The sequence below is a fragment of the Ruegeria sp. YTSC325 genome (genome assembly GCF_059609525.1).
In genome coordinates this window covers 112,480-170,150 of record NZ_JBXWLY010000002.1, presented here as the reverse complement: position 1 = coordinate 170,150, position 57,671 = coordinate 112,480, and the positions used below count along the sequence as shown (strand labels likewise).

50 protein-coding genes (2 of these 50 only partly in view) are annotated in these 57,671 nt (G+C 54.9%); 18 read left to right on the top strand and 32 right to left on the bottom strand.

All coding sequences use genetic code 11. The features are described from left to right. The 3 genes in view from AC2FF7_RS03610 to AC2FF7_RS03600 are tightly spaced (each overlapping or abutting the next) and all read right to left on the bottom strand, a layout consistent with a single transcriptional unit that may run on beyond the window. Positions 1-257: the beginning of a V-type ATP synthase subunit I gene (locus AC2FF7_RS03610; protein ID WP_480867216.1), read on the bottom strand. It extends 1,540 nt beyond the left edge of the window; 257 of the gene's 1,797 nt are visible here — the first part of the coding sequence; the start codon lies at positions 255-257; the stop codon falls past the left edge of the window. Beyond that, positions 254-859: a V-type ATP synthase subunit D gene (locus AC2FF7_RS03605; RefSeq protein ID WP_170352719.1), complete on the bottom strand. Its 606-nt coding sequence runs from the start codon at positions 857-859 to the stop codon at positions 254-256. The genes AC2FF7_RS03610 and AC2FF7_RS03605 overlap by 4 nt, the downstream gene beginning before the upstream one ends. Continuing rightward, positions 837-2,198: a V-type ATP synthase subunit B gene (locus AC2FF7_RS03600; protein WP_480867214.1), complete on the bottom strand. Its 1,362-nt coding sequence runs from the start codon at positions 2,196-2,198 to the stop codon at positions 837-839. Before AC2FF7_RS03600 ends, AC2FF7_RS03605 begins: the two co-directional genes overlap by 23 nt. Positions 2,199-2,507: 309 nt before the next feature. Between AC2FF7_RS03600 and AC2FF7_RS03595 the strand changes: the two genes are divergently transcribed. From AC2FF7_RS03595 to AC2FF7_RS03560, 8 genes are all read left to right on the top strand, one after another. Next, a complete protein-coding gene (locus tag AC2FF7_RS03595) occupies positions 2,508-4,247 on the top strand; it encodes an ABC transporter substrate-binding protein (protein WP_480867212.1) in 1,740 nt (579 codons plus the stop codon). Positions 4,248-4,328: 81 nt separating this feature from the next. Next, a complete protein-coding gene (locus AC2FF7_RS03590) occupies positions 4,329-5,378 on the top strand; it encodes an ABC transporter ATP-binding protein (RefSeq protein WP_480867210.1) in 1,050 nt (349 codons plus the stop codon). A gap of 1 nt (position 5,379) precedes the next feature. After that, the gene (locus AC2FF7_RS03585; protein WP_480867209.1) at positions 5,380-6,453 is read left to right on the top strand and encodes an ABC transporter ATP-binding protein; all 1,074 of its coding nucleotides are present in this window, start codon (positions 5,380-5,382) and stop codon (positions 6,451-6,453) included. Next, on the top strand, positions 6,453-7,316 hold the full coding sequence (locus tag AC2FF7_RS03580; protein WP_170724206.1) for a carbohydrate ABC transporter permease: 864 nt from the start codon (positions 6,453-6,455) through the stop codon (positions 7,314-7,316). The genes AC2FF7_RS03585 and AC2FF7_RS03580 overlap by 1 nt, the downstream gene beginning before the upstream one ends. Then, positions 7,313-8,110: a carbohydrate ABC transporter permease gene (locus AC2FF7_RS03575; protein WP_170750514.1), complete on the top strand. Its 798-nt coding sequence runs from the start codon at positions 7,313-7,315 to the stop codon at positions 8,108-8,110. The genes AC2FF7_RS03580 and AC2FF7_RS03575 overlap by 4 nt, the downstream gene beginning before the upstream one ends. Before the next feature lie 8 nt (positions 8,111-8,118). Beyond that, entirely contained in the window at positions 8,119-8,520 is a 402-nt protein-coding gene (locus AC2FF7_RS03570; protein ID WP_170352712.1) for a DUF2160 domain-containing protein, read from the top strand. A 66-nt stretch (positions 8,521-8,586) separates the two neighbouring features. Continuing rightward, complete coding sequence (locus tag AC2FF7_RS03565; RefSeq protein ID WP_170352711.1) at positions 8,587-8,982, top strand: BlaI/MecI/CopY family transcriptional regulator; 396 nt, start codon at positions 8,587-8,589, stop codon at positions 8,980-8,982. Continuing rightward, entirely contained in the window at positions 8,969-10,066 is a 1,098-nt protein-coding gene (locus tag AC2FF7_RS03560) for a M56 family metallopeptidase (RefSeq protein WP_170750512.1), read from the top strand. The genes AC2FF7_RS03565 and AC2FF7_RS03560 overlap by 14 nt, the downstream gene beginning before the upstream one ends. A gap of 10 nt (positions 10,067-10,076) precedes the next feature. Here AC2FF7_RS03560 and AC2FF7_RS03555 read toward each other — a convergent pair whose 3' ends face one another. The 12 genes from AC2FF7_RS03555 to AC2FF7_RS03500 all read right to left on the bottom strand — a co-directional run bounded on the left by AC2FF7_RS03555 (position 10,077) and on the right by AC2FF7_RS03500 (position 25,104). Then, positions 10,077-11,414: an MATE family efflux transporter gene (locus tag AC2FF7_RS03555; RefSeq protein WP_480867205.1), complete on the bottom strand. Its 1,338-nt coding sequence runs from the start codon at positions 11,412-11,414 to the stop codon at positions 10,077-10,079. A 162-nt stretch (positions 11,415-11,576) separates the two neighbouring features. Further along, positions 11,577-13,070 carry a GMC oxidoreductase gene (locus AC2FF7_RS03550; protein ID WP_496905206.1) on the bottom strand — a complete coding sequence of 498 codons (1,494 nt, stop codon included), beginning with the start codon at positions 13,068-13,070 and terminating at the stop codon, positions 11,577-11,579. After that, positions 13,067-13,258, bottom strand: a complete 192-nt coding sequence (locus tag AC2FF7_RS03545) for a hypothetical protein (RefSeq protein ID WP_170352707.1) — start codon at positions 13,256-13,258, stop codon at positions 13,067-13,069. The genes AC2FF7_RS03550 and AC2FF7_RS03545 overlap by 4 nt, the downstream gene beginning before the upstream one ends. Positions 13,259-13,472: 214 nt before the next feature. Further along, the gene (locus tag AC2FF7_RS03540; protein WP_496905205.1) at positions 13,473-14,411 is read right to left on the bottom strand and encodes a 3-hydroxyacyl-CoA dehydrogenase NAD-binding domain-containing protein; all 939 of its coding nucleotides are present in this window, start codon (positions 14,409-14,411) and stop codon (positions 13,473-13,475) included. Next, on the bottom strand, positions 14,411-15,151 hold the full coding sequence (locus AC2FF7_RS03535; RefSeq protein WP_480867202.1) for an SDR family NAD(P)-dependent oxidoreductase: 741 nt from the start codon (positions 15,149-15,151) through the stop codon (positions 14,411-14,413). Before AC2FF7_RS03535 ends, AC2FF7_RS03540 begins: the two co-directional genes overlap by 1 nt. Before the next feature lie 97 nt (positions 15,152-15,248). Further along, on the bottom strand, positions 15,249-16,040 hold the full coding sequence (locus AC2FF7_RS03530; protein ID WP_496905204.1) for an SDR family NAD(P)-dependent oxidoreductase: 792 nt from the start codon (positions 16,038-16,040) through the stop codon (positions 15,249-15,251). Next, the gene (betC, locus tag AC2FF7_RS03525; protein WP_496905203.1) at positions 16,037-17,572 is read right to left on the bottom strand and encodes a choline-sulfatase; all 1,536 of its coding nucleotides are present in this window, start codon (positions 17,570-17,572) and stop codon (positions 16,037-16,039) included. Before betC ends, AC2FF7_RS03530 begins: the two co-directional genes overlap by 4 nt. Next, the gene (locus AC2FF7_RS03520; RefSeq protein ID WP_480867197.1) at positions 17,569-18,708 is read right to left on the bottom strand and encodes an aromatic ring-hydroxylating oxygenase subunit alpha; all 1,140 of its coding nucleotides are present in this window, start codon (positions 18,706-18,708) and stop codon (positions 17,569-17,571) included. The genes betC and AC2FF7_RS03520 overlap by 4 nt, the downstream gene beginning before the upstream one ends. Positions 18,709-18,821: 113 nt before the next feature. Next, a complete protein-coding gene (locus AC2FF7_RS03515) occupies positions 18,822-19,847 on the bottom strand; it encodes a GlxA family transcriptional regulator (RefSeq protein ID WP_480867195.1) in 1,026 nt (341 codons plus the stop codon). A gap of 133 nt (positions 19,848-19,980) precedes the next feature. After that, the gene (locus tag AC2FF7_RS03510) at positions 19,981-21,195 is read right to left on the bottom strand and encodes an HlyD family type I secretion periplasmic adaptor subunit (RefSeq protein WP_496905202.1); all 1,215 of its coding nucleotides are present in this window, start codon (positions 21,193-21,195) and stop codon (positions 19,981-19,983) included. 109 nt (positions 21,196-21,304) lie between these two features. Then, complete coding sequence (locus AC2FF7_RS03505; RefSeq protein ID WP_496905201.1) at positions 21,305-22,975, bottom strand: ABC transporter transmembrane domain-containing protein; 1,671 nt, start codon at positions 22,973-22,975, stop codon at positions 21,305-21,307. A gap of 422 nt (positions 22,976-23,397) precedes the next feature. Next, complete coding sequence (locus AC2FF7_RS03500; RefSeq protein ID WP_496905200.1) at positions 23,398-25,104, bottom strand: ABC transporter transmembrane domain-containing protein; 1,707 nt, start codon at positions 25,102-25,104, stop codon at positions 23,398-23,400. A gap of 178 nt (positions 25,105-25,282) precedes the next feature. On the opposite strand from AC2FF7_RS03500, the gene AC2FF7_RS03495 reads away from it, so the two are divergent. After that, positions 25,283-29,101, top strand: coding sequence for a PA14 domain-containing protein (locus tag AC2FF7_RS03495; protein ID WP_496905199.1), 3,819 nt, complete (start codon positions 25,283-25,285; stop codon positions 29,099-29,101). A 37-nt stretch (positions 29,102-29,138) separates the two neighbouring features. Here the strand turns inward: AC2FF7_RS03495 and AC2FF7_RS03490 are convergent, their stop codons facing one another. Beyond that, positions 29,139-30,569 carry a sensor histidine kinase gene (locus tag AC2FF7_RS03490; protein WP_480867188.1) on the bottom strand — a complete coding sequence of 477 codons (1,431 nt, stop codon included), beginning with the start codon at positions 30,567-30,569 and terminating at the stop codon, positions 29,139-29,141. 247 nt (positions 30,570-30,816) lie between these two features. On the opposite strand from AC2FF7_RS03490, the gene AC2FF7_RS03485 reads away from it, so the two are divergent. Beyond that, the gene (locus AC2FF7_RS03485) at positions 30,817-32,175 is read left to right on the top strand and encodes a cytochrome P450 (RefSeq protein ID WP_480867186.1); all 1,359 of its coding nucleotides are present in this window, start codon (positions 30,817-30,819) and stop codon (positions 32,173-32,175) included. 16 nt (positions 32,176-32,191) lie between these two features. On the opposite strand, the gene AC2FF7_RS03480 is transcribed toward AC2FF7_RS03485, so the two are convergent. Beyond that, positions 32,192-33,319 carry a response regulator gene (locus AC2FF7_RS03480; RefSeq protein ID WP_480867185.1) on the bottom strand — a complete coding sequence of 376 codons (1,128 nt, stop codon included), beginning with the start codon at positions 33,317-33,319 and terminating at the stop codon, positions 32,192-32,194. 303 nt (positions 33,320-33,622) lie between these two features. Continuing rightward, entirely contained in the window at positions 33,623-34,369 is a 747-nt protein-coding gene (locus tag AC2FF7_RS03475) for an acyl-homoserine-lactone synthase (protein WP_234899400.1), read from the bottom strand. 557 nt (positions 34,370-34,926) lie between these two features. Between AC2FF7_RS03475 and AC2FF7_RS03470 the strand changes: the two genes are divergently transcribed. Then, positions 34,927-35,868 (top strand): response regulator, encoded by a 942-nt coding sequence (locus AC2FF7_RS03470; protein ID WP_170750482.1) that lies wholly within the window; start codon positions 34,927-34,929, stop codon positions 35,866-35,868. 71 nt (positions 35,869-35,939) lie between these two features. Here the strand turns inward: AC2FF7_RS03470 and AC2FF7_RS03465 are convergent, their stop codons facing one another. The 8 genes from AC2FF7_RS03465 to AC2FF7_RS03430 all read right to left on the bottom strand — a co-directional run bounded on the left by AC2FF7_RS03465 (position 35,940) and on the right by AC2FF7_RS03430 (position 45,176). Then, entirely contained in the window at positions 35,940-37,532 is a 1,593-nt protein-coding gene (locus AC2FF7_RS03465) for a GMC family oxidoreductase (RefSeq protein WP_496905198.1), read from the bottom strand. Continuing rightward, the gene (locus tag AC2FF7_RS03460; protein ID WP_170352692.1) at positions 37,532-38,644 is read right to left on the bottom strand and encodes an ABC transporter ATP-binding protein; all 1,113 of its coding nucleotides are present in this window, start codon (positions 38,642-38,644) and stop codon (positions 37,532-37,534) included. Before AC2FF7_RS03460 ends, AC2FF7_RS03465 begins: the two co-directional genes overlap by 1 nt. A 6-nt stretch (positions 38,645-38,650) precedes the next feature. Continuing rightward, on the bottom strand, positions 38,651-39,532 hold the full coding sequence (locus AC2FF7_RS03455; protein ID WP_353393358.1) for a carbohydrate ABC transporter permease: 882 nt from the start codon (positions 39,530-39,532) through the stop codon (positions 38,651-38,653). Next, positions 39,532-40,425 carry a carbohydrate ABC transporter permease gene (locus AC2FF7_RS03450; protein ID WP_170750476.1) on the bottom strand — a complete coding sequence of 298 codons (894 nt, stop codon included), beginning with the start codon at positions 40,423-40,425 and terminating at the stop codon, positions 39,532-39,534. The genes AC2FF7_RS03455 and AC2FF7_RS03450 overlap by 1 nt, the downstream gene beginning before the upstream one ends. A 101-nt stretch (positions 40,426-40,526) precedes the next feature. Then, positions 40,527-41,777, bottom strand: coding sequence for an ABC transporter substrate-binding protein (locus AC2FF7_RS03445; protein WP_170750475.1), 1,251 nt, complete (start codon positions 41,775-41,777; stop codon positions 40,527-40,529). Between the two features lie 622 nt (positions 41,778-42,399). After that, a complete protein-coding gene (locus AC2FF7_RS03440; protein ID WP_170756398.1) occupies positions 42,400-43,107 on the bottom strand; it encodes an IS6 family transposase in 708 nt (235 codons plus the stop codon). Positions 43,108-43,306: 199 nt separating this feature from the next. After that, a complete protein-coding gene (locus AC2FF7_RS03435; RefSeq protein WP_496905197.1) occupies positions 43,307-44,113 on the bottom strand; it encodes a phytanoyl-CoA dioxygenase family protein in 807 nt (268 codons plus the stop codon). Positions 44,114-44,117: 4 nt separating this feature from the next. After that, positions 44,118-45,176, bottom strand: coding sequence for an L-idonate 5-dehydrogenase (locus tag AC2FF7_RS03430; protein WP_480869220.1), 1,059 nt, complete (start codon positions 45,174-45,176; stop codon positions 44,118-44,120). A gap of 69 nt (positions 45,177-45,245) precedes the next feature. Here AC2FF7_RS03430 and AC2FF7_RS03425 point away from each other — a divergent pair, with 69 nt between their 5' ends. Then, positions 45,246-46,013, top strand: a complete 768-nt coding sequence (locus AC2FF7_RS03425) for an SDR family oxidoreductase (RefSeq protein WP_170750467.1) — start codon at positions 45,246-45,248, stop codon at positions 46,011-46,013. Between the two features lie 47 nt (positions 46,014-46,060). On the opposite strand, the gene AC2FF7_RS03420 is transcribed toward AC2FF7_RS03425, so the two are convergent. Genes AC2FF7_RS03420 through AC2FF7_RS03400 form a run of 5 tightly spaced genes read right to left on the bottom strand, consistent with a single transcriptional unit; the run spans position 46,061 to position 50,995 of the window. After that, positions 46,061-46,651 carry a LysE family translocator gene (locus AC2FF7_RS03420; RefSeq protein ID WP_170558336.1) on the bottom strand — a complete coding sequence of 197 codons (591 nt, stop codon included), beginning with the start codon at positions 46,649-46,651 and terminating at the stop codon, positions 46,061-46,063. A 16-nt stretch (positions 46,652-46,667) separates the two neighbouring features. Then, positions 46,668-47,591 (bottom strand): 2-hydroxyacid dehydrogenase, encoded by a 924-nt coding sequence (locus AC2FF7_RS03415; protein ID WP_170750465.1) that lies wholly within the window; start codon positions 47,589-47,591, stop codon positions 46,668-46,670. Beyond that, positions 47,584-48,432, bottom strand: coding sequence for a fumarylacetoacetate hydrolase family protein (locus AC2FF7_RS03410; RefSeq protein ID WP_058277425.1), 849 nt, complete (start codon positions 48,430-48,432; stop codon positions 47,584-47,586). The genes AC2FF7_RS03415 and AC2FF7_RS03410 overlap by 8 nt, the downstream gene beginning before the upstream one ends. 11 nt (positions 48,433-48,443) lie before the next feature. Next, positions 48,444-50,240: an IlvD/Edd family dehydratase gene (locus tag AC2FF7_RS03405; RefSeq protein ID WP_480869223.1), complete on the bottom strand. Its 1,797-nt coding sequence runs from the start codon at positions 50,238-50,240 to the stop codon at positions 48,444-48,446. Then, positions 50,237-50,995: an SDR family oxidoreductase gene (locus tag AC2FF7_RS03400; protein WP_170396183.1), complete on the bottom strand. Its 759-nt coding sequence runs from the start codon at positions 50,993-50,995 to the stop codon at positions 50,237-50,239. Before AC2FF7_RS03400 ends, AC2FF7_RS03405 begins: the two co-directional genes overlap by 4 nt. A gap of 190 nt (positions 50,996-51,185) precedes the next feature. On the opposite strand from AC2FF7_RS03400, the gene AC2FF7_RS03395 reads away from it, so the two are divergent. Both AC2FF7_RS03395 and denD read left to right on the top strand, forming a co-directional pair. Continuing rightward, on the top strand, positions 51,186-52,070 hold the full coding sequence (locus AC2FF7_RS03395) for an NAD(P)-dependent oxidoreductase (RefSeq protein ID WP_496905196.1): 885 nt from the start codon (positions 51,186-51,188) through the stop codon (positions 52,068-52,070). Next, positions 52,067-53,035 (top strand): D-erythronate dehydrogenase, encoded by a 969-nt coding sequence (gene denD / locus AC2FF7_RS03390; RefSeq protein WP_496905195.1) that lies wholly within the window; start codon positions 52,067-52,069, stop codon positions 53,033-53,035. The genes AC2FF7_RS03395 and denD overlap by 4 nt, the downstream gene beginning before the upstream one ends. Here denD and AC2FF7_RS03385 read toward each other — a convergent pair. Further along, positions 53,032-53,682, bottom strand: coding sequence for a GntR family transcriptional regulator (locus AC2FF7_RS03385; RefSeq protein ID WP_170558351.1), 651 nt, complete (start codon positions 53,680-53,682; stop codon positions 53,032-53,034). The genes denD and AC2FF7_RS03385 overlap by 4 nt on opposite strands. Positions 53,683-53,879: 197 nt before the next feature. Between AC2FF7_RS03385 and AC2FF7_RS03380 the strand changes: the two genes are divergently transcribed. From AC2FF7_RS03380 to AC2FF7_RS03365, 4 genes are all read left to right on the top strand, one after another. Beyond that, positions 53,880-54,893 carry a TRAP transporter substrate-binding protein gene (locus tag AC2FF7_RS03380; RefSeq protein WP_170558353.1) on the top strand — a complete coding sequence of 338 codons (1,014 nt, stop codon included), beginning with the start codon at positions 53,880-53,882 and terminating at the stop codon, positions 54,891-54,893. Positions 54,894-54,972: 79 nt separating this feature from the next. After that, a complete protein-coding gene (locus tag AC2FF7_RS03375; protein WP_496905194.1) occupies positions 54,973-56,142 on the top strand; it encodes a mandelate racemase/muconate lactonizing enzyme family protein in 1,170 nt (389 codons plus the stop codon). Between the two features lie 16 nt (positions 56,143-56,158). Further along, positions 56,159-57,001: a TRAP transporter small permease subunit gene (locus tag AC2FF7_RS03370; protein ID WP_170558357.1), complete on the top strand. Its 843-nt coding sequence runs from the start codon at positions 56,159-56,161 to the stop codon at positions 56,999-57,001. Then, positions 57,001-57,671 carry the 5' end (the start) of a TRAP transporter large permease gene (locus AC2FF7_RS03365; protein WP_170558359.1) on the top strand. Its footprint extends 952 nt past the window's final position, so 671 of the gene's 1,623 nt are visible here — the first part of the coding sequence; its start codon is at positions 57,001-57,003; its stop codon lies beyond the right edge, outside the window. The genes AC2FF7_RS03370 and AC2FF7_RS03365 overlap by 1 nt, the downstream gene beginning before the upstream one ends.

Genomic DNA, 57,671 nt, shown 5'->3' with positions numbered 1-57,671 from the left:
ACGTCGCGCACGAACTGGTCCATGTCGAAGGCCGGATCGCGCTGTATCTGGCGGCGCGGGTCGGCCACGTCGGTCAAAAAGCGCAGCGCCTTATAGGCGTCATGCGCGCCACGTTCGCTGACCTTTTCCGGCTCGGCGGGTGGAGGCGCCAGCGGCAGTACATGCATACAACCTAGCTCCTGCAACGCCTCTAACGTGTCGCCCTTATGCGCGGCCGGTCCGACGAGGGACAGTTTCTTCAGCCGTGCAACGCTCATGTCAGTGCCTCCTGCGCATGTTTGCGTTTGGAGATCTTCGAGCGCACAACCGATTGCATCTGTTCATCGCTCAGATAGATGCGGATCTTCTTGATATTGGCCTTGGCGCGCGGGATCAGAACCTTCTCGAACAGGTTCACCCGCTGCGTGATCGTGGCCACGGCCTTATCGAAGATGCGCACCCGTTCCTCGGCGACCTTCACACGCAGCCGCGCCTCGATCATGTCGTGCAACAGGCTGGAGGTAGCATCGACCCAATGGGGTTTGGCCAACAGCGAATAGGGTCGCACGGCAACTTCGATCCGGTCCAGATCGGGCATCTTGACGCCGACCACGTTGACCTCTTTCAACTGGTAATCCTTCAACTCGACCAACCCGTCCAGGTCGACCCCCTGCTGTGCCAGCATCGGCAGCTTTTCCCCGACCTGCTGCGCCAGATCATGCACCTCTCGCTGAAGGCGTTGGACATCTTCGCGTGCTTTGGCACGTTCCGCCATCAACTGCTGGCGTTTGAGGTCCAGCGACGGCAGGAACCGCTCGTAGCTTTTCAGCTGGGTCTGCTGGCGGGCCAGCGACGATTTATTCAGCTGCAACCGCGCCATCGGTATCCTTTGGGAAATACTTGTCGACCAAGGCCTGCTTCATCAGCAACTGCTCGGGTTGGAAACACTCGGCCAGCGTCTGCCACCCCAGATCCAGCGCCTCCTCAAGCGGGATCGAAACGTTGATATCCATGAACCGCGCCCGGAACAGCGCGCCGAATTTCAGCAACTGATGATCGTAATCCGACAGATCAAAGGCCATCGCCTGTTTCTGCGCTGCATCGCGGCTTTCGGAGTAAAACCGGATCATCGTGTTCATGATCTGCCCGTGATCTTCACGCGTGGTTTTTCCGATCACGTTCTGCTTGAGGCGCGAGAGACTGCCGAACGGGTCAATCACCCCCGAATGCAGGTAAAACTGCCCCTCGGTGATATAGCCCGTGTTGTCCGGCACCGGGTGGGTCACATCATTGCCCGGCATTGTCGTCACGGTCAGCACCGTGACCGAACCGCCCTTGGCGTAATCGCACGCCTTCTCATACCGCCGCGCCAGCTGGGAATAGAGATCACCCATATATCCCCGCTGCGAAGGCACGCGTTCCTGGCTGATGCCCACCTCTTTCATCGCATCGGCATAGGCGGTCATGTCGGTCAGCAGAACCAGCACCCGCTTGCCTTCCTCGACCGCGAATTTCTCGGCCACCGCCAGCGCCATATCCGGCACCAGTAGCCGTTCCACCAGCGGGTCCATCGCTTGATTGACGAACATCACCGTGCGCGAGAACACGCCCGCATCCTCGAACGACGTCCGGAACGTGTGATAGTCGTCAAAGATCAGCCCTAGCCCACCAAAGACAACGATATCAGCATCCGCCTGAATGCCGATCCGGCTGAGAAAGGCATTGAACGGCTCGCCCGAGACCGAAAAGATCGGGATTTTCTGGCTTTCCACCAACGTGTTGAACACGTCGATCATCGGGACATCGGTGCGGATCATCTTGTTGGGCACTGCACGTTCCGAAGGGTTCACCGTCGGCCCGCCAATCTCGATCCGCGGCTCGGACGAAAGGTCCGGCCCACCGTCGATTGCCACCCCTGCCCCGTCAAAAACACGGCCCAGAATATTCGCCGAGTACGGCGTCTGCATCGGATGACCCAGAAAAGTGGCTGTCGCCTCGGTCGAGATACCCTTGGTGCCCGAGAACACCTGCAGCGTCACCACATCCCGGTCGATGAAAATCGCCTGCGCCAGCGTTTTGTGTCCGTCGATGGTTTCGATCACCGCCAGATCGTTGAACCGCACAGCGGCGTCAGCCGACCCGTCCAGCGGCACCCGAACCTTGATCGTGTCGCCGACAATTTCCAGAACGCGTGTGTACTTCAAAAGACTTTGGGACATGAAACATCCTCAGTCATAAAAATAAAATTTGTCGCCCGGGCGCGCACCGCTTCGGGGCTTGTACGTGGAAGCAGCTTACTAAGAATCAACAACTTGGCAAGGATAGATGCCGATCAACGAATGAGTTACCCGACAAGACGCGCGAATCCGTCCGTCAAAGGCCCTCATCATCAAAAAGCGCATGTTTTTAAGGCTGTAAGGTGACCAATCTCATTTACTAAAAATTTAGTTTGACACATATGCAAAAAATCGCTGATGCTGAGCGCTATCCGGTCCGCACCGGATCACATAATCTTTGGGAGGAGACAGATGCGGAGACATCTACTTTGCGCAGTGGCGGCGGCGGCCGTCATTGCGGGCCACGGCTCTGCTTGGGCCGACGAAGCCGCAGCAACACGTTGGATCGACGACGAATTCCAGCCATCGACCCTGTCGAAAGACGAACAGATGGGCGAGATGAAGTGGTTCATCGAAGCTGCACAACCCTATGCCGGGATGGAAATCAACGTTCTGTCCGAAGGCATCCCCACGCACTCGTATGAATCCGAGGTTCTGACCAAGGCATTCGAGGAAATCACCGGCATCAAGGTCAACCACCAGATCCTGGGCGAAGGCGAAGTGGTTCAAGCTGTTCAGACGCAGATGCAGACGGGCCGGAACCTGTATGACGGCTATGTCAACGACAGTGACCTGATCGGTACACACTCGCGCCTGCAACTGGCCTATAACCTGACCGAACAGATGGCAGGTGACTGGGCGGCGACCACATCGCCGACGCTGGATCTGGATGACTTCATGGGCATTCAGTTCACCACTGGCCCGGACGGAAACCTGTATCAGTTGCCCGACCAGCAGTTCGCGAACCTCTATTGGTTCCGCAAGGACTGGTTCGATGATGAGGCCAACAAGGCCGAATTTAAAGAGAAGTATGGCTATGACCTTGGTGTTCCTGTCAACTGGTCAGCCTATGAGGACATCGCCGAGTTCTTCACTAATGACGTGAAAGAAATCGACGGTGTCGCAATCTATGGCCACATGGATTACGGCAAGCGCGCGCCGGACCTGGGCTGGCGTATGACCGACGCTTGGCTGTCGATGGCCGGTGCCGGTGACGTGGGCGAGCCGAACGGTGTTCCGGTCGACGAATGGGGCATCCGCATGGAAGCGGGCACCTGTAACCCCGTTGGCGCGTCTGTGTCGCGCGGTGGTGCTGCAAACGGTCCGGCTGCGGTCTATGCGATCCGCAAATGGGACGAATGGCTGCGGAACTATGCGCCTCCGGGTTCGGCGTCTTATGACTTCTACCAGTCGCTGCCGGCGCTCAGCCAAGGCAACGTGGCCCAGCAGATCTTCTGGTACACCGCCTTTACCGCCGACATGGTCAAGCCGAAGTCCGAAGGCAACAACACCGTGGATGACGAAGGCACGCCGCTGTGGCGGATGGCGCCCAGCCCGCATGGCCCCTACTGGGAAGAAGGTCAGAAGGTTGGTTATCAGGACGTGGGCTCCTGGACGTTCCTCAAGTCGACCCCCTCGGATCGTGCCCAGGCCGCGTGGCTTTACGCTCAGTTCGTGACGTCCAAGACTGTCGATGTGAAGAAGTCCCACGTGGGTCTGACCTTCATCCGCGACAGCTCGGTCAACCACGAGTCCTTCACCGAACGCGCACCCAAGCTGGGTGGTCTGGTCGAGTTCTACCGCTCGCCCGATCGTGTGGCATGGTCGCCGACCGGCATCAATGTTCCGGACTATCCGAAGCTGGCCCAGATCTGGTGGCAGCAGATCGGTGACGTGAACTCGGGCGCCTTCACCCCGCAAGAGGCGATGGATCGTCTGGCCGAGGAAATGGACATCACCATGGCCCGGATGCAGGCCGCGGATGAGGCAGCCAACGTCTATGGCGGCTGTGGCCCCCGCCTGAACGATCCCCAGGATCCTGCCTTCTGGCTGGAAAAAGCCGGTTCGCCCAAGGCCAAGTTGGACAACGAAAAGCCGCAGGGCCAGACCGTCAACTATGACGAGCTGGTTGCGCGCTGGCAGGCCAACTAAGCCAATGCAACCGGGGGTGCCGTGCGCGGCATCCCCACCCCACGACCAGTGCGCCGCACTGAAGGACCGGAACCCACGGACATGATCGAACTTCAAGACGCCACCAAGCGGGTTGGCAACGTTATTCATATCAAGCCTACCAACCTGAAGCTGCAGACAGGCCATTTCAATGTGCTGCTGGGCGCTACGGGATCGGGCAAGACCTCTCTGATCAAGATGATGGCCGGGCTGGATCCGATGGCCTCGGGCAAAGTGCTGATGGATGGGCAGGACGTGACCCGGCTGAACACGCAAAAGCGACAGATCAGCCTGGTACACCAGTTCTTTGTGAACTACCCGCATATGACTGTTTTTGACAATATCGCCTCGCCCCTGCGCGTGGCGGGCATGGCGCAATCTGAGATCGAAGGCCGCGTGGAAGAGGCCGCCGACCTGCTGCAGTTGCGCCCCATGCTGCACCGCCGCCCGCATGAGCTGTCGGGTGGTCAGCAACAGCGTACAGCTCTCGCCCGCGCGATTGCCAAGGAAAGCCGCGCGGTGTTTCTGGACGAGCCGCTGGCAAACCTCGACTACAAACTGCGCGAGGAACTGCGCGAACAACTGCCCGATCTGTTCGCAGGGCGCGGCGCCGTGGTGGTCTATGCCACCTCGGAACCCGAAGAGGCGCTGCTGCTGGGTGGCTACACCGCCCTGATGGAGGATGGCCGCGTGACGCAGTTCGGCCCCACAGCAGATATCTATCGCAATCCTGAAAACATCGCCGCCGCGCGTGTGTTCTCGGACCCGCCGATCAACGTGGCCCACATCACCGTGTCCGGCGCTCAAGCGCAACTGGCAGGTGGCGGAGGCTGGGCCGTCTCGGACATGGCCGATGGAGACTACATGGTCGCCGTGCGCCCGCACCGGGTGACGCCGTTCCGCACATCGGATGCGGATGTTGAACTGACGGGCCGGGTCATTGTGACCGAGCTGTCGGGATCAGATTCCAGCGCGCATTTCCGCCATGGATCGGATGATTGGGTTTCGCTGGCGGCGGGGGTGCATCCCTACCAAGTTGGCGAAGATCACAGTTTCTACATGAACCCGGCGCATTGCCGGTATTTCGGCCAAGACGGCAAAAGGGTGGCCTGACATGGCACAGATCAAACTTTCGAACCTGCGACACAGCTATATGCCCTCGCCGAAAGGCCCCGAAGATTATGCGCTGAAGGAAATCGACGTCACATGGCGTGATGGTGGAGCCTATGCACTACTGGGGCCGTCGGGCTGCGGCAAGTCCACCTTGCTCAACATCATCTCGGGCCTGCTGACCCCGTCCGAGGGGCAGATTCTGTTCGACGGTCAGGATGTGACCGCCCTGCCCCCCGACCAGCGCAACATCGCGCAGGTGTTCCAGTTCCCGGTGATCTACGACACGATGACCGTGGGCGAAAACCTGGCCTTTCCGTTGAAAAACCGAGGCGTTGACCCGGCAACGATCAAGCGCCGCGTCGATGAGATCGCCGAAATGCTGGATGTCACGGATATGCTGAGCACCCGCGCCAGCGGCCTCAGCCCGGACAACAAACAGAAGATCTCGATGGGGCGCGGGCTGGTCCGCGACGATGTGAACGCGGTGATGTTTGACGAGCCGCTGACCGTGATTGACCCGCATCTGAAATGGAAACTGCGGTCCAAGCTGAAAGAGCTGCACCAGCGGGTCAAAGCCACGATGATCTATGTGACCCATGACCAGACCGAGGCCCTTACTTTCGCCGACGAAGTCGTTGTCATGCAAGAAGGCGAAGTGGTGCAGATCGGCACGCCGGTTGAACTCTTCGAGCGCCCGCAGCATACGTTTGTGGGTCACTTTATCGGCTCCCCCGGCATGAACGTCCTACCCTGCGAAGCCAAAGGCGACCGCGCAGTGTTCGAGGGCCATGAGGTGATGCTGGAAGGCCCCATCCACGGCGACGGAGGCCGCACCGATCTGGGTATCCGCCCCGAATATGTGGGCTTTGGAGATACGGGCATCCCGGCGCATGTGACCAAGGTCTCGGATATTGGTCGCCATTACGTGGTCAGCGCCATGGTCGGAAATACCGCCCTGAAAGCCGTGACCGAACACAGTGTGCCCGAGCCCGGATCACAGGTCTTCCTACAATTCAAACCTGAACAATCCCGCGTCTACCGTGACGGCTGGATCGCAACCGAGGAGCGCAGCTGATGAGAACGGAAAACCAAAAAGCGTGGTTCTTTGTCCTGCCGGTGCTGGCGCTGGTCGCGTTCAACGCGCTGGTGCCGATGATGACGGTGGTCAACTACTCGGTGCAGGAAACCTTTGGCAACAACCAGTTCTTCTGGGAAGGACTGGGCTGGTTCGAACAAATCCTGCGCTCAGATCGGTTCCAAGCGGCCCTCGGTCGGCAGTTCCTCTTTACCTTCCTGATCCTGCTGATCGAGGTGCCTCTGGGCATTATCGTGGCCCTTTCGATGCCCCGCAAAGGGTTCTGGGTGCCAGTCTGTCTGGTGCTGATGGCCCTGCCGATGCTGATCCCATGGAACGTGGTGGGCTCGATGTGGAACATCTTCACCCTGCCGAAAATCGGCCTGATGGGGTATTTCCTGAATGACGTTCTGGGCATCAACTATGACATGACGCAGCAGCCGCTGTCGGCCTGGATCACGGTCATTGTCATGGATGTCTGGCACTGGACCTCGCTGGTCGTCCTGCTGTGCTATGCCGGCCTCGTGTCGATCCCAGATGCCTATTATCAAGCGGCCAAGATCGACGGAGCCAGCCCGTGGTCGGTGTTCCGCTACATCCAGCTGCCGAAGATGAAAACCGTCCTGACCATCGCCGTTCTGCTGCGGTTCATGGACAGTTTCAACATCTATACCGAGCCCTTCGTTCTGACCGGCGGTGGCCCCGGCAACTCAACCACCTTGCTGTCGATCGACCTTGTGAAGATCGCGCTGGGACAGTTCGACCTTGGCCCTGCGGCGGCAATGAGCCTGATCTATTTCGCCATCACGCTGCTTGTGTCGTGGGTCTTCTACACTCTGATGACAAAGGATGACGCAGAATGAAAAAGCGCTCCATCATCCCGATTCTCTATGTCGCGTTCCTGATGCTGCCGATCTATTGGCTGGTCGCGATGTCCTTCAAGACCACGAACGAGATCCTGTCGGGCTTTTCCCTTTTTCCCCAGACTTTTACGCTGGAGAATTACATTACCATCTTCACCGATCCGACGTGGTATTGGGGCTATATCAACTCGATCGTCTATGTGACGCTGAACACGGTGCTGTCGGTCTGTGTGGCCCTGCCTGCGGCCTATGCGTTCTCGCGTTATCGGTTTCTGGGCGACAAGCAGCTATTCTTTTGGCTGCTGACCAACCGGATGGCCCCGGCCGCCGTGTTCGCGCTGCCGTTCTTTCAGCTCTATTCCTCGATCGGGCTGTTTGACACCCATCTGGCCGTGGCGCTGGCGCATACGCTGTTCAACGTCCCGTTGGCGGTCTGGATTCTGGAAGGCTTCATGCGCGGCATCCCCAAGGAACTGGACGAAACCGCTTATGTCGACGGCTATTCCTTCCCGCGCTTCTTCGTGACGATCTTCCTGCCCAACATCAAAGCGGGCGTGGGTGTCGCGGCGTTCTTCTGCTTCATGTTCTCGTGGGTGGAAATGCTGCTGGCTAAAACGCTCACAGCGGTCGAGGCGAAACCCATCGCCGCCGTGATGACCCGTACCGCCTCCAGCGCAGGGTACGAATTGGGCCTTCTGGCTGCGGCCGGTACGCTCACCATCATACCCGGTGCCATCGTCATCTGGTTTGTCCGCAACTACATCGCGCGTGGGTTCGCGATGGGCCGTGTGTGAGGTTCGATATGCGTAAACTACTTCTCACCCTCCCCTTCCTGCCGTCGATGGCGGCGGCCCAACAGGCGGGCTGGGGCAGTGTCGGCCAGCAAGAGGAAAAAGGGTTTTCCTGGACCGATCCCTTGTGGCCCGATTTCTGGATGGCCTGGACGCCCGCAACGCTGGCGCTGTTCGTCGGCATCTTTTCGGCCATCGCCCTGATTGGCGTGCTCGAAGGGTTCAAGTTCCGCGACGGGATCGAACGGCGCGGCGTGCTGGGCCTGACGACCACCCTAGGCGACCGGCTGTTCATCACCCTGCTGGGATCGGCCTATATCTTCCTCGCTTGGCTTGGGATCGTCGGTCAGCCCGTCTGGACCCCGCTATTCCTGTCGATCGGCTGGGGGATTTTCGTCTTCTGGAAAGTTTGAGCTTTGCGAAACAGCGAAAGGATGCTTGTCTGTCAGGCATACTAAAAAATGCGACACGAAAGACCGATGCGAAAGAAAAAGACAACAAACCTTCTGACCGAGGTAGAGCTGGAGTTCATGAATGAGCTCTGGGCACTTGGTCAGGGCTCGGTCCGTGACGTGCTTGATCGTCTGCCACCAGAACGCAATCTGGCCTATACCTCTGGCGCAACCATCCTGCGGATTCTCGACGAGAAAGGCTTTGTCGAAAGCCGCAAGGACGGCAAGACGCTGATCTATACGCCGCTGCTGGAGAAGGACAAGTATCAGGCACGGTCGTTGCAGAACCTCTCGCGTACATTGTTCGATGACACGCCTGCCTCGCTGGTGGCGCGTCTGGTTGACGATGCGGGCCTGAGCGAAGCCGATCTGGAGGATATTCGGGCACTGGTAGAGAGGAGACTGCAAAATGACAGCGGTTAAACCGGTTCTCGACGTATATCTGGAATTAAACATCGTGCTGGGTCTTGCTGCCCTGATTTGGATGGCCGCCCGGGTGGCTCTGACCAAAACTCCGATGCAATATGGATTTGTTGCGCAGTTGAGGGCGCTCAAAGCGTTGTGCCTGTGCGTTTTGATCAGCCCAGTGTTGGCTGTGGGTATAGGCGCGCTTGCGGCGCAAACGTCGTCTAACGGGACAGTCGCAATAGGCGACATCGCCGTAGCGGCCTACTTGCGCGGAGAAATCGCAATGCCTGCAACCCAGTTTGAAGCGCTTCTGAACACGCGTGAACGCTGGGTCGAAATATTGCTCTCGGGCGCTTATCCATTGGTGTCTGCTGCTCTGTCCCTTTTGGCGGTTATGGCGGTTGTCTATCTATTGCGGGCCGTCCGCGATGGGATAGCGATCCGCCAAACTATTCAAAACAGCTTTCTTTGGCGTCGCTCGGCCAAAGTAGACATTCGTCTGTCGGACCGGATTACCGTGCCCTTTGCGGTTCGCGGCCTGTTCCGCCGTCATGTCGTTTTGCCCAGCCACCTGCTGGACACCCCGCGCGAGCTGCGATTTGCCCTTGCGCATGAGCTGCAGCACGTGCGCGCCGGCGATGTGGAATGGGAATTGGGTTTTGAACTGCTTCGCCCCCTGCTGTTCTGGAATCCAGCCTATATTGCGCTGAAATATCAATTCGACCGCTTGCGCGAACTGGCTTGTGACCAGTCGGTGGTCTCCCGCAGGGGTATCGACGCGCGCGACTATACGAACTGCCTGCTGGACTACTGCGCCAAAACGATCAGCCGCGGCAGCCCGCGTGTTCTGAACGTCGCGCTTGTGACCGGTGGAAAAGCCAAGCGAGTCCTGCGCCAACGTGTATTGGCCCTGACCGAGGCCCCGTCGGTGCAATCCACGGCACCGGTCGTTTTCCTTGTCCTAACGCTGACATTCGCTGCCGTTCTGGGCTTGGGCGCTGCTTCTGTCCAGCAGACCGAAGACTGGAGCCACGACCGGCTTATGCTGTCCACGGTCGTCAATCTGGAGCGTCTTGAGGCCCGCAACGCTGGCAACTGATCCGGGGGGGCTACCACCCCCGGCGGCCAAACAGGGCCTGCAGGCGGTTCTGCCCTGCAAAAGGATCAACACGCTGTGGCGCTTTCAGGCCGGACACAACGCGGCGCACAAGCACCCAACAGACCAAAGCGAATATGACCCCACCAAAGGCTTGGCCCAACAACACTCCCGGTGCTCCGGCAACATATGCGCCCGCGACTGCAAACGGCCACGTCCCCAGTGTATGCCGTCCCCAATTCACCCAAGTGGAATAAATAGGGTGCCCCAGATTGTTAAAGCTGGCATTGGAGACAAAGATCACGCCGTTGAAAAACGACGCCAGCGCCAACGGCCCACAAAACAAGTAGATCAAAGACCGCGTCTCTTCTTGCGCTTGAAACAGATCGGCGATGGGCGCGCGCAGCACGAACAAAACTGCGGCCATCAACAGGACGTAGACGCCGGTAAATTTCACCCCTGCCAGAAAAGTTTCCTTGACGCGATCGTACTGCCCGGCCCCAAAATTCTGACCGACGATTGGACCAATGGCCCCCGACAACGCAAACACGACTGAAAACGCAACCGGCATCAGCCGCGCGATGATTGCCATGCCCGCCACGGCATCTGTTCCGAATTGAGCGACTTCGCGTATGACAATGGCGTTGCCCACCGGTGTTGCGATATTGGTCAGCACCGCAGGAACGGCGATACCACGCACCGCCTGGAAATCCTGGGCGACTTGCCGCATCGAAGGCCGCGCAAAAGCGCGGTGTACCCTGATCGCCGGCCCAAGCGCAAAAACCAACATACAGAGACGGGCGATCACCGACGCAATAGCCGCACCGTCCAGTCCCAACCCGACAGCAAAGATCAGAATCGGATCCAGCACGGCATTTGCTACTCCGCCATAAATCGTCGCCATCATGGAACGACGCGCATCTCCATGGGCACGCAGAACAGCCATACCCGCCATTGCCAAAGCCATGACCCACATCGTTGGCAGAATTATCGAAACATAGCGTGCAGCCAGCCGTAGGACCTCGCCCTCTGCCCCCAGCAGTGAGAGGAAAAAGCTGAGATTGAACAGGACAATTCCGGATACCAGAATCCCGAACACGACCCCCAGCATGGCGACGCTGGTGGCGTAATGGCGGGCACGATCGCCCCCCCCGCCACCAAGTTCGCGAGCGACAAGCGCCCCGGCCGCGATGGACAGGCCCACGTTGACGGAATTGGTGAAGAACAACAGCGTTCCCGCATATCCCACCGCCGCAGCCAAAGCATCATTCCCGAGCATCGCGATGAAAACCATATCCACAAAATCGACCGCGAAAATGGCCATCAAGCCAATACTTGTGGTCAAGGACATGCGTGTCACATGCCGCATGAGGCTGCCTGTCAAAAAGACCGCCCGACCGGACGCTTGATTTGCCATTGGATTTCCCGCCCCCATTTGTTGTCATACAGAGACAACGCACAACCGATCTGAGCAACCCGAAAATGGCCGTTGCACCGCTGAAAACAGTGCCCGTTAACTCCGTGCGATCAAATGGTCGGCCAGACGCAGCGATAATTGCACAATGGTGAAAGTGGGGTTCGCCTGTCCACATGTCGGAAATACACCAGAACCCGCGACGTAGAGATTAGTGGCTCCATGCACTTTGCAATCAGAGTCCACTACCCCGGTTTCAGCCGTCGCAGACATCCGCGCCCCGCCCATGTGATGGTTTGAATAGCCCAGCCCGATCTCTTCAACTGGCGCTAAGTCCCAAAGCTCAGGCACCATCCGCATCCGCCCCAGTCCATTGCGGATCAGGAACTTAGCCGCCTCACCTGCCGAACCGCGCATAGTTTCGATGTCTTTGTCAGTGAATTGCAGATCAAGCCCAACAACATTCAGCCCAAAGCGATCACGTTGTTCGGTCAAAACGATACGGCTGTCCATATTGGGCCGTTGTTCGCCCGTCACGAAACAATCACCCGTAAAAAAATAGTCCTGATCGTAGGTCAGCCCCTTGATGAATTCAGAATCCCCTACCAGCGCTTTGGCAATCGGACGCTGTTTCAGACGCTCCAGCCTGACGCTGGAATTCAACCAGCCATTTGCCATCATTGTCTCTTGGCTGGGACTTAACATCAGTTCCGGAACCGAGCGACGCAGAAGGCGTTCGAACTCCCATGACGCTGAATGAGAGTATAGGCGCTTGGTGATAAAGTAGGCACCAAACACGACAATCGGGTGCTCCATGAAACAGCGACCGACCATGTCATTCTGATTGCCAAACCGGTTGTTTTCCTGCGCATTCAAATGCAGCAACATACGGCTGTTTTCAACGCCACCCATCGCCAGCACGAAGGTGTCTGCCTGAACTTTTCCTTCACCTTCAGCATAGTTTCGAACATGTGCTTGAGTGACGTTGCCGCTGTCGCCATCAACTGTGAAGCCCACGACGTTGGCATTCAGGACCAGATCAATGTTCTCCGAAGTCTCCAGATCCGACAAGTATTTGGTTCCAAGGCGGGCTGCTTCGTCATCACGCACGTCATAAAACTCGCGATCCGAACTGAACCTTTGCTCGACGATGTCGATTTGTCCGGTTTCGTCTGCTGGTTTGCGAAGTCGAGGGCCGAATTTACCCGTGCCCAACATACGTTCTGCGCCCGCCTGATAAGGCTGCAGGTCATCAAAGCCGATAGGCCAACCACTCAGTGGCACATCTTCACGAGGCAAAAAGTCAAAGGGATCAAGCATAGGGCAACGGCCATACCATGCAGACGTCGACCCACCCAAGGCCCGCATGCGCGTGGCAGAAAGAGATCCGTACTCAACGCCCAGATCCTGACCTTCGTAAAGGTCTTGCGACTCTGACTCGATGTCCCTGTCACCGGCCTCTAGTACAAGCACCCGTTTGCCCGCCTCGGCCATTTTTAATGCCAGCGACAAACCCGCCGGCCCCGAACCTATGACACAGCAATCATACGTCCCGTCGAGGTTTGGAATTTCGGAACGCGCATCAAGGATCACGACGCTTCTCCTGCGCCGGGGTCACTTTCATCCAGCAGCCATCCGTCGACCAGAGTCAGTCGCGGCTCTGGCACCTGTGGAAGAGGATTGTCTTTAAGTTTCATCAAGCCGATCCGCGCGACTGGCACCACCGCAACCGCAGAAAGAAGCATCGCAAGGACCCGCCGACGGCTGGAAAATAGATTCATTTCAGTCACCGCAAACTAGAAAACTCATTCACACTACGAAGACCTGACACGGGTAAAGCAAACACCCGAGGGCCACATGTCATCAATGCTAGGCGGAACACACCAGAATTTCAAATATTTCAATACTACACCGGATTGGGCGATGTTCCGGAGGGCGCGCAAATCTGGGAAATCTGTTCTTACGTAGGCAAAAAGCCGGTGGGCGTGCCTGCCGTTAAGCCTGATTTCGGCGCACATCCGAAACCGACTTTTGCAGTGCCACGATCAGTGCATCGCGTTCTCGCGACAGGGCCGCAGGCGGCATTCCCTGTGTTTGCGCTTTGATCCCTGCGGTCAGCTGGTGCCTTACATCATCTGTCAAATAGACCTGACCCAGATCATCCCACCACCCGTTGAAGGTCTGGGAAAAATGATCGCAAAACGCGTCCAACCCACCATCGCCTGCGCCAAGGTTGAACAGCATTGTCGGCCCCATCGCCGCCCATCGCAGGCCCGGCCCGGCCCAAACAGCTTTGTCCACATCCTCGACCGACGCGACGCCCGATATCACAAGATGGATAGCCTCGCGCCACAAAGCCGCCTGCAGGCGATTGGCGACGTGACCCGGGACTTCCTTGTTCAGGCGAATGGTGGTCTTACCCAAACTCTCGTAAAACCGCTGGGCGGTTTCGACCACTCCCGATGTCGTCCTGTCATTTCCCAGTACCTCGACCAAGGGGATCAAGTGCGGAGGATTGAACGGATGCCCCAAAACAAACCGAGAGGGATCTCTCCAGCCAGATTGCATCTGGCTTAACGTCAAACCGGACGCAGAGCTGGCAACGATTGCATGCGCTGAAAGCGAAGGTTCAATACTGGCAAAGGTCGCGTGTTTGACCTCTAGCCTTTCGGGGACGTTTTCCTGAATAAAATCTGCGCCTTCAACGGCTGCTGCCGGGTCTGTGCAAAAGGTGATCGCGTCAGGCCCGCCGGTTTCGGTCAAGCCAAGCGCGGCCAGCGTCGGCCACGCCTCTTCGATATAGGCGCGTACCTTGCTTTCGACATCCGGGGCGGGATCATACATCGCGACCGAGCGGCCAGAGGCCAGAAAAAGCGCCGCCCAACTGGCACCGATGACGCCACCGCCAAGACAAGCCGTATGTTTAACACCCATCAAAACAGCCCCGGATTGAGTGGGGAGGCAGCGGTCATGCCGCCGTCCACTGTGAACAATTGCCCTGTTGCGAACCCGGCCTCGTCCGAGGCCAGCCAAAGGGCCATGGATGCGATATCTTCGGGTTTGCCAAAACGGCGCATCGCGTGCCGGGCCAGCGCATCTTTTCGCGCGGCATCCGGGTCGCTAGCCAAGTCGAAACCGGCGTCGAGCATTCCTGTCTCGATCCATCCCGGGCAAATCGCGTTACAGCGAATGCGCGGGCCGTGATCCACAGCAATGGACCGTGTCAACCCATGCACAAATGCCTTGGACGCATTGTACAGCGCCATAGACGGATCAGCGACATGGCCAGAAATAGAACCAATATTGATAATCGAACCGCCCTCGGGCATGCGGGGGATGTAAGCGCGGCAGAGATTGAACACGCCCCGGCAATTTGTCCCTATGACCGCCTCCCAATCCGCGTCCGTACTGTCCGCGACAGTCTTTTCCACCTGCACACCGGCGTTATTGACCAGAATATCCGTACCGTCGGTTGTGAAGGCCAGTTCCGCAACCGCAGCAGCATCGGTTACGTCCAGCGTGTACCAAATCACGTCCTTGCCCAGATCTGTCGGACGAGAACCGCGACCACACGTGGTGACAGCTGCGCCTTCGCGTACAAACGCCTCGACGATCCCGCGCCCGATACCCTGCCGACCGCCTGTCACCAGCGCCCTCTTACCAGCCAAACGCATCACTATTCTCCTGACCTGTTTTGCAAGGCGGCGTCTATCCCTGCCGCAACCCCGCTTGTCGACGGCATGCCCGGTTCGTCCCTAAGATCAGGGTCCGTCATAACTTCATCTGCTGGACCTGAGCGCTCAAGCCCCCGTCCAAGACCCAAAGCTGTCCGCTGGCGTAACGCGCCTCGTCCGAGGCCAGCCAATTCACGAGGTTTGCGATATCATCAGGTGTGCCGTAGGTCCGCATCGGGTGGACGTCGCGAACCGCCTGCTGCAACTGCTCGATCGACTTGCCACCTCCGCCTGAACCGTCACCCGAGAAAAAGCTTTGCAACATCGGAGTGTCGACATAGCCCGGGCAAATCGCGTTCACGCGAATGCCTTCAGGGCCGTGATCGCAGGCCATGGCCCTAGTCAACGCATGAACCGCGCCTTTGGTCGCACAATAAGCAGCCAGACCGGGGTCGGCGATAAAGCCGTCATAGCTGCCGAAGTTGATGATAGACGCCGTGGTTCCCTGTGCTGCCTTACGCATCAGCGGCAGCGCGTGTTTCGATGTCAAAAATGTCCCGGTGACATTGACCGCAAACGACAGGTTCCATTCTTCCAGTGTCGTTTCCTCGATCGTCTTTTCAATCTCAATCCCTGCCGCGTTGACCAGAATGTCCAACTGTCCAGATTCTGCCCCGACCTTGTGCATCGCCGCGACCGCGTCAGCCTCTTGCGTGACGTCGAGTTTTACGAAGATGCTGCCATCTTCATTATGTTCCGCCAGCGACCCCTCGGGTGAAAGATCCGCAGCGTAAACGCGGGCCCCTTCGCGCAGGAAACGCGAAACGATGGCGCGTCCGATTCCCCCGCGTCCACCGGTGACCAAAGCGGTTTTGCCTTTCAGCATCATTCACTGTTCTCCTTTCGGGGCGGGTACCGATATCTTGCGGCGGCCGCAGTCCAATCCATATGATTACGGACGTATTCCTGCGTCGCGTCGCGCCGAGGCATATAGTCCCACGCTTCGCCGGCACCGGCCTCCATTGCGGCGTGTAGGGTACGTCGCGATTTCTGGGTCGCGATCACATCCTTACGCAACGCCTCGCTGTCCCAGCGATGGGCGATCCCGGCCGCAAAAGCCCTGGCTTGTTTGATGTAGGCAGGGTCATTCGCGACGTTCGTCCGTTCACCGGGATCCTGTTCCAAATCATACAACTGCGGCGGATCGGGGTCACAATGAATGTACTTGAGCGCCCCCCGACGGATCATGAATACAGGATAGGGCGTCATCTCGGCGCAGTACTCGCCGATGGCCTCATCCACCGTGTCGACCTGCCCCTGCGCCAGAGGCATCAACGATCGGCCATCAATCGGTTCGCCCAGAATGGCATCTGTTCCACCGGCAATATCAATGAAGGTCGGCAACAGATCCACCAGCGAGCACGCACTCGCGGCCGCCCCGCAAGCGATCTCTGGCCCAGCCATGATCAGCGGCACCCGTGCCGAGTGTTCAAAGAAGTTCATCTTGTACCAAAGCCCGCGCTCGCCCAGCATGTCACCGTGGTCTGCGGTGACGATGACGATTGTGTTGCCGCGTTCTCCGATATCTTCCAGCGCCTTGATGATGGCACCGACTTTACTGTCGAAATAGCTCACATTTGCCAGATACGCGCGGCGTGCACGACGAACTTCCTCATCACTCAACGGCACATAGCTTGCTTCGATCCCGTCCATCACGCGGCGTGAGTACGGATCCTGCTCCTCTGGTGTAAGCGTGTAATCCGGCATCGGAACGTCCAGGTCCGAGTACAAGTTCCACCATTCGGGTTTTGCCACATAGGGATCGTGCGGGTGGATGAAACTTGCGACCATGCAAAACGGCGCGGCATCCCCCGCGGCCCGATCCCTGCCCCGATCAATCAGCCATCGACGAGCTGCAAATTCGACCTCGTCATCATAGTCTGTCTGGAAGGTTGCGATGGCCACGCCGCTTTCTTTGACGGTTTGCATGTTGTGGTACCATTTGTCGATCCGTTCATCCGGAGCCTCCCAATCCGGGGTCCAGGCGAAATCAGCCGGATAGATATCGGTCGTCACCCGATCCTCGAACCCGTGTTTCTGGTCGGGGCCGACAAAGTGCATTTTACCGGACAGGCAAGTCCGATATCCCAGCGCCTTTAGGTAATGCGCAAAGGTGGGGACCGAAGCTTTGAACTCGCTGGCATTGTCATAGGCTGCAATCCGGCTGATCAGTTGTCCCGACATAAATGCGAACCGCGACGGCGCGCACAGCGGAGAATTGCAATACGCCGCATCGAACCGCATCCCCCGAGCCGCCAACGCATCAATATGAGGTGTCTTCACCGTCGGATGGCCATAAGCGCCGCAAAAATGCGGTGCAAGCTGATCGGCCATGATGACGACGATATTGGGCCGCCTCACGGCGCAACCTTTTTATAAGCGTCCAGCACAAGACCATGAAAATGGTGAACCGCATGCTCGGACTTGCCCGATCCGCTAGGGTCGTGAACGATCCGCCCCTGCGAGAAAGCCGGGGTATTCATGCCGCGCTGCACACTTTCAACAATATCTATGTCTTCGCGCTGCAGTACTTCGTCAAGATAGCGGATCGCTTCAAGCTCCATATCGTCAGGCTCAGGAGTTTCCAAAAAGAAGTCATAGGTTTCCAGCGTGCGATCAGGGCCTACCGGGATAACGTTCAAGACAATCATCGACGATCTTCCCGGATAGCGCATCAGGCAGGTCGTGGGCCACAACCACCAGACCGCATGCGTACGAACGGTCGCGTTGGACACGTCATAGGCCGAGTTTGCGCCCTTGCCCGCCTCTGCCATATGGCTGGAATAGATCCCGTAGGTCGTGACCTTGTAGGTGTCCATGTCGACCAGGTCACAGAAATCTTTGTGTGCAGTCGGACAATGATAACACTCAAGAAAGTTGTCGACGACATTCTTCCAGTTCGACTTGATGTCATAGGTCAGTCGATGACCAAAAGTCAGATTATCGATATCGGGCGCCCAATGGCGGATTTCAGTCTGCAGATCGCCAGAGACCTCGGATAACGGGCGCGCCCCGGGGTCGAGGTTCACAAAGATAAAACCGGCGAACTCTTCCACTCCAACTTGGTCCAGGCAGATATCCGCAGTATCGAAACCTGTCAGGCTTTCGGTCTCGGGCGCCCGAACAAGCTGACCGTCCAGTTTATAGACCCATGCATGATATGGGCACATGATGCGCGTCGTTTCGCCTTCGCCGGTTAACAAGTGATGCGCCCGGTGTTTGCAGACGTTATAAAACGCACGCAATACCCCCTGACGATCCCGAACCACCGCAATCGGTCGGCCTGCAATCTCAGTCGTCAAATAAGATCCCGGTCGACGCAGCTTTTCGACATGACACACCCATTGCCATGTCTTCGCAAGAATCGCTGCCACATCTGCCTGGTACCAACGAGGATCCACATAGGCGTCAGCTTTGAGCGAGCTTGAGTTGAACGGATCGGGGCTAAAGCCTTCACAAATCGTATCAAATTGCGCTTTTGAGGGTAGCTCGCTCATCGTTCTCTCCGCGAAATCGGGCCGTAAATTGGCCCGCCAATTGGGTCATCAGGCTCATGATCCGTGGAAAAAACACTTTTTCCTTAACTTTTTTTGCCATATTTTTTATTTTTTTAGCCATCTCGGTCCTTGGGATTTCTGTGCATTGGCCAAGCACGAAATTCAAATGGCACCCTGCCTTCGACCCTATCCACGCTGGGTGGCAAGCCAAACCTGTCTTTGTATGACCTGCTGAAATGCACCTGGCTGGCAAAGCCTGATGCAATGGCAATCTCGGCCAAGGGAAGGCGCGTCTGCGTCACAAGGCCCCGCGCCCGATCAAGACGGATATCCCGGTAATACAAGGCTGGTGTCTTTCCGACATGAACCGCGAACAAGCGATCGAGTTGCCGATGCGAGACACCGACGACTTTGCATATTTCGGGCACAGGCAATGGGTCTTCCAAATTGGCCTCCATAGCCTGAATTGCTAGACGCAGTTTCGCTGGAACCGTTGCCCCCAGCGGCTCGGCGCCGTCAGGTTGCTGCCTGTTGGCCGGGCCGCGTAGTGTGTCGTGGAACACGTACCGGGCCGCCGCATTGGCAAGCGCGCTTCCATGCAGACCCTGTAACACTTGCAACCCCAGATCGACCGAAGCCCCGCCACCACAGCATGTGATCCGGTTGCCGTCCAAAACAAACAAGTTCTCGACAACTTCCACGTCGGGGAAAAGCTCTTGGAACGCGTCGATATGTTCGTAATGCACTGTCGCCTTACGCCCCCGTAGCAACCCTGCCTGGGCAAGAATGAATGCTCCAGTATCCAGCGCGATCATACTCGCGCCTCGTCGCGCCCAATTCCTAAGCGCCTTTTCGGTGCGATCCGTCGCATGCTTTTCCGGGGCCCAGCTGGCCGATACGACAACGATGTCCACTTCGGACGCAGCGACCTCGCTCAAGGCGCGTGTCCAGATTGAGGCCCCGTTGCTGGACGTGCAGGATCCTCCGGCTTCGGACGCAAATTCCCATTTGAAATGACCCGCGCCGTCGAGGTAATTCGCAGCCCTCAGCGGATCGATAAAACCCATTGTTGTCGCGATGTTGAAACTGGGCGCGACGACGACCAAAACCCGCGTTTCTTGCAGCATGGTATCAGCCATTCAGGAGCTCCCGCCTCATATTCCCTAAATTCGAACATGATGGGTTTTGTGACCGCAGTGCAAGACCGCTGCGCCTCTCCCGCCGCAGAGATGGATCGCGGCAGTCTTACGGCCCCATTTCGACGTCAGCCGGCTATCTTTCCTTGAATGCGCGATCCAATGTCGTCTGGACCGGCTTAAGAAGATAGGCCAGCAACGTCTGTTCTCCGGTTTTCATTTCGGCAACCACGGTCATCCCGGCCTGCAGTGGTCGAGCGAAAGACCCAGTTCCGACCGACGCCTGCGCCAACGCCAAAGATGCGCGGAAATAGGTTTCGCCCGTTTTTTCATCCGTCAATGGCAAGGGGTAAATCGAGTTCAATTGCCCCTCGACTTTGCCAAAACGGCGCACGTCGAATGTGTCCACGCTGATCGACACCGGATCGTCGGCGTTGACATGCCCGACCTCGGCATTCGGAATACGTGCCTCGACTATCAGCGCCTGTCTGGTTGGTAGGATCTCAAAGATGGTTTCTCCGGGCGCGATCACTTCTCCTGGGTTGGGAAATGCGACCGATTGAATAACTCCACGCGCTGGCGCAACGATGCGGAGCCCGGCGAGTTTACCCGCTACGATCTGTTGAGACACACGCAGACGATCTCGTTCCTGCTCCAATTCGGAAATCCGGGTGAGAACATCATCACGCAAAGACAGTGTCTCTTCTTGCAATGTCGAACTTGCCAAGATGAGCGCGCTTTGCGCCTCGGCAAGACGCACCGAAGCTGCAGATGCGGCTGAGCGTACCGCGTCGACTTCGTCCTCCTCTTCGAGATAATCGCTAAGCGACTTGAGACCTTGAGCCTGAAGCTGAGCATACTTCGCCAGAAGCTCCTCTTTCTTGACCACACGCCTATTGGCAAGGTCCGCCGCCTGCCGCAAAATATCCAGCGTTTCCTTTTGCTGCTCCAATGATGTTTGTTGGATTCTCTGACGTTCAAAGAACAGTTGCAATCTGGATGACGCCGTCACAAGCCCCTGAGCTTCGAGCGCTTTGATCTCGGACACGCTTGGAGGAACAGCCCTGTTGAGCATCGCAAGTACGGTCATCGCATTTGCCAGATCTCGCTGGATTGCCTCGATCTGTTCTGCAGCCAGATCCCTTTCCTGCGTCAGATCCGGATGCTCCAACTCTACCAGTACATCGCCTGCCTCAACTCTTTGACCGTTTCGGACGTGGACCTCCTTTACGATTCCACCATGTAGAGTTTCGATCTGCGGGTAGTCCCCAATTGGCATGATCGTACCCGGGGCGCGCGTGATCTGTGGCGTCATTGTTCGCCCGGCTACCGTCACGAGGCCACAGATCATCAAAAAAAGACCAAAGTCAAAAAAGCCGCAAAACGAGGAGGTTTCTTGCGCCTTCTTTCCACCGCCCTGGCCATCGGTCCCGGCTTGGTATTGGTGTATTCCTTACGTGTCATGATCGACCCTCAGCAGTTTTCAGAGCAGCTTGGATTTTCTTTAACCCGGCATCCCCTGTTGCATTTACAACGACCCTATCGCCGTTCAGAAAAACGAAACGGTCTGCAATGTTGAGGAACGAGCGGTCCGCGCTGGAAATGAGTATCGTTTTTCGCCCTCTTTGCTCCCAAACCCATCTTTTGAACCCGTCACGGCGCATGTCCGAAAGACCGTTTGTAGGCTCGGAGAACAGATAGACAGTAGACGGGCGCGCGATACTGCGCGCTAAGGTCAGCGCTTTGACGGTTTCATCTGACAATTGCGCCAGTGTCACGTCCGTCAGGCGCGTTTCCAGCCCCTTTGCCAACAACCCATTGTCATTCAACAAGTCCATATGATCCAGGGCGGCAACGATTTCGGCATCCGAAAGCGACGAACATGCAAGACGGAAATTCTGCGCGACCGTACCGTAAAACAGAGACTTCTCATAAGGGGCGTAGGTGACTGACTTACGCAGCTCATCCCGCGCTATCTGACGAATGTCGATGCCATCATGTTCGATCGTACCGGCCAATGGCGTGTGCAGCCCGTCGATCAGATCCAAAACCGCAGTCCGGCTGGTGGCATCACTACTCATGAGCAAAACAATTTCACCCGGTTCGCAATTCAAACTGGCCTGCGACAAAATCGGGCCATTCAGCGGGTCCGGCCGATACGTAACCGAGGACAGTGAAATCGCTCCACGAAGTGTTTTTCGATGCGATTGGGCCAAACGCAGTTCCAATTCTTCCTGCAATCCCAGGACCCGGTCCGCCTGCGCTCGGCTGGAAACTGAATTTAACATCTGAGGGAAGCTGGCATACAAAGTCTGCACCGGAGTCAGCACCTTGGAAACCAGGGCTATGGCCGCAATCAAAGCGCCAAAACTCAGATCGGCAGTTACCGCCCCGTGGGCGCTCAGGATGATTGAGCCGACGACCGTCAAAGCGGTCAAAGTTTGCGCAAGTGACTGGGTAAACGCCTGAAATTGGCGCGCGCGACGGGCTGCGGCTTCGGCGAGTTCGATCATTGGCGTCGAACGTCGCATCCATCTTTCCTGCAAGCCCAGGTTTGCAATTACTTTTTGATGCACGATCGCATTATGAACCAACGACTGGCCGACTTCTGCGGCCTCGGCAGCGGCGCGGTCCAAGTTGCGCTGACGCGGAATGGTAAGACAACCGACCAAAATGAACACGACAACCATGCCGAGACACAACAATCCGGCTTCGGGTGCGAGAAAGAACAGAAGGGTCAGAAAAATCAACACAAATGGCAAATCCAGAACGGTTGCCATCACTTGACCTGTAAAAACTTCTCTCAAAGATTCGAATTGGCGAAATCGAGCCAATTGCTGCGTCACATCTGACTTTTGCAGCTGGCTCAGCGGAAGGGACATCAGTTTTTGAAACAGGGCGATCATCAACTGACGCTCACCGTGCCATCCGACGTAAGCAAGCGCGCGAGATCGCGCAAGACGGAAGGCGAAATCCGATATTCCGATTATGGCGACACCGACTGCCAATGAAACCAACATATCAATGGATCCCGACGGAATGACACGATCATAGATCGCCATGATTAACAATGGAGTCAGCAGGCCCAAAACGTTTGTAAGCAGCGACGTAACCAACAACCAAGGCAGCATCGCGCGCATACCCGCGAAAGCCGAACGTACAGATGTAAATTTCTTTTCCGATATCCCTGGTGTCGCGATTTGCAACTTGATTACGGTGCAAAGGCCTGAACCTGGAAGATAGTGACGCAGGTCGGGGTTTTGACTGTCACTGACCCTGATCGTCCGCGCGGAACGCCCAAGGGCAATGTAACACCCGCCGGACTTGGGAAAGACAAGCGCGGGACATTCTTGATCAGTTATCTCGCTTTCCCTGCACCTGACTCTCGAGAAGGGAATATTCAGGTTGCCAAGCGCTTCTATTATGTCGTCGCGGTGCAGTTCGGAAGACAAATGAGGGAACGCTTCGGCAATAGTATCCTTTCCATTTTTCCACCCCTCCGCCAATAGAAGTCGTTGTAGAAGTCCCCTTGCGCTTTGCGTGCTTAGACTTGTCATGCCGCCCCCCGTTGTTTAAGCAGCGCGGCCTGGCGATCCAGCTCTGCATCATCCCTCCAAGACGTGATCTCGTCAGACAGCTTTGCCTTTAGATGAACGACCTGATCTGCCAGTTGTCGTAAGCGCGGGTCCGGACTGGACAAAACAATAGTCGGCCGCGGCGCAAGGGTTCTTAAACAATCCGCCAAAGCCTGGCGTTCTGGTGTGTCCAGAGCCGCCGACGGCTCATTCATGAGCAAAATTTTTGGTTGCAACGCCAATGCCCGTGTCAAAGAAACCAAGTGACGGTTGACTGGGTCTTTCTCGAAACTTGTTCGCGCAGTCATGACGGTGTTGTACCCTGCGGGGAGCCGGTGAATGCGTTTTTCCAATCCCAGCGCAGCAGCAAACTTTTTCGCCCTCTCAACGACTTGCGCGTCCCCAAATGCGCTCAGGTTTTCAAGTAAAGTGCCTGAAAACATTGCAGGGTCCGCCTCAAGCACGATCGTCGCGCCCAGCCCTTCTTGATTGACACGTTTGGCGCCGGAAAAGCCATCGATCAAGACCTCTCCGTTCGAGGGAAGCCGTTGACCAGAGATCGCATCAAAAACGGAGTCAACCATCCAACTCTGTTCGGCTTCCAACAAAACGCAACCAGAGGGCGGTACTAAAAAACTTACCGGAGCCATGAGCGCGCCTGTACTATCCGTGCGCTCGACGGCCATCTCGCGCACCGAAATTTGCCCCATTATTTCAAGTACTTGGCAAGAAGGTATTTCGTTGACTTCCAACTCCTCCATGTCATTTAACCGCCCTCGTGCAACCGAGACATTTTCGGATTGAACCCACAATGTCATCAACTTGGTCAAAGGCTGGATGATACGACCGTTCAACAACATACAGGCTGCAAGCTCGGCAATGCCTATATGGTTCTGGATGACGAGGCAGGCCCCCCAAAGCCCCATTGCCGCGACCATCATTTGTGAAAAAATCGCTCCGAAACTCTGTGCAATCCCCGCAAATTGGATTAATTTGTTACTAATATTTACGGTTTGCTCTTCGAGCATTTCAAACCGGCGCGCCATCTGCGGTTCCATCCGGTTAGCTTTTACAGTCTGCACGTTGGACAGAGTTTCTAACAAAAAGGCGTATCTTCGGGCGTCCAGAGATTTGCGCCGTTCGAACAACACCCACTGAGCGCGCTTCATCACAAAGGCAAAACCAAGCACGATGCAAAACGCGCCGAGAGGAACAAGAAACAGCCAGCCTCCGATCAACCCGATCAACACCGCGAACAACACAGTAAAGGGTAAATCAATAGAAAGCGTCTGGCTTTGCCCTGATTGATAATCCCTCAACTGATCAATGGCGGCAAACCGTTCAAAATAAGTGCTGTCAGGATTTTGCGAAAATGACCGGGTGTTCGCATTTAGAACCTGTTTCAAAAAACGCCGACGGTTGCCTATCGCCGCGCCTTCGGCGGTGCTGGTCAGCATAATTGTTCTGCACTGGCGCAAAACAAGTTCTGCCGCGGCGCTGATGATCAATACGACGGTTAGTACCCGCAACGTATCGGTGGATTGAAACGGAATAATCCGATCGAAGATCATCAGAATGGACAAGGGCATCAGAAGCGCCAAAACATTCAACGAAAACGATGCAGCCCAGATTGGCAATCCAAATCCAGATCGGGACAAATTTCCAGCAAGCGGTTGCGGTTCCATGATGCACTATCACCCTTTCCTGTCCCAGAAGGTTGCGCGACCGCCGCTTTAGGAATGGTAAAGAACCCAGATGCCGTCGTGAATAATTTCCTTTAAATTGCAGATATTTATGAAGCATTTCTGTAGCACCCTTCATGATATCTATCGGTCGGACCGACAGATGAATCGAGGTAGCGCAATGAACAAATCCCCCCACGAAATTTCAAGTTTCGCGCAATCGCAGCTGTCAGAGACGGAAGAAAAAGAGGAATTCGCGGCGCAGTTTTCCCATGGGACACCTCAGGTTTCGAATGATCCCACCCGAGCCGCACTGCACACGGGTGAAGACCGGGCAGGTTCCCTTGAGACGCGGCTCAGACCAGATGGCGCACCGGGCGACCAGCCTGGGCGGGTTCATTCCGAGCAAAAGCAGGCGTCTTACAAAAGCAATGCCGCACCCGAAACAGAACAAACCATGGATCAAACTTTGGCGACCGGGCCAACGGCCGATACGAGACCAAAGGCCGAAGCGCAACTTGGGCCTGATACCGGGGATCACACCGCGCGGTTCGAAATTCAAAGCAATACGCACGAAACACAACAAACGGTCCAGTATGATTCAGGACCAACTCCCTTCGTGCCTTCCCCCTTAGATCCAGGCACTCCGATTGATAACTTCGTCACTTCCACTGAGGATGAAAATAACGCCCCCGAAGAAATCCTGTTGGATGCCCTAGAAGTCAGTGAGAACGCCGCCGGAACTGTGGTGGGAACACTGACGGTCGTAGATCCTGATACATCAGACAAACATTCAATTCATGTGTCCGACGACCGGTTCGAGGTTGTGGGCGGACAGCTACAACTGAAACCCGAAGTGACCTTGGATCACGAAGAGGCAGCCCAGATCGAGGTCGACGTCACCGTTACGGATTTAGGCGGCCTGACACTCACAGAACGATTCACCGTCGAAGTATTGGATGTCAACGAAGCGCCCGACACTATCAAGTTAGACGGCGTTGCTGTCGCGGAAAACGCGGCAGGCGCAATTATTGGAGCTCTTACGGTTACCGACCCCGATGCGGATGATAACTACAACATCAGTGTTTCCGATGACAGATTCGAAGTGGTCGACGGATATATGCAGTTGAAGCCCGGCGTTTCATTGGACTACGAAGACGCCGCCCAGGTCGAAGTCAACGTGACGGCGACGGACACCGGCGGGCTAAGCCTGACCGAGAGTTTCACAATCGACGTTCAAGACATTAACGAAGCACCCCAAGATGTGACCCTGGACAACCACTCGGTCGCAGAAAACGCCGCTGGGGCTGTGATTGGAAATCTATCGACGCTGGATCCCGACATCAAAGACGACCATGCTTATCACGTCTCGGACGACCGGTTTGAGGTGGTTGATGGTGAGCTTCGGCTAAAACCAGACGTACAATTCGACCACGAGGAGACTGACCAGATCGAGCTGCAAATCACAACTACAGATTCTGGTGGCCTGAGTACTACGAAAGACTTCGTCATCTCCCTTGAGAACGTGAATGAAGGTCCTGAAAACCTGACCCTCAGCATCAACACAGACAATCTGGTTTCCAACGGCAGCTTTGAAGAATTCGACCTCGATCAAGGAAGGTGGCGTGGATTTAACAATGACCCGTCGGGGTCTTGGGCGGATTCACACGGCATCGAAATCTGGGACCAGTTCGGCGGCACCAAAGCCTCGGATGGCGACCAATTGATGGAATTGGACCACGGTCACGGCGTAGACAGTATTTCGCAAGTGATCCAAACAGTGGACGGCCAGCTTTATGATCTGGGGCTGGACCTTCGCGAGCGGCTTGCCGGCGGCACCGATACGGTCGAAGTCTATTGGAACGGAAACCTCGTTGCCGAGTTGGATCCCCAGTCATCGGATTGGGAGACGTTTCAACTACAGGTCGTCGGGACAGGACAGGATACGTTGGAGCTCCGCGAACCCGAGAGTCAGAATGACAGCTACGGGGCCTTGATCGACAACATCACCCTGACGGCGGCCATGCAAACGGTTGGCGAAAATGTCGCCGGAGCCATTGTCGGGAAAATCAGTTTTGACGACCCCGATCAGGGGGACACTCACCGGTTCGAAGTATCGGATGACCGGTTTGAAGTCGTCGACAACCTTCTGCGCCTAAAACCGGGTGTTTCGTTGGATTTCGAGGAAGCCGCCTCTGTTAGTGTCAATGTGACAGTGATTGACGAGGGAGGGCTGAGCCAAACCGTCAACTATCAAGTGAACGTCGCCGATATGCCCGACGTCTCGATATCCAGCGGTTTCAGCGTTAAATTTTTTGGAACCACCTCCCAAGACGGTCTGGGGGACGTCGACTGGAACGCTGCTCCTGTCCGTACAGAAGTTGTTTCGACCACCGACTTTGGACAGGTCCCTCACCAGGACAGTTGGTCAAACGATGCATTCGGCATCGAAGTTTCTGGCAATATTGACGTTGAAGAAGGCGGACTCTTTACATTCCATCTGGATGACCACAATTCAGCGACACTGGTGGTCGACGGCGTGACTGTCATTCCGAATGGCTCTGCGCAAACAGGCGAAATCGACCTTGCGCCCGGCACGCATGTAATTGAAGTGCGAAATGCCGGCACACCCGGTGCAGCAGGGCCAACCCTGGAATGGGAAGGCCCCGGTCTTGTTGGGCGACAGCCAGTCACGGCGCCGGACCTAGTGGATGCACAGACTGTATCGGGAATGCCTATTACCTTTGAAATCAGCGCCGGCACCGTCGGCTTTACGGAAGAGTCTCACTTCGCGCTGAGTGATTTGCCAGAGGGCACACAGATCGAAACAGAGTCCGGATCAGTAATTGCAGGCCCTGACGGCACCGTCGAACTGAGCGGCTGGAATGTGCAAGCTCTTACGATCACGCCTCCTGCAGAGTTTACGGGACCAGTGCAGGCAACGTTGCACCACTCCACCCCAACAGGTGGCGACACCAGCTATGATGGGGTGGAAACGCTTGCTTTCGACGTTAATGCAGCACAACGAACCCTTCCATCGGCCCAAGTATTCGGCGGTTTCACTGCGCGCTTTTTTGACGTCGACCATAAACTGAAAAACTTGGACGACGTGGACTGGTCCGCAGACCCCAGCCATCAAGAGCTGATATCAGAAATAAATTTCGAAACCACCAAAGGCTCATTCTGGGCAGATGGGTCAAAAGACACTTTTGGCGCCCAGTTTGAGGGACAAATTTCGATCGAAGAAGGCGGGTCCTACACCTTTTTTGCCGGAGGGGACGACGGTGTCGCTGTATATATCAATGGCGTCGAGGTAGTTGACAACGACGGTCGCCATGGGTTTCGGACCCGTTCTGGTGAGATCGAACTCGAGACCGGAACGTATGACATCGAAGTCCGGTATTTCGAGAACCGTGGCCGAGCTGGTCTGAAACTGGAATGGGAAGGTCCCGACACCAACGGACGGGAATTCGTTCAAGCCGATGCCGGGACGACCATAGAGAAAGATGGCAGTTTCGAACTTGGGATAGACCTTAGCCACGCGAGTCCGACAGCATCCGTTTCGCTGGAAGGTTTGCCGCCAAACACCATGATACTTAGTGGCGAAGACGCAGCCCTGTCAGATGGTGGCTCGGTGGAGCTTCAGGGGTGGAACGTAGACATGCTTGAGATTTCGCCTCCGCCAGGGTTTGAGGGCACGATAAAAGCCGAGATCACTGTCTCAGACAAAGGTTTCAATGGCGCAAATATTTCCTCTGAAACTCAGATTGATCTTGTTGTCGGGCACGCTGACGATACAGAAGGCGCGACGATGCAGCAGGGGCAAGATCTGTCTAACCTGCTGCAAAGCGAAACCGACGAGGTATTGGCGTGGGATGCACACTCTTCTCCTGCAGACGATGGCGCCGAAACCGATGTCATGTCAGAGCCTGTCCAGACCTCACCCGAAGCTGAGATCACCAGCATTCAAAGCGATGCCTACGAGCGTGTGGACTGGTGATATCCGAATATGGCCGGGCGAGTTTAGAATACTGTCCCTACTCTCCGGCCAGCGCATTCTTTCCCAGTGAAAGGCGCTGTTCAGACAGTGCCTTTTTCTTGCTGACCTCCAGCAACGGGAATTCCACAAAGAATACGGTGCCGAAACCTAGTGTGCTTTCGTAGTCAATTGTCCCGCCGAAATGCTCAACAATCTCCTTCGAAATACTCATCCCCAAGCCGGTTCCTCCGGCGTGCCGTTCATCTGATGAATCAATCTGCGAAAAACGATCAAACACTTTGTCGCGACTACCCTCGGGGATGCCGATCCCTTGATCTTTCACGTATACCCGCACCCGCGATCCGACGACCTCGCACCCTACAGTGACGACGCCACGTTCAAACGAAAACTTCGCCGCGTTCGAGATCATGTTGGTCAGAACCTGGATCAACCGCGAGGCGTCACCTTTGATGAACAAATCTTGTTCGGACGAACGTTCTTCGACCAGTTCGACATTATGGGCGCTGGCAAATCCTAGGTTGCAAGCGATTGCCTCATCCACAAGCGAGTTCACGTTGATCCGCGTCTCTTTGATGACCATCTCGCCGGCTTCCATTTTCTGGATGTCCAAAACATCGTTTATCAACGAGGCCAAACGCTCACTGTTCTTACTCGCCAGCTCTACAAGGTTTTGCATCTTGTCTGGCACCTCACCCATGGCGCCTGACTTGATTAGGTCCAAAGAACCCTTGATTGACGTCAATGGCGTACGCAACTCATGGCTGACCGTCGAGATAAACTGAGTCTTCGCAATATAAGCCGCTTTGGTCCGCTCATGCTCTTCCCTGAGCTTTTCCAGCTGCTCTAAGTTGGTCTGGTACAGTTTGAGAAACACCAGCGAGCAATCGATCAGAAAGTACATCACGAAAACGACGGTAAAGAAATGCAGCCACAAGTCCGATGAAAGGTCGGGCTGTTCGATCCAGATGTCTTTGACCACGATCACCATGAACGAGATGCCGTACATGGCGAGGCGCACAATCATGGCCCAAACGAATTGGTGGTTGTTCATGGCCGCAAATAGGGCGGCGGCGAACAAGAAAAAAAGCGGGGTGAAGTGACCGCCTGTTGGTTGTTTCAGCGCAACAGACACCGCGTAAAGGCAGATAGCGGTAGAACTGAGGATCGTATTGAACAAAATCCACGCCACCATCATCGCGATCGACCGGCGTTCCTTAGGCGTGAGGCGTGCTACCCGCTTAGCCAGGTAAAGGTCTTGCGCCTCGCAGATCAATATTGTCCCGTAGAAAAACAGTGCGTTCAGCGGATCGAAGAAAAACGCTGTCAGGATCGTAGTTGCAAGGAAAATTGCCTGCCGCTGCCAAAGCAGCGCAAAGCTCATGGCAGTGTAATCTTTGATATTCTGTAGCAGCCTGCTGTCGCTGTCTTGTGGTGCCCCGTCTAGTTGGGGTGCTTCGATGGCGGTCATCGTAAAGTCTTTTTTGCTGATCAGTTAGAGGAGATTTATCGACACAATGAGGACGTAGTTGGTCGGAATTTCGTTCACAGTTTGGCAATAGTCTTCATCCGGCCGAATTATTGTCGAATACCTTCGCTGGCCTATGCCGGTAAAGACACAACACTGTGCGTTATAAATTAACGATTTTATTGCCTTTTTGACCCCCTTACCCCTTAATGCAAGAACAGGCTAGCGAGACAAACAAAGAGGTGGGGTTGTGGTCGCTATTGGAAAGATAGAAGCCAATCACGAGGGTGTGACACCCGTTTCGGCACGGCTTGCCGAAGAGCCGGTCACATTGCTTCAATTCGCCCGCTCGGCAGGGCGCAACATGCTTGAGGTCATTCCCGCAGAAACGCTGCGCGAAACTTACGTCCGGGGTCCGCTGAATATCCACTATATCTGCGAACCCGAAATGATCACCGAGTTGCTGGTCGGTCAGGGGCGCGCTTTCCCCAAAGCGAAATTCACCAAGGACATCATCGGATCAGCTGTCGGGAACGGTCTCATCCTGTCCGAGGGAGAGAAATGGCGGAAGCAGCGGCATCGCTACTCGCCCTTATTTGCGGCACGCAACTTGCCGGTTCTGGCACGCCATTTTGCCGCAACAGGGATCGAAGTAGCGGATTCATTGGCCGAGCATCCCGGGCCAGTCGATGTGGCCCAGGTTGCGCCTGCCTCAACACTGACCAATATCTCTCGCGTCATTTTTTCGGGCAATGAAGAAGTCAGCGCCGAGCAGATCCGCGTTGGGCTGATCGCATATTTTAATTATATTTCAGACCTTTCCCTGTTTGACTTAATGGGCCTTCCGAAATGGTTACCGCGCAAGAAATGGCTCAGCAGCAAGGCGCCAGTTACTACTATGCGCGATCTGGCCCGCCAGGTGATCGACCTGCGTCGTGCTGAAAGCCGCGATGAGCCTGAAGACTTTTTGGATCTGATGATTGAGGCTTTAAAGTCGGATTTTGAAGATGCTGAGACGACAGTGGACAACCTTCTGACCTTCGTGGTCGCGGGACACGAAACTTCGGCCAATGCGCTTGCATGGGGGTACTACCTGCTGGCGCTGCACCCAGAAATGCAAAACCGCGTCCGACACGAGATCATGTCGGTTCGACCGGATGGCCCTGTGGAGTATTCCGATTTGGAAAACATGCCGCTGCTGAGGGCCCACATCAAAGAAACGCTTAGGCTGTATCCATCAGCCGCCTTTTTCGCCAGGGACGCAGGCGCTGAACTGGACATAAACGGTGTTAAGATCGAAGACGGTGACGCGTTGTTCTTCCCCGTATACTCGTTACATCGGAATGAGAAACTGTGGGACGAACCTGATCAATATCGTCCTGAACGTTTTCTTGGCGGGACCATACCCCGAGGGCAATATATACCTTTTGGTGCCGGACCGCGCATATGTATTGGCGCTCAATACGCCGAGACGGAAATCATGGTTCTCATGGCCTCAGTGCTGCGCAAAGTCGCGTTTTCGCTGTCAGACGAACCGTTGCCAGAACCGGTTTTGACTTTCACGATGCGCACAAGCGGCCCGCTTATTTTGAATGCCTCACCTGTTTAGGCAGGACATTGTTGGCTCAACCCCGGTTCAGGTAAGTCTGGCTACCGTACATCTCTCGCAACACCGTTTCGAACAAGCTGCCTCGTGGCTTGGTCTTGTTGGACGAATGTGGCGTCTGTTCTTGCGTCGCCTGCTGCCCGGCCGGAGCGCCCTTTTCACGCAGTTCAAGCTTCGCGACGGCCTTGTCGAACGCAGCAAGAGCACCCGATTTAGACAACGCCCTCATTGAGATTGGTGTACTCATGACCGTGCGAATATCGCCTGATACGTTCCGCTGCGCTAAAATCTGAGCGAAGTTCTGATTAAGTTGATCTTCACTTGGCAGTTTCGCTGCGCAATACCGCCCGTGCGTCACGACCAAATAGATGCCGCTACCACGGTATGAGAAAATAGCTTCGGCCTCGGCTGTCCCCGCTTGAATGCTTTTTCCAAGATCTGCGATGATGCGACGAAACTCTCCGAAGTCGTTCAGATCAAAGCGAAAGGCTGCATCTTGCAACCTGATGGCGGTCACCCACGAGTCAAACAAACGACTGCGGCCCAGTTGTTCGATATAGTTGTCGAATTCGACATAACGCAGACACCGTTTCAGACCGTCGACAGACAGAGGGTCCTCAAAGCTGAACTGCTGGTTGTAGTCGAGAACGTTTTGCAGGTTCTTGACCGAAACCGATGAAATCCGGCTGCGGACCCTTTCCTGCATCAACAGATGGGCCGCATTCATGCGACTGCGCAACTCGAAGAAATCAAACGGTTTTGTAACGTAGTCAAACGCACCTTCGGCAAAAGCGTCTTCGACATGTTTTCGGTCGCTCATGGCGGTCAGCATTATGGCAGGCGTTTCCGAGTTTCCGGGTGTGTTCCGTATCTGCCGCAGCAATTCGATCCCGTTGGTACCGGGCATCTGAATGTCCAATAGAAGGCAATCGAACGGTGTTTCCGCCTCTTTGATAACCTGCAGCGCTTGGCTGGCGGAACTGGCAACAGAGACCTGACAGCTTTCAAACTCGGCCAAAGCTGTTTGCAACAGCTCAAGAATTCCGGGTTCGTCGTCAACGGCCAGCACTTTCAGAGGCGTCCGCTTCAACGCGCGCATGTCCAATTTGCGCTGGAATTCATCACTTGTCGGAGTCGTATGCTTCATGACTAGTCAACCGCTTTCAACCTGTTAAACAGGCTCAGAATAGAAAACGACTAGGACGAAACAGCGGCAAAAATCGCAAAAACCTTGGATAAATTGGGTTTTTTCTTGGCGTTATTTTGGCGAAAACTCTCAGATCTAATGTCGCCGAGCACCGAGACTTAAAAGGTTTTTATGTTTAATTTTAACGATTTAGCAGCATATCACCCAGCTTGGGGTCAAATCAAACCCTGACATAATCTACCAGTCGCGGACAAATCGCTCAAGTTGTTTTACCGGTCCTACGATCGAGGGCTCGGATCAGTGTCAAGACGTGCTGTGGATATTGAACAAAACCGACTGGCTTACTGTACCGTCTATCGAGAACTTTGCCCCGACCGGAGCAGCCCCAACACCCAATCTGCGCGACCAACGTGCCCAAACTGAAGGAACGATGCCCAGGATGCGGGTCGCGCCGTTTTCTTCTGCCGTAGCGGTCATCCTGAAAAACAGCTCTTGCTGCACGGCCAACCTGCGAGAAGCCGGTACGCTCTCGGTGACAAAAAACCGGGAGGCTTCCCAGATCTTGGGGTTTGCCGGTGCCTCGAAAAACAGAATGTCCGTCGGAAGATCGCGCAACAACCCTTTCTGTGCATCCCGCAGCATATAGGTGTAGGCCCCACACCGCGCGTTCGTCGGCAAAAGGCGAACGCCTGCCAAAACCTCGCCGAATTCATGCAGAACGACCCAGCGGCAGGCCGGTGTGTCATATTGGTCAAACTCCATCCCATCCGCCTCACCTACATTCCAGTGCAGGCGATCGATGAAGATCGTTTTTCGAGTCTCGAGATATTTTGCCAACAATGTGCCGTGCTCGTGCATGTTGCGAAAGCTCATTGCGGTCGCACGGACATTCCCTAGCTCGCGCTTGCGATCAGGCGTGTCGCGCTTGAACGCAAATAGCTTACGCCGTGCCGACGGTTGGGGCACGGGTTGGGCCGTATTGGCTGGCTCCAGGTCCGGAAATACCTTGGACGCTGAGTATGCCTGTTCATACCTGAGTGGTCGGTCCATATTTTGCTCTTATTTTAGACACACTTATGACAAGATATGAATCGCTGCGTCTACAACTAAATGATGTTTTTTCCGGTAATCGCGTCATTGTGTGGCGAATTCACATCCCATACAAAACATTGAGCATTCAGGGCGAGTTTTTGGCACATTTAGCATGCGGTTTTGCGAAAAATGCACTGCATCGTGGTTTCAACCTGATTAGACAACGTCTTGAATCATCATTGTATTCCTTAATTCGCCAGTTTTAGAGCTTACACCATCGTAAAATTTAACCTCTCGCGGGCTGGTGGTTGTAAAACTGTCATTCTGCATCACTTCGCCGCCCAACCTGTGATTGCCGCGACCGGCCCTAACGAGCCAAACATGTCAGTTTCTGCGGCTAGTATGACTGAACCCGAAAAAAAATATTCGGTCACTTCCGCGCCCAGCATACGTCATCCTTTTGCCGTTTTTCTCGGACAGCCTGCGTGTAAGCGATATTCAACGCCCCTCCGGCCTTTGTGCGGCACTTTTTGAGTCCTCAAGGTCAGTATGGTGGCAAAGATTGGTGACTGTTTATGCGTATACTTGCCGTAGATGACGACCCCAGCATCCTGGAGCTTCTGACTTGCGTTCTGGGGGCTTTTGGGTACGAAGACGTAGTGACTGCTCGCAGCGGTCAAGAGGCGCTCGACATCCTTGCGGAAACGACCGAGATTTTCGATTGTCTTTTGCTTGACGTCCAAATGCCCGAAATGAACGGCATCACACTTTGCGAGCATGCGCGCAATCTTCCTGACTATCAGTTTACGCCGATCATCATGATCACTGCTATGGTGCAAAAGCAGTACATCGACGAAGCGTTTGAGGTCGGCGCCACAGACTACGTGACGAAACCGTTCGAGTTTGCCGATCTGAAACAACGGCTTTCCGACGCCTACAGGCTGGCAGCTGAACGACGCGCAGCCATCGAAGTGATCGAAGCGGATGTGTATGCCGTCAACGATTCCGAGATTAACACCAATTTCCGCCTTAGCGATCCGCTCTATTTCGGTGACCTGCCCGGTTGTATCGGCTTGGCCGAGTTTGAGAACTATGTCGTACAGTTGTCGACAATGCACTCACGCGCGTCCAAGATGATGGCCGTCAAAGTGGCTGAGGTCGAAGACATCTTCCGAACCGCAACTTCGGTGGAATTCCGCGAAGCCATGGCGACCGCTGGCAATGAACTACTGACTGTCTCGCAGGAAGGTCGGAATTTTGCCACCTATTGGGGCAATGGCGTTTTCCTACTGATACATGAAAGCAAGCCGGGTGTTTCCGCTGCCGAGTTGCAGCACAAACTTGCCAATCGCTTCGTAAAAGGCTCGCATGGCAGTGTTTCGGGTCGAGATTTCTCGTATCATGTTGGCGAAGTGGTCGCATTGCGCGCCTCGTCAAAGATGGAAGCTTTGTTCCTGATCGACAAGGCCGTTGAACTGGCAGACATTCCAAATACTCCGGTTGCCCGGTTCGGCTAATCCAAGCCGAGCCCGGGAAAGCCATTTCCAAAATGCACTAAAAGTTCGCGTGTTCGCAGCTGCGCGAGCGGTTAAAGGGACATACCGTGATCCAGTTTGATCATGTCGGCAGCTTTTTCACCGATCATGATTGAAGGGGCATTGGTGTTCGATGAGTTCACCGTGGGCATGATTGACGCATCCGCAACCCGCAATCCATCGATCCCATTGAAGCGCAGACGTGGGTCCAAAACCGCACCGTCATCCACCCCCATGCGGCACGTCCCGGCACAATGGTGCGATGTTTTTGAGTGCACGCAAATAAAGTCGAAATAATCCTGATCTGTTCGAATATCCGGCCCTGGCAGTCGCTCGGCTAGAATAAAGGGCTTCAAAGCGTCTTGGGCGCGAATGCGTTGCACCAGCTTTAACCCACGGATCGACATTTCTCGATCATAAGGTTCCGCCAGATAGTTCGGGTCGATCAAGGGCATCGCCATAGGGTCCGAACTTTGCAAACGCACTGTCCCGCGTGATCGTGGACGCAAGAAACATGCGTTGAGTGTGACGCCGCCGTTCGGCATAGCCTGAACCCCGGCCTCAATCCCCGTCCCCAGGCCCAGATGCATCTGTATGTCGGGTGAACGAGCCTGTGAATCTGCATACCAAAACCCGCCAGTCTCGAACAGGCTCGACGCAACAGGGCCATTTCGCGTGAACACGTATTTCAACGCAGCCAGAGCCGAAAAGGGCAGCTTGGCAAACCGATCATACGTATGCGGACCGGTGACCTCGCAGATTGCGTATAGATCCAGATGATCCTGTAGGTTCGCACCAACCTGTGGCTGATCGTATGTGACTTTAAGCCCCAAAGACTCCAAATGATCGGCGGGGCCTATACCGGACAGTTGCAGAAGACGCGGTGACCCAATGGCCCCGCAGCAAAGGATCACCTCGCGCGCCGCGGTCAGGACCGAGCCATCCATCATCTCTATCCCGGCCACCCGTCCATTTTCGACCACCAGTCGATGAACCTGCGCGCCAGTACGAATGGTTAGGTTTTGACGGTTGCGGTTCGGAGCAAGAAACGCCATCGCCGCCGAAGACCTACGTGCATTCCTCTGGGTCAGTTGGTAATAGCCTGCCCCATCCTGATGATCACCATTAACATCGTACGTTTTGGGAATACCGACCTGCCCGGCGGCCTCGATGAAGGCATCGCAGATCGGCAAGGGCGCGACAGGCCTGGAGACCCCCAACGGCCCGCCTTTGCCGTGGAACTCATCCTCGAAACTGTCATTGTCTTCGGACTTGCGGAAATACGGCAAAACGTCGTTGTAACTCCATCCGACGCAGCCCATTTGTCGCCAATCATCATAGTCCTGCGCCGCGCCGCGGGTGTATATCTGCGCGTTAATGGAGGAGCCGCCCCCGATCACCTTGGCTTGGGTGTAAGGAAACACTTTGTTCTGCATGTGCCTCTGCGGCACGGTGGTCCATCCCCAACTGCCTATGCCCTTGGTCATCTTGGCAAACCCGGCAGGCAGATGAAAAAGCGGGTGCCGATCCGACGATCCAGCTTCAAGCAATAGGATCGTGGCCGAGGTTTCTTCGGACAAACGCGCCGCTATCACCGACCCGGCCGAGCCCCCGCCGACCACTATGAAATCATACCCTTCGGGCATCACGGCGTGATCCGCATCTCACTTTCGGGATCGAACGCCACAGCCTTTTCCATGTTCACTGCAAAAGTGAAATCCTGCCCCGGCGCGACCTCGGCGTCCGACCGCATGCGAGCGATTACGTCCCGCCCACCCAACTGCATCGATACGAACGTGTCCGAGCCCGCCGGTTCGGTCACAACAATCCGATTGCCCATCTGAGCAATGTTCGAGGACTTGCGATCCGCGCCATCCATATCAGTGATCGTTTCAGGGCGAATGCCCAGCAGGATTTCGCGCCCGTCCCACGCGGCCAGGTTATCTTGACTGAACGGTAGCTGTGTCATGGACCCGTCATGGACGGCCACCTCGGCATGGGGTCGCCCGTTCAGCACCACCACTTTGGCCGGCACCACGTTCATCGCGGGCGACCCCATAAAGGTTGCTACAAAGATATTGGCGGGTGTGTCGTAGATCTCTTGCGGCGTACCCAATTGTTGAACGTAGCCGCCGTTCATCACCGCGATGCGGCTGGACAGCGTCATTGCCTCGATCTGGTCATGGGTCACGTAGACAATGGTCGTGCCAAGATTCTGGTGCAGCTTCTTGATTTCCGTCCGCATGTCCACGCGTAGCTTGGCATCGAGGTTCGAGAGCGGCTCGTCAAACAGAAACACATCAGGGTTGCGCACCAAGGCCCGCCCCATTGCAACGCGCTGCCGCTGACCGCCCGACAACTGGCCGGGCTTGCGGTCCAGCAACTGCTCAATCTGCAACAGCTTGGCAACCTCGGCCATGGCCTTTTCACGTTCGGGCTTGGGCACGCCGTGCATCTCAAGCCCAAAGGTGATGTTCTGCCCAACGGTCATGTTTGGGTACAAAGCATAGCTTTGGAACACCATGGCGATGTTGCGGTTCGACGGGTGGACGCCGTTCATCACCTGATCCTTAATGCGGATTTCACCGCTGGTGATTTCTTCCAACCCCGCGATCATGTTCAGCAGGGTCGACTTGCCGCAACCCGAAGGGCCAACCAGCACCAGAAACTCGCCCTCTTGCACCGAGATATCGACCTTGTGCAAAACCTCGACCGCGCCATAGGATTTGGTCGCGTTGTCTATGTCTAGAAAACCCATGAGGTCTTATCCTTTCACCGAACCCGCCATCAGGCCGCGGACGAAATACCGACCGGCCACGATATAGACGAGCAGAGTTGGCAGGGCCGCCAAAATGGCCCCTGCGAAATGAACGTTGTATTCCTTTACCCCCGTGGATGACTGCACCAGATTGTTCAGCGCCACGGTCATGGGTTGGCTGTTGGCATCCGCGAATGAGGCCCCGAACAGGAAGTCATTCCAGATATTTGTGAACTGCCAGATGATCGACACCACGGCGATCGGTCCTGAACTGGGCAGCAGGATGCGCCAGAAGATCTGAAAGAACCCTGCGCCATCGATTTGTGCCGCCCGGATCAGCTCGGTCGGGAAAACGGCGTAATAGTTGCGGAAATACAGCGTGGTAAATCCGATACCATAAACCACATGCACCAGAGCAAGGCCCCATGTGGTGCCCGCCAGACCCATCAGGCCCAGCATCCGTGCCATGGGTATCAGTACGATCTGAAACGGGATGAAACAGGCAAACAGCATCAGTCCGAACAGGATGGTGTCGTACTTGAACCGCCATTTGGTCAGCACATAACCGTTCAGCGCTCCCAAAATGGTCGAGACGATCACCGCCGGTACCACCATTTTGATCGAATTCCAGAAATAGGGCTTCAGCCCGGTCGGATCGACCCCGATCTGGGCCGAAGACCACGCCTTGAGCCAAGGCTCAAGCGTGAAGACCTGCGGCAGGTTCATCATGCCGCCGCCAGTGATCTCTTCCAGCGGTTTGACCGAGTTCACCAGCATCACATAAAGCGGCAGCAGGTAGAACAGACCAAACAGCAGCAACACCAGATAGATCAGCGTGCGGGTGACGCGGCCCGTGCGAATTGCGGTATCTTGCGAGGCTTGAGACATCAGCGTTTCTCCCGCAATTCGGCATAGAGATAGGGGATCATGATCGCCGCAATTGTCATCAGCATGATCGTGGCCGAAGCCGCGCCGATGCCCATCTGGTTCCGCGTGAAAGTGTAGGAATACATAAACGTCGCGGGCAGTTCGGTCGCCCGGCCCGGCCCGCCACCGGTTAGGGCAATCACAAGATCAAAGGTCTTGATCGCAAGATGGCTGAGGATCACGAAGGCCGACAGGAATGCTGGGCGCAATTGCGGGATGATGATCCGGCGATAGAGGTTCCAGTTCGAGGCCCCGTCCATCTGCGCCGCGCGCAGGATTTCATTGTCGATGCCTCGAAGACCGGCCAGAAACATCGCCATAACAAATCCACTGGTTTGCCAGACAGCGGCGAGCACAACAGTATAGATCGCAAAGTCGCGGTTCTTTATCCAGTCAAACTCGAAACTGGTCCAGCCCCATGTTTGCATGACGTTTTCCAGCCCGATACCGGGGTCTAGAAACCACTTCCACGCGGTGCCGGTGACAATGAAACTCAGCGCCATGGGGTACAGGTAGATCGGGCGCAGCAACCCTTCGCCGCGGATTTTCTGATCAAGGAAAATCGCCAGCCCAAGCCCTATACAGGTGCAGATCACGATATAAAGCCCCGCGAAAATCCCCATGTTCTTCAACGAGATTTCCCAATGACTTAGCCGCCACAGTTTGTCGTAGTTTTCCCAACCAACCCAGCCATATGTCGGCAGAATACGGCTATCGGTAAAGGACAGGTAGACCGAGAACAGAATGAACCCGTAGACAAAGACCAGCATCATCGCCAGCGACGGCGACAAGACCAGCTTGGGTATCCAGTTCTGCAGACGAGTTTTGAAATCCGCGTCGGCCGATGAAGCCATGGCGCGCCCTCCTGCTTGGCGTATTGGGGAACCGGGGGCTTGTCACCCACGGTACGACAGGGCGATTTTCAGGCCGCCCTATCGAAAGGATCACAGGTGGATCACTTGGCGATCGAGACAGCGTCGACCAGCTCGGTCACAGCGGTTTCGCTGTCATATTCGCCGTTAAAATGCGCGGTCACCACGTCATAGATCGCGTTTTTCACCGATGCAGGTGCTGCATGGCCGTGCGCCATCGAACCGAACAGGTTGCCAGAAGACGCTGCGGCAGCCAGATCTTTCATGCCTTGCTGACCACAAGCGTCCAGATCGCTGCCATCCACGTCGGTCCGGGCCGGGACGGAACCCTTCACCTTGTTGAACGCAATCTGGAAGCTCGGCGACAGAATGGCGCTGGCCAACGCGGCCTGTTCGGCCGAAACCGAACCGCCTTGGTCGAACATCATGAACTGGTCGGCATTGAAGGTGACTTGATCTTGCGTACCTGGGAAACGGAAACACAAAAAGTCCTGCCCCGGAACTTTACCGGCGTTTAGGAATTCACCTTTGGCCCAGTCACCCATCATCTGGAAACCAGCCTCTCCGTTGATGACCATGGCGGTGGCCAGGTTCCAGTCACGTCCCGAGAAGTTCTCATCCACGTTGTCGCGGACAAAGGCCATACGGTCGAAGGCTTCTTTCATGGCGTCACCGCCCAGCGTATCCTCGTCCAGATCGATAAAGGCGGCCTTATAGCCGTCCGGCCCCAAAGTGGACATCGCAATGGCGTCAAACACGGTTGCATCCTGCCACGCCTGACCGCCATGCGCGATCGGAGTGACCCCGGCCGCTTTCAGGGTCTCGACCGCCGAAACGAACTCATCCCAGTTGGTGGGTTGCGCGATACCGTTTGCATCCAGAACCGCCTTGTTCGCCCAGACCCAGTTGGTCGAGTGCACGTTCACCGGGGCCGCAACCCATTTGCCGTCGCTCTTGGCGAAGGCTTTCAGCGCATCCGGGACCACATCGTCCCACCCTTCTTTCGCGGCGACTTCGTTCAGGTCTGCCAAGGCACCCTGATTGGCCCAATCCAGAATATCAAAGCCCAGGGCCTGAACGGCAGTCGGTGCATTGCCGGCCGTGACACGGGCGCGCAAAACGGTCATAGCCTGCTCACCGCCGCCACCGGCAACCGGCATATCGGTCCATCCGATACCCTGCCCAGACAGGTCGTCCTTAAGTACGTTCAGCGCGGCAGCTTCACCACCCGAGGTCCACCAATGCAGAACCTCGACCTCTTCAGCTTGCGCCAGGCTGGTCGTAGCCAGTAGCCCTGCCACAATCAGAGACTTCGTCTTAAGCAGATTACGCATTCTTGTTTCCTCCCTAAATGCGATATCGTTTCATGGACCCTTTGCAGGCCCTTTGTCTTGCGTGTTGCATTACCCAACTGTCCCAGACATCGCCGGGACGAAGGATCGCCCAACTCACCTCGAAGACAAAACGAACAAGTCATGTTCGCTGTCCCTCCCGCGTCTGACTGGCCCTATGCGGTCAATTCAACCAGACTTTGATCCATCAGGCCCCGCTTCTGAACGGCGGGCGCTTCAAAGCAAAAATGACATCGTCACCCTGATCTCTGCCGATGGACTGTAAGCGCTATCATTGGTCACCAAGAATGGTTCGTCCAGTGTTTTCATAGACAAGCTGAGCATAACCGATGCAGGCGACCGCTCTGTGCTGTCTGGAAAAGACCGAAGAATGACCGGTTGGTCCGACACCTTACATCGCCACACAACTTCCAACGGAGTTATAATCACGCGAAATCGGGCCGCATTGGATGTTGCGGTTAATCAGAAATCCGAGTGGTTTAATTACAAGGTGTGCAGATTGCGATTAGGCGCGCGTTTGACCAACGCTTCAACCTATGTGCGCAAGTGGCGGTGCTGTCAGACGAATTCGAACCAGTCTCAGTTTGCCGCGGAAACTGCGAACCTATCCGGAACAAAGTTGACGCCACTCGGCGAGAGCAGCGCTGCGGGTCAGCTTGAAGATGTCTCGGCTGGTTAGCGATCTTTCTTGGTTGAAGTGATTGTAGACGGAGGAATGGACGGAGGCGAATTTCTGTAAACTTCGCATGCGCCTGAAACGCTGCATCGCGCGCTCTCTTCGTCGGAAAGGCAGGTGCGAGTTCTCGACGCGGTTGTTGAGCCACCTGCCCGTCCTTTGTTTTTCGGTAGCGCCAAGCTCTCTGAGAGCGGCCCGGTACGATGCGAAGCGATCCGTGACAACGGTTCCCGCTTTACCGTATCGCTTCATCAATTTCTTGAGGAATTTCAGTGCTGCAGCTTTGTTTCGGCGCTTCGTGACAACGGCTTCCAGCACCTCGCCTTCGTGATCAACAGCCCGCCAGAGATAGTGGCGTTTGCCATTTACCTTCACGAAAACCTCGTCAACGTGCCACTTCCATTTTGAAAAGGCTCGGAGTTGCTGAACACGCTTTCGTCTGATCTCGGCAGCAAACATTGGGCCAAACCTGTTCCACCAATATCGGACAGTTTCGTGACTCACGTCGATGCCTCGCTCATGCAGCAGATCTTCGACATTCCGAAGCGAGAGTGGAAACCGAATATACAGCATCACCGCCAGGCGGATGATCTCAGGACTGGTTTTGAAGTACTTGAAGGTGGCAGGTTTGGTCATTCCTAACTGCTATGCACCCGCCCTGCCCCGCTCAAGCAAAGTTAATCTGACAAGACCCCGTAGACTTCCTCTGCAACTTTTCGCCCAGTGGAAGAAAAGCTTAGCGACTATGTTAACTTTTAATTGTCTACTAGTTTTCGCGATTCAGGGCGGTTTCCCGGTCGATATAGCAATGGGTCTGAGCTCGAGAAGGGAGTCATTACACTCCGGCGAAGAGTATTTGTTTCTTGCGATCTGCATCCCTTTGACACAAAACGAAATCGTTCTCATGCAAAAAGCCCTGAGGAGAGGACGCAACTAAAAAATGCCCAAAATCATCTCGCCCTGCGACTAGCGCAACCAAAGTTTTCAATCCGTTTTGCTGTTTCATTGAGGGCTTTATGAAACGCAACGCCACACCAATGCGTCTATCGTCCGTGTTATTGGGCCCTGATGCGTGAAAGAGATGCCCGTGATGCATGGATGCCTGCCCTGCACGCAATTCGGCAGCAACTGCATCTTTTTCGTTCACATCGACTGCGATTTCCTGCCCACGTGACAAAAGATTGTTTTCGCTGGAGGTGTCCACGTGAGGCACGATCCGGCTTTTATGGCTGCCAGGAACAAACCTCATACACCCGCTTTGCTCAGACGCTTCTGAAATCGCAACCCAACAGGTTACCTCTTCAGCATCATCCAAACCCCAATAGGTCAAGTCTTGGTGCCACGAGACTATCTTCGATGATCGCGCTTCTTTTACGAAAAGTGCACCGCTCCAAACCATGAGGTCCGGCCCCAACACTGTTGAAGCAGCCTCAATCAGCTTCGGATGGCGAAGAAGTGCATCGAATGATGGTATCAGCCTGTCTGGATAAGAATATAGAAGCTTGAGTTTCTCTGGGTCGTCTCTGAGAATGAGCTCTGCTTTCTCAAAATCATCGCGCAGCGTTTGGACCTCGGAAGCTGTCAGGATATCCAGCGGAGCTACGAAACCGTCTCTTTCATAAGTCTTTGCAATATCACGCATTCGCCTATCCATCGTCATTTTCCGGAAACGTTAACTGCACTTTCATTGATTGGCTTCGATCAGACGCGACCTCAAAGGCAGTAACAGCCTCGCCAACTTCGAAGGAATGCGTCACCAACTGGTCGACGTTTATTAGTCCGCTTCGCATCATCTCGACCGCGACTGAGAACTCGGAATGGAAACGGAAAGACCCGCGAAGCACTATCTCTTTTGCAGTCAACGCCTGCATTGGCACAGTCATATCTCCACCCAGACCAAGCTGAACCAATGTTCCACCCGGTCGCAAGCATGCGACGCCAGAAGCCAGAGCCGATTGAGCCCCAGAACACTCCAGTTGGACATCAACCTGGCCCTTGTCGTTTTCAAACTGCTCCAGTTTTTGCGGATCGGCGTAGGTGTTGATGACATCGTCTGCCCCGCATTCACGCGCCAGAGCGAGGGTCTGGTCCGAGATATCCGTCGCCACTATTCTGGCCGCTCCAGAACGGCGTACCGCCAAGATCGTGAGGCAGCCAATCGGGCCGCATCCCGTTAAAAGTACCGTTTTGCCTAAGAGGTTCCCGGCTTGTTTAATCGCGTGCAAACAGACAGCCAGAGGTTCGGCCATAGCGGCCTGCGCAGGGCTCAACCCATCTGCCGGAACACATTGACTGGCTTTCGCCACGAGTTTGCTTTGAAAAGCGCCTTGGATATGCGGGAACGGCATCGCGCTGCCATAGAACTTCATATCAAGACAGTGGTTTTGCTGCCCGTTCAGACAATAAATGCAGGCTTGGCAAGGGCGGGATGGAGAAACTGCAACCAGTTGGCCTAAGTGCAGCCCCTGCACACTTGACCCGACTTTCACGATTTCTCCGGCGACTTCATGTCCTAGCACCATCGGCTGACGCAACTTGATCGCACCGAAACCACCGTGGTTATAATAATGCAGGTCAGAGCCGCAAATCCCACCCGCGCGCATGGCAATCAAGACTTCGTCTGGCCCCACGTCGTGTACGTCCCGGTTTTCCAACCTCAGATCTTTTGCGGCATGGATAACAACAGCAACATTGGCCGAAGACATTGCACAGACTCCCTATACATATTGCCAAAAGATACGGATAGTCGGTGCTGACAACCAAGGGGTTTTTGCATGATGCTTGAAATGTTCAACCTAGAGGGAAAACGCGCACTAGTAACAGGCTCTAGCCAAGGCATTGGATTTGCGTTGGCCCGTGGCTTGGCTGCCGCCGGTTCGCAAGTCGTTTTGAACGGGCGCGACACCGCGAAACTAGCGGCAGCGGCATCCGAGTTGAGCGAAACAGGCGCCTCGGTACGTCAACTTTCGTTCGATGCAACCGATCATGAAGGTGTCCGATCTGCCGTGGACAACTTTGAAGACAATGTCGGCCCCATAGACATCCTGATAAACAACGCCGGAATGCAATACAGGACGGAGCTACAGGATTTCCCCGCTGATGCCTTCGAGCACCTACTACAGACAAATGTAGCGTCCGTCTTTCATGTCGGTCAGGCTGTGGCACGGCACATGATTGAAAGAAAGTCAGGCAAGATCATTAACATTGCGTCGGTTCAATCCGCATTGGCAAGACCGGGTATTGCGCCTTACACGGCGACAAAAGGTGCCGTGACCAACCTTACAAAGGGAATGGCGACTGATTGGGCTAAGTATGGCCTAAACTGCAATGCCATTGCGCCTGGATATTTCGATACACCTTTGAACGCCGCATTGGTTGCTGACCCTGAGTTTAGTGCATGGCTCGAGAAACGCACCCCGGCCGGTCGCTGGGGCAATGTGGAAGAACTTGTCGGCGCCGCCATATTCCTTGCCTCCCCTGCATCCAGTTTCGTTAATGGACATACTCTCTACGTTGATGGCGGAATAACGGCGTCACTTTGATTTGTGTCTTTCAACCGTCTGCTAGGTACGACTGACGCAGGCTTTGTTTAAAGCGCCGACGCCAAAGCAGTCACCACAACAACCATCAATGAAGCCGCCATCGCAAAGTTGATCCTTTGATGTGATCTCTCACTTAAATCAAGGCTGCCTAGCTTTGCGCCAGCACCCAGCCAGATCATGTGCACTGGCACCCAAACCATATTGAATATTACGATTTTTATGACGACCTCCCAAACGGGCGCATCGGGCAAAAAGGCAAACCCTGAAAACAATGCAGTGCCAACCACGTAAGCCTTGGGATTAATGAACTGAAGTGTCAGCCCGTTCGCAAAACCAAGTGGCGAGACCGCGGGGGAAAACCCGACCTTTGAGCCAGCTCTTGCAATACGCCAGGCAAGAAATCCCAAATACCCAACAGAGGCAAATAGCAGCAAAGTTCTAAGTACCGGTATAGCCAAAGCTACTGCAGCGACTCCAGAGACAACAAACATCATGTTGATGAACCCGCCCAGCATCAAACCGGCCACAAAAGCGAGCCCAGCTCGAAAACCAAATGCTGATCCAATACCCGCAGTTGTCAAAACACCTGGGCCAGGCGTAATCAGCAGAAAGAAAACCGCAACGGCAAACTCAAACACTATTCAGATTGGCCTTCTACAGATCTCTGCATTCCGGCACAGCTGTGATCACCGATCCGTCCTTAAGGTGTTGCAGGAGATTGTCGACAGTTAGTTCACCCATAGCTGCACGTGTCTCAATAGTCGCGCTACCAGCGTGAGGGAGAAGAACGACATTGGACAACTCGCGCAATGCTTTTGGAACGCGCGGTTCGTCTTCAAAAACATCAAGCCCTGCCCACCCGAGCTCACCGTTTTGCAATGCATTGATTAGGGCAGTTTCGTCGACAACCGAACCTCGACTAACGTTTATAAGAGTGCCCCCTGCCCCCAACGCGCGCAACACCTCAGCGTTGACCAGCCTATTGGTCGACGGGCCGCCGGGCGTGATGCATATGAGGACATCCACATGTTCTGCCATTTCAACCAAACTGTCGAAATATCGGTACGGGACATCCTTTTGATTGCGGGTATTATAAGAGATTTCGGGGGCCCACGGCTCCAACTTATCAACGATCGCCTGACCAATGCGACCAAGACCAAGAATGCCTATTCTTTGATTGTCCGCTGATCGTGTCAAAGGGGCATTACCTTCAACTTCCCACCGTCCGGACCGAACGTAATCGTCGTCACGTACGAGCTCTCGATAACATGACAGCAACAGCAAAACGGCGGTGGTTGCGACTTCTTTGTTCAAAACATTCGGTGTGTGCGTCACGACAATCCCGCGCTCAGCCGCGGCATTTGCGTCGACGGCGTCGTAACCGACTCCATAGACGCTGATCATCTTCAAACTGCTGAGTGATGTCATCAGGTCATGCGGAACGCCATCATGCCCATTTGTAACGATATGTGTTATACTATCCGCGCTGAAATCGTCCAATTGATGAATATTGAACACTGTGGCCAGGCGTTCTCGCATCCGTTCAGTGATCCCTCCGATTTGCAATAAGTCAGTCATCTTGGCCGACCTCTTGCCGCTGAACGCCAAGCCCATCGATACGAAGCTCCATGACGTCGCCTTTTTTCAGGTAAACTGGGTCCGGTTTGATCCCCATTCCAACACCGGGCGGTGTTCCAGTTGAAATGACGTCGCCGGGATGCAGTGTGAAAAGTTGGCTTAGATGTTCAATGATCTCGGCAACGGAAAAGATCATCGTAGCAGTATTCCCGGTTTGCATGCGCTGACCGTTTACATCCAGTGACATACCAAGACTTTGAGGATCCGGCACCTCATCCCGGGTCACTAGCCAAGGGCCAGTAGGGCCAAATGTGTCGCAAGACTTGCCTTTGGTCCATTGACCGGTCAGTTGAGTTTGAAAATGCCTTTCCGACACGTCGTTTACGATGCAATAGCCGGCAACGTATTCGAGCGCGTCGGCCTTGGAAACGTATTTGACTGTTTTGCCTATGACGACGCCCAGTTCGCATTCCCAGTCGGTGTGTGTAGATCCCCGCGGCATGACAACTTCGTCATATGCCCCAATGACCGCTGAGTTAGCCTTGAAAAAAAGTATCGGATGCTCGGGAATATCTGCGCCGGTTTCTGCTGCATGGTCCGAGTAGTTCAAACCGATGCAAAGAAATTTACCGATGTCACCGACACACGGTGCGATACGAGGGTCACCCTCTACAATTGGCAGGTTGTTCGGATCCAATGAGCGCAGGTTATCAAGCGTTCCGTCATCCAACATATCACCCGTAATATCAATGATATGAGCGGACAGATCCCGCAATTGGCCCTCAGCGTCGACCAACGCAGGCTTTTCCGAGCCCTCTACTCCGTAACGAACAAGTTTCATTTCTGTTCCTTTTAGTGATTGTCGCGTGGCATGAATCCTCGCGCGATATCGTGGTAGTTTTCTGCCCCCTTGAGCGTCATACCGCGATCCAACCGATCTACTTTTTCGCGGAAAATTTCCTGCCACGGGGATTGGTTGGGCGGCATTAAATACCCACCCTTTGCCTCCAGATCGCGGGCGCGTTCATGCAGTTCTTCGAGCGAAACCAGCATATCTGCTGTGCCTTTGCCAAGATCGATTCGCAGTCGGTCACCATTTCGCACTAAGGCCAACCCACCACCCTCTGCAGCTTCGGGTGAAGCATTCAGGATAGACGGGCTTCCTGATGTTCCGGATTGCCGTCCATCACCGATGCAAGGAAGGGCTTCGATGCCTTGTTTCAACAAATATGCGGGCGGACGCATGTTCACGACCTCTGCGGCACCTGGGTAACCTTTTGGTCCTGCTCCGCGCATAATCAGAATACAGTTTGCGTCGATGTATTCTTCGGGATCATCGATCCGATGGTGAAAATCCTCAGGCCCATCAAACACAACCGCCCTGCCCTCAAATGCATTAGGATCATCCGGGTTCGACAGGTAGGTCTGTCGAAATGACTGTGAGATCACAGATGTCTTCATAATCGCACTCTCGAACAGGTTACCCGAGAGATTGATGAACCCCGCCTGTTGTTTAACCGGGCTATCAACAGTCTTGATTACTTTGCTATTCTGAGACCGGCGCGCCGAGCAATTATTGCCCATCGTCTTGCCGTTCACCGTTATCGCATCGGGATGCGGCAGCAATCCAGCGTCAAGAAGCTCTCCGACAACGGCGGGTACACCTCCGGCCTGTAGGTAATCTTCGCCCAGGTACTCACCCGCAGGCTGCATGTTAACCAACAGTGGAACGTCGTGGCCAAGTTTCTGCCAGTCATCGTTGGTCAACGGAACACCAAGATGCCGGGCGATTGCATTCAGGTGGATCGGCGCGTTCGTCGATCCGCCAATCGCAGAGTTGATAACAATCGCATTCTCAAAAGCCTGACGTGTCATCACATCGCTCGGGCGTAGATCCTCCCAGACCATGTCCACAATGCGTTTACCCGTTTCATAACTGATTTGACCGCGCTCTCTATACGGGGCTGGAATGGCTGCTGATCCGGGCAATTGCATACCCAAGGCCTCAGCAAGCGAATTCATGGTCGTTGCTGTTCCCATCGTATTGCAATAACCCACCGAAGGTGCTGCGGCGGCTGCGATCTCCATGAACTCATCGGTGTCTATTTCGTCAGCCGCAAGGTCTTCGCGCGCTTTCCAAATAACCGTTCCCGATCCGGCGCGCTCACCTTTCAACCAGCCGTTGAGCATGGGACCGACCGACAGGGCAATCGCCGGGATGTTGACGGTCGCAGCGGCCATAAGAAGCGCGGGCGTGGTCTTGTCGCAACCAATGTTCAGAACAACGCCATCAATCGGATACCCGAATAGACTCTCAACCAAGGACAGATAAGCCAGGTTGCGGTCGAGTGACGCCGTTGGCCGTTTACCTGTCTCTTGTATCGGGTGGACCGGTATTTCGATGCACGTTCCCCCGGCGGCGATGATTCCATCGCGAACACGTTTTGACAATTCGATATGATGCCGATTACAGGGGCTCAAATCACTGCCGGTCTGAGCAATGCCAATGATCGGTTTGCCTGATTGCAGTTCCTCACGGGTCAATCCGTAATTCAGGTATCTTTCCAGATACAATGCCGTCATCTCAAGGTTCTCAGAATTCATGAACCACTTGCGAGATCGCAAATCTTTTTTTGATACTTTTGTCATTGGCCTGACCAACCCCCGTCAATTATGTGCGTGTGTCCAGTGGTGAATGCACTTTCATCGCTCGCCAGATAGACGACCAATGCAGCAATCTCTTCTGCTTTCGCTACACGCCCCATAGGCTGTCGCGCCACAAATTGTGCAAGGGCCTCTTCTCTGCTGCCCAGTTGCTCGCCCAACGCATCTACGCGGTCACGCCAACTGGGACTGTCGACTGTTCCCGGACAAATGCAATTGCACCGGATTCCTTTTGTTATGAAGTCCACGGCTACCGATTTCGTCAGCCCAACAACAGCGGCTTTTGTCGTTCCATATACAAAACGATTTGGCGCACCGATTATGGAACCCAGTGCGGAAGACATATTGATTATCGAGCCTCCTCCGCGCTCTAGCATTCCCGGCAATACAGCCTTTGTCGTGCGCACCATTGAGCGCACATTAAGGTCCATGGCGAAATCCCACTCTTCATCGGTTGCATCCAGAATAGTTCCGTGATGCACGAACCCTGCGCAGTTGAACAAAACGTCCGGCTTCGCTCGCGCGACCCCATGATGAATGCTGTCATTATTCGTCACATCCATCTCGAAAATTTCGAGATTTTCGAGATTCTGACCGCGAATCAAATTTAGTTTTTTGGGGCTAATATCCGTCGCATAGACTTTTGCACCCTCTCTTGCCATTGCAATTGCGCTTGCAAGTCCGATCCCCTGTGCGGCGGCTGTGACCAGGACGCTTTTTCCCTTAAGTCTTTCTGACATATAAATATTCCGACCTCAAAAGTGGCGACTGGACAAGTGTTACGTCGTCCCACAGATCAACCGAGAAGCAAAGAAACCTTGGCGGATTTGCAACGACTTCTGGCATGTGGGCACAGAGCCGTTAGCGTATGACAGAGATTTTGGTTTGGCCATAACCATGCGTGGCGCACCTTCGGAAGGACAGTAGATGATGAGCAAGCAGTTCAAAGTGGCTCTGTTGGGAACCGGCCTGATGGGAGCTCCTATGGCGCGGAATATTTTGCGCGCCGAGTTTCCGCTCACTGTATGGAACCGCAGCTTGAAAAAGGCAAACCCGTTGGCAGCAGAAGGCGCGACATTGGTGGAAACTGCCCCGCTGGCGGTTTCGGGTGCAGACGTAATAATAACCATGCTCTCGGATGGATACGCGACCGGCGCGCTACTTGCTGACGAGGCTTTCCGCGAGCAACTCAAACCGGGGATGATCTGGATTGATATGTCGAGCGCCAAACCCGAACACGCAAGAGAGCAATCCGCGCAGCTTTCCTCGATGGGGGTGCTGCATCTGGACGCCCCGGTTTCCGGTGGCACCAAAGGTGCCGAAGCTGGCACCCTTGCGATCATGGTCGGTGGCGGTCAGGACGTTATGGAGCGCGTGCGACCGGTTCTGACAGCAATGGGCCGGCCTGTGCATGTTGGCCCAAGTGGTTCTGGTCAATTGTGCAAATTGGCCAATCAAACAATTGTCGCTGTAACAATATCGGCAGTCGCCGAGGCGACTCTACTGGCTCAGCAAGGCGGTGCGGACCCCACCGCGTTGAGGACCGCACTAAAGGGGGGCTTTGCGGATAGTATTATCTTGCAACAACATGGCGAACGCATGTCTGATGGAAATTTTACACCCGGGGGTTTGTCTAAGTTTCAACTAAAGGATTTGGACAATACGCTAGAGGAAGCGGGAAGCCTTGGCGTTGAGCTACCTAGCACCCGATCTGTGCGCGACCGTTTCGAATATCTGATAGACGAAATGGATGGGGCCGAACTGGATCATTCGGCTTTGTATCTAGAACTCAAAAAACGGAACGGAATGCTGTGACGCGGATCCTGATTATAGGCGGCGGAGGAATGCTGGGCCAGAAACTGGCCCATCGCGTGTCGATCCAAGAAACCTTTGGAGCCGATGCCCAAGTCTCACTGTTCGATCTCTCGTTCCCGCCCGACAGTGCGGCAGGTAATCAAATTGTGGGGAACTTGACTGCGACAGGCATAGCTAAGTCTTTTGCTATGCAGCGGCCAGACGTCATTTTTCATCTTGCAGCTATCGTTTCAGGCCAAGCTGAAACAGACTTTGCGTTGGGTTGGGATGTAAACCTTATGGCAACGTGGGCACTGCTGAACGCACTTAAGGATGAACACGAAGCTTCAGAAAGCGAGTACACACCTCGCCTGGTTTTTGCCTCGTCCATAGCAGTTTTCGGGTCACCATTCCCCGAAAAGATAAGCGATGAATTCCTCTCGGCACCTTTGACAAGTTACGGAGCGCAGAAAGCGGCGGCTGAATTGATGATCACGGATTTCAGCAGGAAAGGATATATCGACGGTATTTCCTTGCGCTTGCCCACTTTGTGTGTGCGCCCGGGCAAAGCCAACGCTGCCGCTTCGTCCTTCTTTTCAGGTATAATCCGAGAGCCATTGAATGGGGATGAGGCTGTCTTGCCAGTTGCCGACACCGTTCGCCACTGGCACGCCAGCCCCCGCGCCGCTGCGACTTTTTTGACCCACGCAGCAACAATGGACACGCAGCTTTTGAATGACAGACGCGCATTGAACATGCCTGGCGTAAGTTGCACCGTCGCCGAACAAATCGAAGCTCTGCGCAAAGTGGCCGGCCAAGAAGCGGTTGGCCTAATCAGGCAAGAACCCGACGAGACAATCGAACGAATAGTCAAGAATTGGCCGCGAGACTTTCAAACAGATCGCGCTCTGGATTTGGGGTTCAAGGCGGAATCAAGCTTCGACGAAATCATTCGCGTGTATTTGGAAGACGATTTTCGGCTTTAGTCGCCCATCGTCTTTCCAGTTAGATGGCGTTCCAGATGGTCGTGAATTTTCTCTCGTGTTAACTGCTCATCCCCTGACAATGCTGCTTCAAGTATATCGGCATGGTGTCTTATGTTCTGAGAAATGAATTCAAAGTTCCGGTCTGCCACCATCAACTGCTGTCTGAATTGCGCGTAAACTCGGCTATGCATTTGTTTTAAAGTTTCCGAGCCACAGGCAGAAATAAGTGTTTCGTGAAATTCCTTTTCCGAGGCAAACCATATCTCGATAAGGCCGCTCGGGTCGTCTGTGGCGTGAATGCGTTTTTCGATATGGCTAAGTTTGTGATGTGCGGCCGTCAATCTTGCTTCCCAATCCACCCCGCCATTACGGATCGACATTGCGGTGCCTTCGGCCTCCAACAGAACACGGACGTGCGTCAATTCGATAAGCTTCTGCGGCGAACGCATTGGCACGCGGAAACCTTTTTGTTCCTGAAAGTCCACCAAACCAACAGCGGCCAAACGAAAGAGGACTTCACGAACGGCGCTCGCAGAACAGCCATACACTTTACGAAGTTCTTCAGCCCGCACCTTGGCTCCATGCTCGAATCCATTAGAGATCAGGCGCATCTTAAGATCTTGATAAATATCTATTTCGTCGTTCATTCCAGTATGCACCTTCAAGTTTTGTCCAAGTAGCGTCCTAACCTTATTTTCGAATTATCGCAAGAATCTCGAATTTTTTTAAAATTTCAATTTTTTCTTGTTGCATTCGATTCGTCGGCTTAACGTTTACCTGCGCGACAGCAAAGGAGGCGGCAAGATCTTCCACACCGCGCACGCTCAACGTCTGGGAGGACAATATGAAAATAGTCAAGACAGCGGCCCTGGCGGCCGTAGCCACGACAATGGCAGCCGGTTTCGCGATGGCTGAAACAACGAAGCTTAGAATTCAAACCCATTTTTCGCCCGAAACTCTGTCAGGCCAGATGGCTGCAAAATTCGTTGAAGACATTCAGGAAATGTCGAACGGCGAAATCGAAGTTGAAATGTTCTATTCCTCTTCGGTGGTCAAATCAGTTGAAACCTTCGATGCCGCAGCTACCGGAATTCTGGATTGCGACATGACGGGCGGCGGCTATCAGACCGGTAAAAACCCGGCCTTCCAGTTTGCGGGCGACCTGCTCGGCGGATATCAGAACCCATATCAGCAAATGGCTTGGCTTCTTCATGGCGGCGGAAGAGAAGCTGTAAATGATTTATACAACGGCTACGACATGGAATTCATCGGATGGTGGATTCCCGGGCCGGAGTCGCTTTCTTCGACCAAGCCGATTGCAAAAGTGGACGACTTCAAAGATTGGAAATTCCGCTCCCCTCCAGGCCTTGCGACCAAAGTGTTCGCGGAACTTGGTGCTTCTCCGATCGTTATGGACTTCAACGAAATCTTCACAGCTTTGGAAACCGGCATCATTGATGGTGCGGATGCTGCGAACCTGACGAACAATGTGGGCCTGGGCCTGTACGAGATCGCAGGTCACACAAACTATCCCGGTTTCCACTCGATGCCCGCGGACCACCTTGCCTGTCGCAAAGACGTTTGGGAAGCAATGCCCGCGCACCATAAGAAGATTATGGAAGTCGCAATGGATAGCCTGGCATTGCACAATGCGACCATCAACGAAGTGCAGAACGCTCAGACTGCAAAAGACCTGAAAGCAAAAGGCGTTCAGTTGTACGAATGGTCGCCTGAAGATCTGGCAGCCTATCGCGCGGCCGTTCAAGTCGGGTGGACTGAGTTCGCAACGACCCCTGAAGCACAGGCGCTGCTGGAAAGCCATATCAACTTCCTGCGTGACCTGGGCGCGATGCAGTAGTCAGGCTGCGACCGACTTACGACACACGGAAAGGCCGCACTAGCGGCCTCTCCGGTTCGGCGCCGGGATCCAGAGCTTCATGAAAATCACCAGAATAATAAGTCACGTACTGCAGTACGACATGCCGGAAGTTCTGGGCTACTCGCAACAGTATTATGACAAGCGTACAACTCATCTGGTCGAGGTTCAGACAGATGAACTGGTAACTGGTTGGGGGGAGTGCTTTGGTCCCGGAAACGTAGCCATTGCCAACAAATCCATCGTGGAAAAGGTCATCCAACCAATGGTTCTTGGCATGGACCCTTTGGACAAAGACGTGATCTGGCACAAGGTGTACAACCTTTTGCGAGACCATGGCCAAAGCGGAATGCCAATACAGGCTTTGTCCGGTGTGGACATCGCACTTTGGGACATCACCGGCAAAATCTCTGGCCTCCCCCTCCATAAGCTTGTCGGCGGCGCACATCGCGCAAGCGTTCCTTGCTACGGCTACGGCATGATGCTCAGGGATGAACCGATTTCCAATCTGGCCAGCCGTTTTGAGGATGAAGCCTCAAAGATCAAGGAGATGGGATTCACCGCCACCAAAATGAAAACGGGCTTTGGCCCGAAGCCTGATGTGAAGCTGTGCGAAGCCGTTCGACGCGGGGTTGGTGACGACTTTCCCTTTATGGTCGATGCAAACCATGCCTATACGACTTCGGACGCATTCTACGTCGGTCGGTCGCTGGAAGAACTGGACGCATATTGGTTCGAAGAACCCGTCGCGCCAGAAGACATTGACGGATACCGCGAATTGCGCACTTCGCTGAAAGTCAACATTTCGGGCGGTGAGACGGTATTCAATCGCTGGGCCTGGCGCAGTCTTCTTGAAAATCGCGGCATCGATATAGCGCAGCCAGAAGTTTGCGCTTTGGGCGGTGTTTCAGAGTATCTCAGGGTACTGGCCCTATGCCACGCACATTTCACTCCGGTCGTAAATCACGTCTGGGGTAGCGCCATCGCTGTCGCAACTAATCTGCAGTTACTGGCGGCCATGCCAGCGATTCCAGGCGGCTTGCATCCGTGGGAGCCGATGCTGGAGTTCGACACAACGGACAACAAGTTTCGGGACGATCTGCTGACCGTACCGCTGGGAATTCAAAATCAGGTCAAGGCCAACAACGGTCGTGTCATGATACCGACTGGGCCCGGACTGGGTGTCGAGCCGGATCGAGACTTTATCGATCACTACAGGATCGAAGGATAGGGACGAGGGTTACGCGATGCACAAGAATTCAGGCGGACCAATTGAATGGCTCATACCGTTGGCCTTCGTAGCGACGGCCAGTTGGCTTGTTTGGCATCTCCCTGCATTCCTATTGGATTGGCTGCCCTACACCTCTGAATCCCTCAAAAGTCAGGTAACAGAAATATATCTGCGCAGCGACATCACGCCCGAATTGTCTGGCGTGTTCGGGGGTTATGTCGACATCATCGACGTCGCCGCGCTCGTCCTTCTACCGTTTCTTGCAGTGATTGGCACCAAGACAGTGCGCCCAGCGACGATGGAGTTCGAAGGCACGACGGTTATGGATCGTTTCGCCCTGTTCATAGGACGAGTTACGATGATGATGATCGCAATCATGACTGTCGTCATGCTCTACGAAGTCTTCATGCGCTATATCCTGGAAAAGCCGACCGAGTGGGCCAACGAAATGACACTTTGGTTCGCCAGCTTTGTGTTTTTGATGTCCGGCTACTACGCCATGCAGCAACGCAGTCACATTCGAATATTCCTGCTCTACGACGCAGTTCCACGTTGGCTTCAACGCGTTTTTGATACGGTTTCGACAATACTGATCGTGCTGTTTGCCTTCTTTTTGGTCTACGGCAGCTACAAACAGGTGTTCGTCAACAAGCTCTATAAATGGGAGCTTTATGGCTCAGCCTTCAATCCTCCGATCCCGGCGACGTTGCAGCCGATGGTGCTGATCGTGATTACGCTCGTCGCAATGCAAGCAATTTTGAACTTGATCGCTGATTGGAACAAAGAACCGGAAATCCACACAGATGAACCGGACGAAGACGAAATTGAAATGATCAAACGAGCGGTGGGACAAGACTGATGGATATTGGAACAATCTCACTCATTCTGATGGTCGCCCTGATCGTGCTTCTGGCGATCGGAATGCCCTTGGGTCTGGCCTCGGCTTCGCTTGCGGTTCTGGTTCTTGTCCTGAAGTTCGAACCGACACTGCTTTTGAACCCGTTTTCATTCGGCGACGGGGTTCTCACCGGTCGGCCAGGGACTGGGCCGCTCTATATCCTGGCACAGAAAATATACGGGCTCTTAACGGACTACGTGCTCATATCAGTGCCATTGTTTATCTTCATGGCGTCGCTGCTAGAGCGGTCCGGGATCGCGCGTGACATGTATTCGTCGCTGAATGTCTGGCTGTCCAGAACACGCGGCGGCATCGCGATCGTGACCTCGATCATGGCGGTGATCATGGCAGCCATGTCCGGCATAATCGGTGGTGAGGTTGTCCTGCTGGGACTTATCGCCCTGCCCCAGATGCTGCGCCTAGGGTACGATCAAAATCTCGCGATCGGCGTCATCTGCGCCTCGGGTTCGCTGGGCACCATGATCCCTCCCTCCATCGTTCTGATCATCTATGGGCTGATCACCGAAACCTCGATCAAGTCGCTGTTCACCGCGTCTTTCATTCCCGGCTTCATGCTGGCCTCGATGATCATCCTGTACATCATCATCCGCACGCAGTTGAATCCTCATCA

Bases quoted from the DNA above. Each gene is read 5' to 3' on its own strand.
- AC2FF7_RS03605 (WP_170352719.1), bottom strand. From the start codon at position 859: ATGGCGCGGTTGCAGCTGAATAAATCGTCGCTGGCCCGCCAGCAGACC.
- AC2FF7_RS03600 (WP_480867214.1), bottom strand. From the start codon at position 2,198: ATGTCCCAAAGTCTTTTGAAGTACACACGCGTTCTGGAAATTGTCGGC.
- AC2FF7_RS03595 (WP_480867212.1), top strand. From the start codon at position 2,508: ATGCGGAGACATCTACTTTGCGCAGTGGCGGCGGCGGCCGTCATTGCG.
- AC2FF7_RS03590 (WP_480867210.1), top strand. From the start codon at position 4,329: ATGATCGAACTTCAAGACGCCACCAAGCGGGTTGGCAACGTTATTCAT.
- AC2FF7_RS03585 (WP_480867209.1), top strand. From the start codon at position 5,380: ATGGCACAGATCAAACTTTCGAACCTGCGACACAGCTATATGCCCTCG.
- AC2FF7_RS03580 (WP_170724206.1), top strand. From the start codon at position 6,453: ATGAGAACGGAAAACCAAAAAGCGTGGTTCTTTGTCCTGCCGGTGCTG.
- AC2FF7_RS03575 (WP_170750514.1), top strand. From the start codon at position 7,313: ATGAAAAAGCGCTCCATCATCCCGATTCTCTATGTCGCGTTCCTGATG.
- AC2FF7_RS03570 (WP_170352712.1), top strand. From the start codon at position 8,119: ATGCGTAAACTACTTCTCACCCTCCCCTTCCTGCCGTCGATGGCGGCG.
- AC2FF7_RS03565 (WP_170352711.1), top strand. From the start codon at position 8,587: ATGCGAAAGAAAAAGACAACAAACCTTCTGACCGAGGTAGAGCTGGAG.
- AC2FF7_RS03560 (WP_170750512.1), top strand. From the start codon at position 8,969: ATGACAGCGGTTAAACCGGTTCTCGACGTATATCTGGAATTAAACATC.
- AC2FF7_RS03555 (WP_480867205.1), bottom strand. From the start codon at position 11,414: ATGTCCTTGACCACAAGTATTGGCTTGATGGCCATTTTCGCGGTCGAT.
- AC2FF7_RS03545 (WP_170352707.1), bottom strand. From the start codon at position 13,258: ATGAATCTATTTTCCAGCCGTCGGCGGGTCCTTGCGATGCTTCTTTCT.
- AC2FF7_RS03540 (WP_496905205.1), bottom strand. From the start codon at position 14,411: ATGGGTGTTAAACATACGGCTTGTCTTGGCGGTGGCGTCATCGGTGCC.
- AC2FF7_RS03535 (WP_480867202.1), bottom strand. From the start codon at position 15,151: ATGCGTTTGGCTGGTAAGAGGGCGCTGGTGACAGGCGGTCGGCAGGGT.
- AC2FF7_RS03530 (WP_496905204.1), bottom strand. From the start codon at position 16,040: ATGATGCTGAAAGGCAAAACCGCTTTGGTCACCGGTGGACGCGGGGGA.
- AC2FF7_RS03520 (WP_480867197.1), bottom strand. From the start codon at position 18,708: ATGAGCGAGCTACCCTCAAAAGCGCAATTTGATACGATTTGTGAAGGC.
- AC2FF7_RS03515 (WP_480867195.1), bottom strand. From the start codon at position 19,847: ATGGCTGATACCATGCTGCAAGAAACGCGGGTTTTGGTCGTCGTCGCG.
- AC2FF7_RS03510 (WP_496905202.1), bottom strand. From the start codon at position 21,195: ATGATCTGTGGCCTCGTGACGGTAGCCGGGCGAACAATGACGCCACAG.
- AC2FF7_RS03505 (WP_496905201.1), bottom strand. From the start codon at position 22,975: ATGCTGCCTTGGTTGTTGGTTACGTCGCTGCTTACAAACGTTTTGGGC.
- AC2FF7_RS03500 (WP_496905200.1), bottom strand. From the start codon at position 25,104: ATGGAACCGCAACCGCTTGCTGGAAATTTGTCCCGATCTGGATTTGGA.
- AC2FF7_RS03495 (WP_496905199.1), top strand. From the start codon at position 25,283: ATGAACAAATCCCCCCACGAAATTTCAAGTTTCGCGCAATCGCAGCTG.
- AC2FF7_RS03490 (WP_480867188.1), bottom strand. From the start codon at position 30,569: ATGACCGCCATCGAAGCACCCCAACTAGACGGGGCACCACAAGACAGC.
- AC2FF7_RS03480 (WP_480867185.1), bottom strand. From the start codon at position 33,319: ATGAAGCATACGACTCCGACAAGTGATGAATTCCAGCGCAAATTGGAC.
- AC2FF7_RS03475 (WP_234899400.1), bottom strand. From the start codon at position 34,369: ATGGACCGACCACTCAGGTATGAACAGGCATACTCAGCGTCCAAGGTA.
- AC2FF7_RS03470 (WP_170750482.1), top strand. From the start codon at position 34,927: ATGCGTATACTTGCCGTAGATGACGACCCCAGCATCCTGGAGCTTCTG.
- AC2FF7_RS03465 (WP_496905198.1), bottom strand. From the start codon at position 37,532: ATGCCCGAAGGGTATGATTTCATAGTGGTCGGCGGGGGCTCGGCCGGG.
- AC2FF7_RS03460 (WP_170352692.1), bottom strand. From the start codon at position 38,644: ATGGGTTTTCTAGACATAGACAACGCGACCAAATCCTATGGCGCGGTC.
- AC2FF7_RS03455 (WP_353393358.1), bottom strand. From the start codon at position 39,532: ATGTCTCAAGCCTCGCAAGATACCGCAATTCGCACGGGCCGCGTCACC.
- AC2FF7_RS03450 (WP_170750476.1), bottom strand. From the start codon at position 40,425: ATGGCTTCATCGGCCGACGCGGATTTCAAAACTCGTCTGCAGAACTGG.
- AC2FF7_RS03445 (WP_170750475.1), bottom strand. From the start codon at position 41,777: ATGCGTAATCTGCTTAAGACGAAGTCTCTGATTGTGGCAGGGCTACTG.
- AC2FF7_RS03440 (WP_170756398.1), bottom strand. From the start codon at position 43,107: ATGACCAAACCTGCCACCTTCAAGTACTTCAAAACCAGTCCTGAGATC.
- AC2FF7_RS03435 (WP_496905197.1), bottom strand. From the start codon at position 44,113: ATGCGTGATATTGCAAAGACTTATGAAAGAGACGGTTTCGTAGCTCCG.
- AC2FF7_RS03430 (WP_480869220.1), bottom strand. From the start codon at position 45,176: ATGTCTTCGGCCAATGTTGCTGTTGTTATCCATGCCGCAAAAGATCTG.
- AC2FF7_RS03425 (WP_170750467.1), top strand. From the start codon at position 45,246: ATGATGCTTGAAATGTTCAACCTAGAGGGAAAACGCGCACTAGTAACA.
- AC2FF7_RS03415 (WP_170750465.1), bottom strand. From the start codon at position 47,591: ATGACTGACTTATTGCAAATCGGAGGGATCACTGAACGGATGCGAGAA.
- AC2FF7_RS03410 (WP_058277425.1), bottom strand. From the start codon at position 48,432: ATGAAACTTGTTCGTTACGGAGTAGAGGGCTCGGAAAAGCCTGCGTTG.
- AC2FF7_RS03405 (WP_480869223.1), bottom strand. From the start codon at position 50,240: ATGACAAAAGTATCAAAAAAAGATTTGCGATCTCGCAAGTGGTTCATG.
- AC2FF7_RS03400 (WP_170396183.1), bottom strand. From the start codon at position 50,995: ATGTCAGAAAGACTTAAGGGAAAAAGCGTCCTGGTCACAGCCGCCGCA.
- AC2FF7_RS03395 (WP_496905196.1), top strand. From the start codon at position 51,186: ATGAGCAAGCAGTTCAAAGTGGCTCTGTTGGGAACCGGCCTGATGGGA.
- AC2FF7_RS03385 (WP_170558351.1), bottom strand. From the start codon at position 53,682: ATGAACGACGAAATAGATATTTATCAAGATCTTAAGATGCGCCTGATC.
- AC2FF7_RS03380 (WP_170558353.1), top strand. From the start codon at position 53,880: ATGAAAATAGTCAAGACAGCGGCCCTGGCGGCCGTAGCCACGACAATG.
- AC2FF7_RS03375 (WP_496905194.1), top strand. From the start codon at position 54,973: ATGAAAATCACCAGAATAATAAGTCACGTACTGCAGTACGACATGCCG.
- AC2FF7_RS03370 (WP_170558357.1), top strand. From the start codon at position 56,159: ATGCACAAGAATTCAGGCGGACCAATTGAATGGCTCATACCGTTGGCC.